Consider the following 57,480-nt stretch of genomic DNA (forward strand, 5'->3'; position numbering starts at 1 on the left):
GCTCGGGGCCGTGTCCAGCAGCCAGCAGCCCTCCGCCCGCGTCGGCCTCCGCGGGGTCGGCGTCGACTTCGGCGAGCGGACCGCGCTGGACGGCGTCGATCTCGACGTGCCGGAGGGCACGCTGACCGTCGTCGCGGGGCCGAACGGCGCGGGCAAGTCGACGCTGCTCGAGGTGATCGCCGGCACCCGGCGGCCCTCCCGGGGAGTGCGCACGGTCTCGTCCGCGATCGCCTTCGTCCCGCAGCGCACCGCCGTCTCGGACCGCCTCCCCGTCACCGTCCGCGACGTCGTGACGGTCGGCGTCTGGGGGCGCGCCGGCCGCTGGCGCCGGGTCGGCGCGGACCTGCGCGCGGCGGTCGCCGCCGCGATGGACCGCCTCGAGATCTCCGCGCTCGCGGCCGAGCCGTTCGCCGTGCTGTCCGGCGGGCAGCGGCAGCGGACACTGCTCGCGCAGGGGCTGGCGCGCGGCGCCGACCTGCTCCTCCTCGACGAGCCGACGACCGGGCTCGATGCGGCGAGCGCCGAGCGCATCCGCGAGATCCTGCGCGCCGAGGCGGAGCGCGGCGTCGCGGTCGTCTGCGTCTCGCACGACCCGGCGGTGATAGCGCTCGCCGACCGCGTCGTGCAGCTGGCCGACGGTCGCCTGCGGGGCGAGGCCTCCCTCGCCCGCTGAGGCGGCTTCGGGGACGGCGGGTCTCGATACGCCCCTCCGGGGCTACTCGACCACCATGGAGGACGCCGCACCGGGGCTGCTCGGCCGGCAGGCCGCGCGATGCATGCACGTCTGCTTGGATGAGCAGATGACCTGGAGGTGCCGATGACCGAGGATCTCGAGCCCGCCGCCGAGCTGTTCAAGGTGCTCTCCTCCTCCTCACGGCTGCGCCTGCTCCGCGCCCTGGCGAGCGAGCGGTCGACCGTCGGGCACCTCGCGGAGACCACCGGGCTCTCGCAGCCACTCGTCTCGCAGCACCTGCGCACCCTCCGCGCGGCCGGCCTGGTCGCCGTCGAGCGGATCGGGCGCGAGGCGCACTACTCTGTCGCCGACACCCACGTCAGCCACATCGTCGACGACGCGGTCCGGCACGCCCTCGAGGGCTGACCGCGGTCGGCACACCCGAGGGCAGCCAGTGCCTCAGCCCTGGCGCGCCTTGAACCGCGGGTTGAGCTTGTTGATGACGAAGACCCGGCCGCGGCGGCGCACCACCTGCGACCCCGGCATCGACTTCATGGACTTCAGCGAGTTGCGGACCTTCACGACTGCTCCTTCTAGTTGATAACGATTATCGTTTAGAGTAGCTCGTCATGGAGACTCCGAGCCCACTCCCCCGACCACCCGTCCTCGCCGTCACGCTGGTGAGCGCGACCGACGCGGACGAGAGCGCCCGGATCGCGCGGCAGCTCTCCGGCGGCATCACGGCCATCGAGAGCTTCGCCGTCGACCTCCCGGACTCGGACAGCGCGGAGTTCGCGGCGGAGCTGGCCGCCGAGCTGGCCCGCCAGGCGGACGACGGCGAGAGCGGCATCACCGTGATCTCGCTCGATCCGGTCGCCGACCCGATGGAGGTCGCCCTCGTCCTCGAGCACCTCTGCGTCCGGCGGCACCCCGGCGACACCCGGATCGGCGTCCTCGACGTCGTCGCCGTCACCTCGGTCGACGAGGTGACCCGGGTGCTGCTCGGCGAGGCCGCGGAGCAGGGGTGGGAGCAGGAGCCGCCGCAATGGGACCGCGCCGAGCGGCTCGCGGCGCGCCTCGAGTTCGCCGGCCTGATCGTCCTGACCGACGGCGACGGCGCGGGAGCCTCGCCCGCCGTCGACCTGCTGCGGGTGCTCTCGCCCGGGGCGGAGATCCTCACCGAGCGCGACCTCGACCGCTACCGGCAGCGCCGCGCCGTCCTCGTCCCGCAGCGCGCGCACCGCCTCGCCTCGGACCTCGGCTGGCAGCGGGCCCTCCGCGGAATCCCGACCGGCGCGGGATCGGTGACCACGTTCGTCTTCCGGGATCCCCTGCCGTTCCACCCCGGCCGCCTGAATGCAGCGGTCGCCGCGGACTTCGTCGCGCACCGCGTCGGCCGGATCCTCCGCTCGCGCGGCCTGGTCCGCCTCGCCAGCCGCGCCGATCGGGTCGCGAGCTGGTCCATTGCCGGCGACGTCCTGAGCCTCGACCCCACGGCGATCCGCAGCTGGAGCACCGACGCACCCGTCGGCCAGGAGCTCGTCTTCCTCGGCCGCGACCTCGACGTCGACGAGCTCACCCGCGTCCTGCACGGCTGCCTGCTCACGCCCCGCGAGCTCCTCGCCGGCCCGGACCTCTGGCGCACCCTCGCCGACCCGTTCCCCCGCTGGGAGGACGAGCACCAGCACTGAGCGGACGGAGCGCGCGCCAGGCGCGAATGGACGCGCAACGGGCTCCGCTACCGCCGCAGACCCCGGTCCGCGTCCACTCGAAGAGCTGCGAGCGCGCGACCGGACCCGAACGGGGCGCCACGGCCGAGTCAGGCCCCGGCCCGGGTCCACTCGCACGGCTCCGCCCGCGGGTCAGCCCGCGTACGCGTCGATCCGGGCGAGCAGCTCCGCCCTCGACGCCTCGGACGCCCACGAGCCCAGCACCGAGTTGCGCGCCAGCTGCACCAGCTCGTCGCGGGTGAAGCCCGCGTCGGCGAGCGCCGCGTAGTTGTCGGCGATGTAGCCGCCGAAGTAGGCCGGGTCGTCGGAGTTGACCGTCACCCGCACGCCGCGCTCGAGCAGCGCGCGCATCTCGGGCGCCTTCGAGTCGCTCGAGACGAAGGAGTTCGAGAGCGGGCAGCAGGTCAGCGCGAGGCCGCGCTCGACCAGGACGTCGATCAGCTCGGGCGCCTCGACGATGTTCGTGCCGTGGTCGATCCGGTCCACGCCGATCTCCTCGAGCACCTGGCGCAGGTGCTCGACGCCGTTCGGCTGGTCGACGTCGCAGTGCATCGTCAGCTTCAGCCCGGCCTCGCGGGCCCGCGCGAACACCTCGCGGAACTTCGCCGGCGGGTTGCCGCGCTCGTCCGAGTCCAGGCCCACGCCGATCAGCCGGTCGGCGAACGGCAGCGCGCGCTCGAGCGTCTCCGCCGCGCTCTCGGCCGACAGGTCGCGGAGGAAGCAGAGGATCAGCGCGGCGTCCACGCCCAGCTGCGCGGCGTCCTGCGCGGCGCGGTGGTAGCCGCCGATCACCGCCTCGAACGGCACTCCGCGCGAGGTGTGCGCCTGCGGATCGAAGAACGCCTCGACGCGGACCACCCCGTCCGCCGCGGCCCGGCGGAAGTACGCCGTCGCGAGGTCGTAGAAGTCCTGCTCCTCGCGCAGCACGTCCATCGCCGGGTAGTAGACGGCGAGGAACGAGGCGAGCGAGTCGAAGTCGTAGGCGAGCGCCTCGGGCACGGGGAGGCCGTTGCGCTCGGCCAGCTGCGCGCGCAGCTCGGGCTCGAGCGTCCCCTCCAGGTGCACGTGCAGCTCGACCTTGGGCAGACCGAGGAGGAAGGAGTCGGAGGTCACGGGAGCCTTTCGTCGGTGCCGGCGGTGGTGCGGGCGGTGGGGAGCGGAGAGCAGGATCAGCGACGCGCCGCGATGAAGTCCAGCGCCACGAGCGGTCCCGGCAGCACCGCGCCGATCACGGTGCGGGCCGGCGGATCGACGGCGAACCGCGCTCCGTAGACCTCGGACGCGGCGGCGAAGTCGCGCTCGAAGTCGCTGAGGATCATCGTGACGCGCACCACGTCGCCGAGGCCCAGGCCGAACTCCGTGGCGAGCAGCCGCTCGATGTTGTCGAGGGCCGCGGCGGTCTGCGCGGTGATCCCCTCCGGGACCGTGCCCTCCGGCACCGAGCCGTCGCCGGGCGCGAACGGCCCGATCGCCGAGCCGTAGACGACGCCGTGCGCCTCGACGGCGTGGCTGTACGCGCCGCGGGGAGCGCCGAGCGCCTCCGCGGTCACGAAGCGGCGGGTCGCGGTGGCGGTCATCGCGGCAGCTCCCCCGAGACGACGCGGCCGCGCGAGACGACGGCGACGATGTTCTCGGCGCGCAGGTCGTCGATGCTCTCCCACGGGCGGCCGCGCAGCACGACGAAGTCCGCACCGAAACCGGGCGCGAGACGGCCGACCTTCGCGCCGAGTCCGACGACGGCCGCGGCGTCCGAGGTCGCGGAGATCAGGGCGCGCTCGGAGCTCCAGCCGAACGACTCGCGCATCCGCCGCACCTCGTCGAGCTGCTCGCCCCAGTCCACGTAGACGCCGTTCGCGTCGGTGCCGAGCACGAAGCGGACGCCCGCCTGGCCAGCGGCGAGGAAGCCCGCGTCGCGCACGGCGACCACGTCCTGGGCCTTGAGCGACGCCTCGGGAGACGACGGCGCCCGGCCGGCCGCGATCACGTCGTTGATGAAGAGGGTCGGCGCGACGGGCAGGTTCCGCTCGACGAGCGTGGCCCAGTGCTGCGGGCCGATCGCGGTGCCGTGCTCGATCGAGTCGACGCCGAGCGCGAGCGCCCGGTCCAGGCCGACCTCCGAGTGGGTGTGCGCCGCGACGGGCATCCCGAGCGCGTGCGCCTCGTCGATGGTGGCGGCGATCTCCTCGTCGGTCTGGTTCCGCCAGCCGACCTTGTCGCCCATCGAGAGCACGCCGCCGCTGGTGTAGATCTTGATGCCGTCGGCGCCGGCCCGCGCCCAGGTGCGCACCAGGCGGCGGCACTCGTCGGGGCTGTCGGCGACGCGGTCGCGGTGCGGGTAGTGCGGCGGCACGAAGAGGTCGCCGTGGCCGGCGGTCATGCCGACCGCGCCGTGCGTGACGATCCGCGGTCCCTCCGCGATGCCCTGCTCGAACATCCGCGCCACGGTCATCTGCAGCTCGTCGGCGCCGAGGTCGCGCAGCGTGGTGACGCCCGCCCGCGCGGCCTTCCGCGCGTTGTTCGCGATGTGGAAGACGCGCTCCTCGCGCGGGGTGACCAGCGGCCAGGAGGCGAAGTCGGCCGTGCCCGCGCCGGAGTAGGCGCCGAGGTGCACGTGGGTGTCGACGAGGCCGGGGATGATCGAGAGCTCCCCCGAACCGCGCTCGCCGATCGGGCCGTCGGCCGTCTCGACGGAGGCGATCGCGTCGCCGCTCCAGGCCAGGGTCGCCGTGCCGAGGGCGCGGGTGCCGTCCCAGACGGCGCCGGTGATGCTCGTGGTGGTGCTCATGTCCGTCCTCAGTTCTGTCCGCCGAAGCGGACGGCTGCCAGTCTCTCGCCGATCGCGACGACCGCGTAGGCGACGACTCCCAGTGCCGTGATCACCGCGAGCGACGCCCACAGCTCGTCGTAGCGGAACCCGGCGGAGGCGCGCTGCACCGCACCGCCGAGCCCCTGCCCCGTCGCCAGCCACTCGGCCAGCATCGCGCCGCTCAGCGCGGAGGGCACCGCGACCTTGGCGGCCGCGAAGATCGCCGGCACCGCGGTCGGCAGCGCCACCTTGAGCAGCACGTCCAGCGGCGAGCCGCCGTAGACCGAGACCAGCTCGAAGGACTCGCGCGAGAGCGAGCGGAGGCCGAAGCCGACCGTGACCAGCGCGGGGAAGAACACCGCGATCGCGCCGACGGTGGCGACGGCGCCGATCCCGTTGCCGATCGCCAGGGTCACCAGCGGCGTCACCACGATCAGCGGCATCGACTTCAGCAGCATCGCGATCGGCATCACCGTCGCCTCGAGCGAGCGGATCAGCACGAACAGCACCGCGATCGCGAGGGCGACCAGCAGGCCCGCGACGTAGCCGACGAACGCGTCGACGGCCGTCACGCCGAGGTTGCCGAAGACGATCGCGCGGTTCTCCGCGGCGTCGGCCTCGACGAAGAGGTACTCGGCCACGTCGGTCGGCGTCTTGCCCAGCAGCGGCGAGATGTCGGTGATCGCGAGGAAGGCGTACCAGAACGCGAGCGCGAGGACCGCGGCGACGGCGAGCGGCACGAGCTCGCCGCGGACGATGCGCAGCACCATCCGGCCGGTGAGGTCGCTCGGCCGGCGGGCGGCGCGCGACGAGGAGGACGGGGTGCGGGTGGCGGTGCTCATACGACGCCTCCCGTGCTGCGGGCGACCTCGACGCGGGCGCGGCGGCGGTTCGCGCGCGGGCGACCGACGACCAGCGGCATCAGCCAGCGGCCGAGCGCGGCGATCAGCGCGTAGCCGATGATCGTGACGAGTCCGCTGGTGACGGCGAAGGCCCAGGCCCGCTCGACGTCCATCTGGCGCTGCGCGACCGCGAGGGCGACGCCGAGGCCGGTGGTCACTCCGCCGAGGTACTCCCCGAGCACGGCGCCGAGGATGGCCGCCGGCACGCCGACCTGCAGCGCGGTGATCGTCGCGGGCACGGCCGCGATGGCCTGCACCTTGACGATCTTCGCCCAGCGTCCGCCGCGGTAGGCGGAGACGAGGTCGAGCGCGGTGCGCGGGGCCGAGCGGACGCCGAGCAGCGCGCCGATCAGCGTGGTGAAGAAGACGAGCAGCGCCGCGAGGAAGATCGAGGTGGTGCGGCCGCCGAAGATCACCAGGATGACCGGGCCGACCGCGGTCAGCGGCAGGCAGTGGCTGATCACGCCGATCTGCTCGATCACGCGGTGGGTCCACGGGAGCAGCAGCGCGACGGCGGCCAGCGCCAGGGCCGCGAGATTGCCCCAGAGGTAGCCCTGGCCGGCGGCGAGCACGGTGTCGCCGACGTTGCGGAGGTAGAAGAGCGGCCCGTCGCGGACGAACGCTGCGATGATCGCGCCGGGGCTCGGCACGGCGCGGCTCTCGCGGTAGACGGTGTCGGCGAGGATCCACCAGACCGCCACGAAGACGGCGAGCCCGGCGAAGACGCGCCAGTTGGTGCGGATCCAGGGCGTCACGCCTCGTCCTCCATTGCGACGCCGTGCTGCGAGAAGAGGATGTCGGTGATGCGGTCCTCGATCGCGTGGAACTCGGGGCTGCGCAGCATCTCGACCGTGCGCGGGCGCGGCAGGTCGATGTCGATCACCTCGACGATCCGGCCGGGCCGCGGCGACATCACGGCGACCGTGTCCGAGAGCAGGATCGCCTCGGCGATGCCGTGGGTGACCATCAGCGTGGTCGCGGGGCGCGCGGTCCAGATCCGCTGCAGCTCCAGGTTGAGCCGCTGCCGGGTCATGTCGTCCAGGGCGCCGAACGGCTCGTCGAGCAGCAGCAGATCGGGCTGGACGACCAGCGCGCGGGCGATCGAGGCGCGCTGCCGCATGCCGCCGGAGAGCTGCGAGGGGTAGGCGTCCTCGAACCCGGTCAGCCCGACGAGGTCGAGCAGGTCCGGGATGCTGTCGCGCTTCGCCGCCTGCCGGGTCAGCTCCAGCGGCAGCCGGACGTTCGAGCGCACCGAGCGCCAGGGCAGCAGCGCCGAGTCCTGGAAGGCGATGCCGAGCTCGGCCGAGCGCTTGGTGCCGAGCACGGGCGTGCCGTGGATCGAGACGGAGCCGGTGGTCGGCTTCTCCAGCCCGGCCAGCATCCGCAGGATCGTCGACTTGCCGCAGCCGGAGGGGCCGAGCAGCGAGAGGAAAGAGCCGCGCGGAGTGACGAGGTCGACCTCGGCGAGGGCCTGCACCGAGCGGCTGCCCAGGTCGAAGCGCTTGCTCAGGCCCGACAGGCGGATGCCCTCGTCCTGGATGGTCGTCGCTTGCTCGGTCAACTGCTCGTCCTCTCCGCGCGGTCCGTGGTGGTCGTGGCCGGGTCCTCCGCAGGGCCCGGCCGGGTCGAGGGTCAGCCCTCGAGCAGCTCCGGGTGCTCCTCGTAGACCTCGTCGATCAGCGTGGTGTCGAAGAGCTCGTCGGCGTCGAGCTCGATGCCGGTGAGGGCGAGCGAGGCGACCGACTCGTCCTGCAGCTGCGGCGTGATGGTGAGCAGGCCGTTCGCGTCGGTGTCGGGGGTGCTGATCAGCTCGGTCTGGGTGACCATGACCTGCGCCTGCTCCTCGACCTTGTAGTTCTGGTCGGCGGCGTAGTCGGCGACGACGGTCGCGGCGGTCGCGTCCGGGTCGGCGACGGCGTCCTGCCAGCCGCGGGCGACCGCGTAGAGCAGCGCCTTGACCTTCTCGCGGTCGTCGTCGATGCTCTCCTGCGCCACGACGATGGTCTCGCCGACCATCGGCAGGCCGGTGTCCGCGAGCAGGAACTGCTGCGCCGAGAAGCCGCGCTGGTTGAGCGTGTTCGCACCGGCGGTCGCGTAGCCGATGTAGCCGTCGACCTGGCCGGTGGTGAGCAGCGTGGAGTCGGTGAGCGGCACGCGGGTGACGTCGTCCTCGTCGATCTCGTTCGCGGCGAGGAAGGCGCGCCAGACGAGGTCGTTGCTGTCGCTGACGCCGATGGTCTTGCCGACCATGTCCTCGGGGGTCTCGATCGGGGCGTCGGTCAGCGAGACGATCGCGAAGGGGTTCTTCTGGTAGGTCGCGCCGACGATCTTCATCTCGGCGCCCTCGGAGATCGCGGGGCCGGTGATCAGCGGCGAGGAGACGCCGGCGAAGGCGGAGCCGCTCGCGATGGCGGTCTCGGCGCCGGTCGCGCCGGTGCCGCCGGGGGTGAGGGTGACGGAGTCGAAGCCCGCGTCGGCGAAGTAGCCGTTCGCGTCGGCGAGGTACTCGCCCGCGAACTCGACGTGGGGGACCCAGGAGAGCTGCATCGTGGCCTCGCCGAACGAGCCGGCGTCGCCGGACTCGGCGGCGTCGGAGCCGTTGGAGCAGGCGGCGAGCGTGGTGCCGGCCACCACGGCGACGGCGAGGACGCCGAGCACGGAGCGGAGGCGGGACCGGGACGGGGCGGTGCGGGGCATGCGGGCTCCAAGGGGCGTCGAGGGCTGGGGGGGCGGACCCGATGGGGCGGACCCGGGGGAAGGCACGCGCCGAGGGGGCGGCGCTGACCCAGTCGACCGCAGCCGGGCACTCCACCGCGTCGTCGCACGGAGGATTTCCGCGCCGCGACGGCCCCGACTCCCCGATGCACGGACAAACCGTGTTGCAGTCAGGTTTCCAGCCTCGCATCCCGGCCGCCCTCTCCACGCATCATGGAGTATTCGACGCCGTTCACCGGCTAATCCTCCACTTCCCGCGGAGGACCCTTGAGAGGAGAGCCGCCCTCTCTCTCTCATGCTGATCGAGTAGCCCGCGAAGCGGGCGTATCGAGATCCCCCAGCTCCAGACGAGCAGCCTGCAGACCACCCCGCTGACGACGCCGGGTCTCGATACGCCCCTCCGGGGCTCCTCGACCAGCAGGGGGTGCGCACAACATCAGCTGACAGCAGGGTCCCTCCCCTGACAGCGGAGGCCACCCCTTCTCAGCTGATGTTCTGCAGCGCCCGAGCGCTCCCCACCGTTCGAGCGCCTCTCTGCTGACCGAGTAGCCCGCACAGGGCGTATCACCCTCGCTGAGACCAGCGTCCGCCGACCAGCCCTGCTGGCCACGGCGGGTCTCGATACGCCCCTGCGGGGCTACTCGACCAGCATGCAAGGGCAGCCCGGCCATGCTGATCGAGCAGCCTGCACGACGGGCAGCCCCTTCATCCTGATCGAGTAGCCCGCGGAGCGGGCGTATCGAGATCCGCCGGCGCCGGAGGTGGCTTCGTCAGCCGGCGGCGACGCGGCGCAGCGCCGCCAGCACGGTGCGGACCGCGGTGCGCGCCAGCGCGTCCGGGCGAGCCAGGACGTCGACGTGGCGGACGAGTCCGGCGCCCTCGAGCGGGCGGAGGACCATGCCGTCGACGGCGAGCGGCGCCGCGGTGATCCGGGGCAGGATCGCGATCGCGGCGCCGGAGCGGACGACCTGCGCGGCGACGGAGAACTCATTGATCCGGTGCGCGACCCGCGGCGCGCGGCCGATCAGCGCGCCGAGGTGCTCGAGCACGCCCGTGAGGGGGAAGCCCTCGTGCGTCGAGACCCACTGCTCGTCGGCGAGCTGCTCGGGCCGGATGCTCGACTGCGCGGCGAGCGGATGCGCGGCCGGCAGCGCGATGTCGAGCGGCTCGACGAGGAGCGGGGTGACGACCAGCCGGGCCCGCGGCCACTCCGGATCCTGCGGCAGCCGGTGCGCGACGACGAGGTCGTGGTCGGCGGTGAGCCCGGCGAAGCGGCTCTGCGCGACGTCCGCATCGGCGAGCGCCACCCGCGGGCCGTCGGCGAGCGCCGCGAGCAGCGGGCCGAAGAAGGCGAGCCCCGCGCTGTGGAACGCCGACAGCCGCACCGCACGATCGTCGTGCCGGAGGAACGAGCCGATCGTGTCCTCCGCCTCGGCGAGCGCCGCCTCCACCCGCGTCCCCGCGACCGCGAGCGCCTCGCCGGCCTCGGTGAGCACGAGCCGCCGCCCCTCCTTCACCGTCAGCGGCACCGGGACGCCCGCCTGCAGCGCGGCGAGCTGCTGCGAGACCGCGGAGGGGCTCACCCCGAGCGCGGCGGCGACGGCGGCCACGCTCCCCCGATCGCCGAGTTCGCGCAACAGGCGGAGGCGGGCGGGATCCATGGGCGCGAGCCTAACCGGGAAGTCACCACTTCATCGTCGGTGAAGGAGCAGCCGCTCGCTCTTCCGACTCCGCCCTGCGACGCTGTCCCCGTGCCCCTCCGCTCCCGCCCCGACCTCGCCGTCGACCTGCTGCTGCTCGCCGTCGCCGCCGTCTGGGGCGCGAGCTTCGTCGCCGCGAAGGACGTCGCCGCCGACATCGGCGTCCCGTCGACCGTCGCGCTGCGCTTCCTCACCGCCGCCGCCGCGCTCGCCCTGCTCTGCCTCGCCCGCCGGGAGCACCTCCCCCGCGGTCGCGGTCTCGCCGTCGCCGCCCTCCTCGGCGCCTCGCAGGCCGCGATCATCGGGCTCGAGACCTGGGGCGTCCACCTCACCTCGGCCACGAACGCGGGCCTGCTGATCAGCCTCGCCCTGGTACTGACCCCCGCGCTGGAGGGCCTCGCCTCGCGCTCCTGGCTGCCGCGCTCCTTCTTCGTCACCGCCGTCGCGGCCGTGGTCGGAGTCGCCCTGCTCGTCTCGGACGGCGGTCTGCGCACCCCGACCTGGGGCGACGCGCTCGTGCTCGCGGCGGCCGTGGTGCGCGCCGTGCACGTCACGGCCAGCGCCCGGCTCGTCCGCGGGCGCACGGAGGGCTCGCTCGGCGTGGTCCTCGTGCAGCTGGTCGTCTGCGCCACCGTCTTCTCGCTCCTCGCCGGGCCGGACCTGCCCGCCGCCGCCCGCGCGCTCGACGCCGGCGGCTGGGCCGGCGTCCTCTTCCTCGGGGTGCTCTGCTCGGTCTTCGCCTTCGTCGTCCAGCTCTGGGCGGTCCGGCGCACCTCGGCGGCGCGCGCCAGCATCCTGATGGGCACCGAGCCGGTCTGGGCGCTGCTCGTCGGCGTCGTCGTCGCGGGCGAGGCGATCGGCCCGCTCGGGGCGGTCGGCGCCGCGCTGATCGTCGCCGCGGGCTACGCGGGCCAGGCGATCGAGCGCCGGCACCGGCTCGGCGCCAGCAGCCCTGCAGACCGGTCGGCCGGGCCGGTCAGTGCGCCACGAGCTCCTGCAGCCCCGTGACCCGGAGCAGATCGAGCCGCGTCTGATCGGTCGAGCCGGGCGTCGCCGTGTAGATCACGATCCGCAGATCGCCGCCCGGCACCGCGAGCACATCGCAGTCGATGGTGATCGGCCCGACCGGCGTCGAGGTGACGGTCTTCCGGCTGGAGCGGTGCTCGGCGACCCGGGCCACGGCCCAGCGCCGCTCGAAGTCCGGCGACGTCGCCCGCAGCCGCGCCACCAGATGCGCGAGCGCCGCGTCGTCCGGGTAGCGGCCCACCGCCGCGCGCAGATCCGCCGCCAGATCGTTGGCGAAGTCCTCGGCGTGCTGGTCGTCGAACTCGGTGCCCTCGTGCCCCTGGGTGAAGTAGCGCCAGACCAGGTTGCGGTCCAGGCCCGTGTGCCGCGAGGGGTCGCCGTTCAGCGCCGCCCAGAGCGGGTTCCAGAGCAGGATGTCGTGCGCCGCACTGAAGACGGCCAGCGGCACGTCGCCGCAGCGGTCGACGATCCGCTGCACGCCCGGAGTGATGTGCTGCGGCACCTGCGTCGCGGTCGGCGGCGCGACCCCCGCGACCCGGTAGAGATGGTCGCGCTCCGCCTCCGTCACCCGCAGCGCGCAGGCCAGCGCGCCGAGCAGCTGCGCCGACGGGTGCACGGCCCGGCCCTGCTCCAGCCGCACGATGTAGTCGACGCTCACACCCGCCAGCGCGGCGAGCTCCTCGCGGCGCAGGCCCGCGGTCCGGCGGCTCGGTCCGGCGGGCAGGCCCACCTCGGCGGGCGTCACGCGCTCGCGCCAGGAGCGGAGGACGTCCGCGAATTCGCTCATGCCCACCATGATCCCCCGCGGGCGGGCGCGCGGTCCTGGTACTGCTGGTCCTCCCGTCGACCGGGGCCTGGGCGGAGGAGGCGCCGGGGCGGAGCGTGGAGCCATGACAACGACACTGATCACCGGGGCCAACAAGAGCCTCGGCCTCGAGACCGCCCGCCGCCTGATCGAGGCCGGCCACACCGTGTACGCCGGCATGCGCGACCCGGCGAACGGCGACGCCGCCCGGGCGCTCGGCGCCCAGGTCGTCCAGCTCGACGTGACCGACCAGGCGAGCGTCGACGCGGCCCTCGCCTCTCTCCCCGCCCTCGACGTCCTCATCAACAACGCCGGGATCCTCGGCACCTCCTTCGGCGTCGACGACCTCTCGGCGGAGGCGATGGCGAGCGTCCTCGAGACGAACGTCGTCGGCATCGTCCGCGTGACCCAGGCCGCGCTGCCGCTGCTGCGCCGCTCGGCCGCGCCCGTCGTCGTCAACGTCTCCTCCGGAGTCGGCTGGCCGCGCGCCCTCGTCACGCCCGGCCGCGACGAGTTCGGCGTGCCCGCGATCCCTTACGCCGCCTCGAAGGCCGCGGTGATCACCCTGACCGTGCAGTACGCGAAGAACCTGCCCGAGTTCCGGATCAACGCGAGCGACCCCGGCTACACCGCGACCGACTTCAACGGCCACGGCGGGCACCAGACCGTCACCGAGGGCACCGACGCGACCGTCGCGCTCGCCCTGCTCGGCCCGGACGGCCCGACCGGCGAGTTCCACGACCGCCACGGTCGCATCGAGTACTGAGCGCCACTGCACGCTCGCTGGACGCTCGCCGCCGAGGGCTCGCCGTGGATTCGTTGCACCTGGCAACAAACCGGCGGCGGGCCCGGCAGAATGGAGCCATGACGCAACGGAGCAACTGGGCGGGCACCTACGAGTACCGCGCCGCCGACATCCTCGAGCCGGAGTCGATCGACGAGGTGCAGAACCTCGTCCGCGGGAACGAGCGGGTCCGCGCGCTCGGCACCCGCCACTCCTTCAACGCCCTCCCCGACACCCCGGGGGCACTGCTGCACCTCGGCCGCATCGCCCCCGACCCGGTGATCGACGCCGAGGCGAGCACGATCACGGTCGGCGGCGCCACCCGCTACGGCATCGTCGCCTCGCACCTGCACAGCAACGGCTACGCCCTGCACAACATGGGCTCGCTCCCGCACATCTCGGTGGCCGGCGCCATCTCGACCGGCACCCACGGCTCGGGCGACCGCAACGCCAACCTCTCCTCCGCCGTCTCGGCGCTCGAGCTGGTCACGGCCGACGGCTCGCTGCGCACGATCCGCCGCGGCGAGCCCGGCTTCGAGGGCGTCGTCGTCGGCCTCGGCGCCTTCGGCGTCGTCACCCGGGTGACCCTCGACATCCAGCCGACCTTCGACGTCCGCCAGGACGCCTTCGTCGACCTGCCCTGGGACCGCGTGCTCGACGACTTCGACGCGATCACCTCCTCCGCCTACAGCGTGAGCCTGATGACGCACTGGTCGAGCCCCACCGTCGAGCAGCTCTGGCTGAAGACCAAGGTCGAGCAGGGCTCGGTCGCCGACGTCGACGCGACGCACCTCGGTGCGGTCGCCGCCTCCGCCTCGCTGTTCGCCGTCTCGGAGGGCGTCGACTCGAACCTCAACCCGTTCGGCGGCTCCGTCGGCCCCTGGTCGGAGCGCCTGCCGCACTTCCGCCTCGACCGCGAGCCCAGCGCCGGCGACGAGATCCAGAGCGAGTACATGGTGCCGCGCGAGAACATCCGCGAGGCGCTCGTCGCCCTGCGCGCGATCGGCGAGCGGATCGACGAAGTCCTGCTGATCACCGAGCTGCGCACCATGGCCGGCGACGACCAGTGGCTCTCCCCCGCCTCCGGTCGCGACAGCGTCGGCATCCACTTCACCTTCAAGAAGGACCGCGCCGGCGTCGACGCCGTGCTGCCCGCCGTCGAGGGCGCGCTGCTCCCGCTCGGCGCTCGCCCGCACTGGGGCAAGCACTTCCTCGCGACCGCCGCCGACATCGCCCCGCTCTACCCGCACCTCGACGAGTGGCGCACCCTCCGCTCCGCCTGGGACCCCACCGACCGCTTCGCCAGCGCCTTCGTCCAGGACCGCCTCCTCGGCTGACCCCCTCTCTCTCTTCCGCGAGATGCCACTTGGGTACGCGACACGCCGCGAAAGGCGTGCATAAGTGGCATCTCGCGGAGGGGGACGGCGGGGGTAGCGTCGAAGGGACGAGAGGGAGGCAGCATGCCCGCCAAAGAGGAGATCCCGTCGACGATCGAGCGGTCGGACGAGCACGCGCAGAAGCTGTGGTCGGCCGCGCACGACTCGGCCGTCGACAGCTACGGCGAGGGTGAGCGCGCGCACCGCACCGCGTTCGCCGCGCTGAAGCACGAGTACGAGAAGGTCGGCGACCACTGGGAGCGCAAGGCCGAGAGCGGCCCCTCCGACGACCGCGCCGCCCAGCGCGGCCCCGACGGCGACGGCGACACGGCCGGCGGAGTCGACGCGAACGCCACCAAGGCGCACCTGCTCGACCTCGCCAAGCGCCTCGACGTCTCCGGCCGCTCCCGCATGACCAAGGCCGAGCTCGTCGACGCCCTGCAGCGCGCGAACGCGAAGCAGACCCGCCGCGCCCGCGACTGACCCGAGCGCGCACCGGCCGACGCCCCGCCACTCTCCGAAAGTTGTCGTACTCGGCGCTCGAGTACGACAATTTCTGAGGAATCGGAGGACGTCGTCGTCCTCGGCGCCCGGTGCGACGACGTTCGAGGACCAGGCCGGCCGCTAGGAGATGCCGAGCTCGTGGCTCAGCACGAGCGCCGCGGCGCCCTGCAGGACGAGCTCGCCGGGGTCCGTGCGGGACTCCATCCGCAGCTCGCGGGTGACGGCGGGCAGGGTGCGTCGGGCGATGGTCGCGCGCGCCTCCTCGAGCAGGACCCCCTCGACGAAGCGCTCCGGACCGGCGAGGACGACCGCGTCGATCCCGAGCACGGCGACGATCGGCGCCAGCGCGATCCCGAGCGACCGGCCGGCCCGGCGCAGCAGCCGCTCCTGCTCCGGAGCCGAGGCCGCCGCGAGCCGCGGGCCGAGGTGCGCGACGGACACCGCGGACTCGAGGCAGCCCCGCCGCCCGCACGAGCACTGCTCACCGTCCTCGTCGATGACGACGTGGCCGATCTCGCCGCCGGTGAACTGATCGCCCTCGACGAGGGAACCGCCGATGATCAGTCCGGCCCCGACGCCGTCGCCGAGCAGCACGAGCAGCAGGTTCGCTCCCCCGCCGCGGTGGAAGGTGTGCACGGCCAGGGCGGCCGTGTTGGCGTCGTTCGCGACGTGCACGGGCAGACCGAACCGCTCGGCGAAGACGCGCCGCAGATCGAGGCCCCGCCAGCCGAGATTGGGGGCCTCGCGCACGACTCCGCCGTGGTCGACGACCCCCGGTGAGCCGATCCCGATCCCGAGGACCGGCGCCTGGGACGAGGCGATCAGCTCGGCCGCGAGGCCGAGGGCGAGCTCGACCGCGTCCGCCCCGGACGCGCCGTCGCGGGCGAGCCGGCGGTGCTCCCGGATCTCGCCGCGCAGGCTGACCAGGGCGCCGGTGCACTCGGCCTCCGCCGAGAGGTCGAGGCCGACGATGCTCCGCGCCCCGTGGTCGAAGGCGATCACCAGCGCGGGCTTGCCCACCCGGGCGTCGACGCGGGGACCGAGGTCGAGCAGCAGCCCCTCCGAGTGCAGCTCGCCGACCAGATCGGAGATCGTGACCGCGGTGAGACCGCTGATCCGGGCGAGATCCGCCCTGCTCATCTCACCGTCGTGGAAGAGGCGCTGGAGGACGAGCGAGCGGTTGTGCCGGCGGTTGTGCGACGGCAGTGCCTTCTCGGTGACGCGCAGCTGGCCCATGGTCCTTCATCTCAGCCCGTGACCGGCTCAGCCCTTGACGGCGCCGGCCGACATCCCGGACACGAGATTACGCTGGATGATCAGGAAGAACACGACCACCGGGAGCGAGAAGAGCACGGCCCCGGCCATCTGCCCGCCGTAGTCCGTCCCCACCTGCCCGCCCGATGCGGTGCTGAAGGACGCGAGCCAGACGGGGAGCGTGTACCGGGCCTGATCCTTCAGGAACGTGTAGGCGACGATGTAGTCGTTCCAGCCGGCGATGAAGGCGAAGACGCTGCTCGAGACGATGCCGGGCATCACCAGCGGGAAGAGGACGCGGGTGAGCAGCTGCCAGGTCGAGGCGCCGTCCAGGCGCGCCGCCTCGTCGAGCTCGACGGGGAGCGCGAGGAAGAATCCGCGCATCACCCAGATCGAGAACGGCAGCACGCCCGCCACGTAGGCGAGGGCGAGACCCGCGGAGGTCCCGATCAGGTCGACCGCGTTCAGGAGCAGGAACTGCGGCAGGAGCAGCGCCGTCGCCGGGAGCATCTGCACGACGAGGAGCAGGACCAGGATCGCCCGCCGGCCCCGGAAGCGGAACCGCGCCAGCGCCGCCGCCGCGAACAGCCCGAGCACCATCGCGAAGGCGACCGCGGCGCCCACCACCACGACCGAGTTCTGCAGGTGGCGCAGGAAGTCGCCCTGGGTGAGCGCCCGGACGAAGTTGTCCAGGGTCGGCGACTCGGGGAGGAAGTGCGGGGTGGAGCTGAGCATCTCGGACTGCGGCTTGAAGGCCGTGTTGACCATCCAGTAGACGGGGAAGAGCCAGAGCAGGCAGAACAGCACCGCGATCGCCGAGCTGATCCAGGGGTAGCGCCGCAGCCGGCGCCGGGTCGAGGTCGAGGTCGAGGTCGCGGTCGAGGTCGAGGTCGCGGTCACGGTCAGAGCTCCTCTCCGGAGCGGACGAGGGTCCGGATGTAGACCGCGCTCAGGGCGAGCAGGATCAGCGTCGACGCCACGGCGATGGCGGAGCCGGTGCCGATCCGAGCGCCGCCCGAGAACGCCGTCGTGAAGGTGAAGACGCCGAGCGTGGACGTGGCGCCATCGGGCCCGCCGGCGGAGACGAGCCAGATCTGGTTGAAGACGTTGAAGTCCCAGATCACCGAGAGCATCGTCACGAGCAGCAGGGTCGGCCGGAGTGCGGGGAGCACGACGACCCGGTAGACCGCGAGCTCGGAGGCGCCGTCCAGCCGCGCGGCCTCCTTGCGCTCGATCGGCACCTGCGTCTCGGCGGCGTGCAGGGTGAGGGCGAGGAAGGGCACGGCCTGCCAGACGACGAGGAGCCAGATGCAGACCCAGGCGAGCCGCGGGTCGGCGGCCCAGTTCGTGCTGGTCAGATCGCCGACCAGCCCCGTCCGGGTGAGCAGCCAGTTGACGACGCCGTACTGCGGCTGGAACAGCCAGCGCCAGATCAGCGAGGAGGCGACGTTCGGCATCGCCCAGGCGAGGATCAGCACCACGGTCGTGAGCAGGCGCAGGGCCGCCGGCAGCCGGGTCAGCAAGTGCGACATCCCCGCGCCGATCAGCACGCTGCCCGCGACGAGAGCGCTCGTGAAGACGAGGGTGCGCACCAGCGCGAGCCAGAACTCCGGGTCGCCGAGGATGTCGGCGTACTGCGCGAGCCCGACCACGTCGTAGGCACCGGTGAACAGGCTGCGCTGGTCGTAGTCGGTGAAGGAGGTGAGGACGAGGAAGACGATCGGGGCGATCGTCACGCCCGCGAGCACCAGCCCGGCCGGGGAGAGCAGCAGCAGCGGGGCGAGCGAGGAGCGGCGCCGGGCGCGGCGGGCCGCCGTCCCCGGGCGGGGTGGGGCGGTGGCGGGGGCGGCGGCCGGGGCGGTGGACATCGCGCGATCGCCCGGCCGGCCTAGTGGCCGTTGAGCGTGTCGTCGGCGGCGGCGTCGAACTCCTCCGACGCCTCCTGCACGCTCTTCGCGCCCGAGGCGATCGAGGAGAACAGCGACTCGATCTCCCGGTTGCTCTCGATCGCGGCCCACTTCGGGTTGGCCGGCACGGACTCCGAGGTCAGCGCGGCGGTGAAGAACGCGCGCTCGATCTCGCTCAGGTCGGACTGCGCCGCCTCGATCCCCTCCCGGCTGTTCGGGATCCAGCCGTCCACGCCGTGGACGAAGTCGCGCTGCACCTCGGGGCTCGTGGCGACGGCGATCCACTGCCGGGCGAGGTCGGCGTTCCGCGACTTGGCGGCGACCGCCCAGTTCGAGCCGCCGAGCACCACCGGCTGCGTGCCGCCGTCGACGCCCGGCATCGGGAAGGTCCCGAGCTCGTCCTCCGACAGCTCCGGGTTCGCCTTCAGGACGCCGGCGACGCCGGTGGTCAGGATCGCGGAGGTCTTGCCGTCGGCGAAGATCTGGTTCTGGTCGGGGTCGAGGGTGTTCAGCGTCGCCGAGGAGGCGCTGGAGTAGGCGTTCTGGAACTCCTTGAACGCCTCGAGACCGGACCGCGAGGCCCTCGAGCTGAGCGCGGACCACCAGGTGTCGCCGTCCTGCATCGCGATCCGGCCGCCCGCGTCCCAGACGAACTGCAGCCCCGCGTACCAGTACTGCCCCGGGAGGTAGAAGGCCGAGAAGTCGGGGGTGCCGGTGTGCGCGGCCTTCACCTTGTCGAGCGCGGCGGTGAGCTCCTGGTAGCTGGTGGGGAGGGTCATCACGCCCGCCTCGGCCCAGAGCTTCTTGCTGTAGACGACGGCCCGCGCGCCCGCGAAGCCGGGGACGGCGAAGAGGTGCCCGTCGAACGTCGCCGGGTCGACGAGGCCGTCGAGCCAGGTCTGCCCCTGCGCGAGCTCGTCCCGGTGCTCCGTCAGGTCGAGGAGCCCGCCGTTCGCGGCGTAGCCGGCGACCTGGGTGTTGCCGATGTCGAGGACGTCCGGCGGGGAGTCGGTCGCGAGCGCCGTCGAGACCTTGGTGGCGATCCCCTCCCAGGTCTGCACCTGCACGTCGACCTCCGCGCCGGTGGCCTTCGTGAAGCGCTCCTCGACGGCGGCGAGGGTCTCGGGCGAGTAGTCGCCGTCCATGCTCCAGACGGTGAGTGTCCGGCCCTCCTCGCGCGCCCCGTCCGGCCCGCCGTCGCTGGTCGTGCAGGAGGTGAGCAGGAGCACGCCCGCGACGCTCAGGGCGCCGAGGGCGACCGCCCGGCGCCGCACCGATGCGTACTTCCCGACCACGTTCTTCCAGGCCACAGCTCTCTCCTCCGTATGGGTGCCGCGGCGCGATCCGGGATCCTGCGCCAGTTGCGACGGAGTTAGTAAAGAACCCTTGCGAACCCCTGTCAACGAGGCTTCACTGACAGGCGCGAAGAGTCGAATCCCCCGCGCAGAACGGAGACCGCCGTGCCGCCCCTCCTCCCCCGACCCCGCTCGCTGCGCCCGGAGACCGGCGAGTTCGTGCTCTCCACGAGCACGCGGATCGCCTGCCCGGAGGCCCTCGCCGGAGCCGCGCGGCTGCTCCGCGCCACGGTCGGCCGGGCGACCGGACTCGCGCTCGAGTGCGGCGACCAGGCGACGGCCGGCATCCGGCTCGCGCTCGATCCGGCGCTCCCGCCCGAGGGCTACCGCCTCCGCGTCGACGACCGCTCGGTCGTCCTCAGCGCGGCGGGCACGGCGGGCGCACTGCACGGCGTGCAGACGCTGCTCCAGCTGCTGCCGCCGGCGGTCCACCGGTCCGCTCCCCTGCCCGGGGTCCGCTGGGCGGTGCCGGCCGTGACGATCGAGGACGAGCCGCGCTTCGCCTGGCGCGGGATGCTGCTCGATGTCGCCCGGCACTTCCTGCCCGTCCGCGAGGTGCTGCGCGTCATCGACCTGCTGGCCCTGCACCGCCTGACCGTGCTGCACCTGCACCTCACCGACGACCAGGGCTGGCGCCTGGAGATTCCGCGCTACCCGCGGCTCACCGAGGCGGGTGCCTGGCGGCGGCGGTCCCAGGTGGGCGCAGGCCCGACCGCGGGGCAGGACGACCGGCCGCACGGCGGCTACTACCGCCGGGACGACATCCGCGAGATCGTCGCCTACGCCGCGGCGCGTGGCGTCACCGTCGTCCCCGAGATCGAGCTGCCCGGCCACGCGCAGGCCGCCCTCGCCGCCTACCCGGAGCTGGGGGTGCGGGGCACGCCGCTCGAGACCTGGACGGAGTGGGGCGTCAGCACGAACGTCTTCAACGTCGAGGAGAGCACGATCGAGTTCCTCGAGCACGTGCTCGACGAGGTGATCGAGCTGTTCCCCTCCCCGTACGTCCACATCGGCGGCGACGAGTGCCCGAAGGACCAGTGGGCGGCCGACGCCCGCACGCAGGAGCGGATGCGCGAGCTGGGGATCCCGGACGAGAACGCGCTGCAGAGCTGGTTCGTCGGGCGCATCGGCGCGCACCTCGCCCGGCGCGGGCGCCGCCTGCTCGGCTGGGACGAGATCCTCGAGGGCGGTCTCGCACCCGGCGCGACGGTGCTGTCCTGGCGGGGACGGGTGGGGGCGGTGGCGGCGGCCCGGGCCGGCCACGACGTGATCGCCTGCCCGGAGGACACCGTCTACCTCGACCACCGGCAGTCCGAGGCGGCGTCGGAGCCGATCCCGGTGTCCACCGTCACGACGGTCGCCGACGTCCTCGCCTTCGACCCGGTCCCGCCGGAGCTGACCGCCGAGCAGGCCCGGCACGTCCTCGGCGGGCAGGGGAACCTCTGGACCGAGCACGCCGACTCCCCGCGCGTCCTCGACTACCTCGCCTTCCCCCGGCTCTGCGCGCTCGCGGAGGCGCTCTGGTCGGGCGCGCACCGCGACACGGAGGACTTCGGGATCCGTCTGGCGCACCACCTGACCCGGCTCGACGCCTTCGGGGTCGAGTACCGCCGCGCCGACGGTCCGCTGCCGTGGCAGACGCGGCCCGGCGTCCCGGGCCGCCCGATGACGCACGAGGAGGCCGCCGAGCAGGTGGCGCTGCTCACCGCGGACATCGCCGGCGTCGCGAGCGGATCCCACCTCAGCACTGGACCGCCACCCGCTTCCTGAGAAATCAACGAGCAGACGCAGATCCACCGCGCATCTAGCGTCGAGGGCGACCCTCCCCGACCCGACCCCGGAGCGCCATGACCCCCCTCGCCCCCACCGCCCCCACCGCCCTCGCCGGCGGCACCGCCCCCGCACCCGCCCGCGCCACCACGGAGGCGTCCGCATGAGGGTCACCGACACCAGCGACCTGTGGTGGCGCGCCGCCGTCTACTACAACCTCGACGTCAAGACCTTCATGGACTGGGACGACGACGGCGTCGGCGACCTCGAGGGCCTCGCGCACCGGATCGACTACCTCGCCGAGCTCGGCGTCGGCTGCCTCTGGCTCGCGCCGTTCTACTCCTCGCCCGGCAAGGACAACGGCTACGACATCAGCGACTTCTACGGCGTCGACGAGCGCTACGGCCACCACGGCGACGTCGTCGAGGTGATCCGCACCGCGCACGACCGCGGGATGCGCGTCATCGTCGACCTCGTCGTCAACCACACCAGCGACCAGCACCCGTGGTTCCAGGCGGCGCGCTCCTCCCCCGACAGCCCCTACCGCGACTACTACGTCTGGCGCGACGAGCCGCCGGCCGACCAGCCGGCCAACGTCTTCCCGGACGTCGAGGACGGCGTCTGGTTCTTCGACGAGCAGGCCGGGCAGTACTACCTGCACAACTTCTACCGGCACCAGCCGGACCTCAACACCGACAACCCGGCGGTGCGCGACGAGATCGCGAAGCTGGTCGGCTTCTGGCTGCAGCTCGGGGTCGACGGCTTCCGCGTCGACGCGGTGCCCTACCTGATCGAGCCGGGTGCCCGCGACGAGCACGAGTGGCTGCGCCTGCTGCGCCGCTTCATCAGCCGCCGCTCGGGCGAGGCGATGCTCCTCGGTGAGGTCAACACCACCCGCGACGAGCAGCTCGCCTTCTTCGGCGGCGAGGACGCCGACGAGCTGTCGATGCAGTTCGACTTCATCGGCAATCAGCGCCTCTACCTGGCGCTCGCACGGGAGGACGCGACGCCGCTCGTCGAGGCGATCGCGAGCCGCCCGCCGATCTCGGTCGGCAGCCAGTGGGCGAACTTCGTCCGCAACCACGACGAGCTGACCCTCTCGCAGCTCACCGACGACGAGCGCGACGAGGTCTTCGCCGCGTTCGCGCCGGAGGAGTCGCAGCGGATCCACGGCCGCGGCATCGTGCGCCGCCTCCCGCCGATGCTCGACGGCGACCCGCGCCGCATCCGGATGGTCTACAGCCTCCTGTTCTCGCTGCCGGGCTCGCCCGTCCTCTACTACGGCGAGGAGATCGGGATGGGCGAGAACGCCGACATCCCCGGCCGCAGCGGCGTCCGCACGCCGATGCAGTGGACCTCCGCCGCGAACGGCGGCTTCTCGCGCGCCGAGCCCGGCGACCTGATCGCGGCCCCGCCCGTCGGCGGCTTCGGCCCGGAGCACGTCAACGCCGCCGCGCAGCTCCGCGACCCCGGATCGCTGCTCGCGCACATCAAGGGCCTCGCCTGGCTCTACCGCCGCTCCCCCGAGATCGGCTGGGGCGAGTACACCCACCTCCCGGCCGACCAGTCCTGCGTCTTCGCGCACCGGATGTCCGCGTCGACCGGGACGACCGTCGCCGTGCACAGCTTCGCCTCGAGCCCGCGCACCGTGACGATCACGCTCCCCGACTCGGAGCCGGGGTCGCGCCTGGTCGACTCCCTCGGCGGCGAGTCGCAGCCGATCGGCGACGACGGCACGGTCACCGTCGGCATCGACGGCTACGGCGCCCGCTGGTTCCGCGTGGTGACGGCGGAGTCGCGCCGCCTGGTCTGATCCGGAAGCGCGACTGGTCCGATCCGGGAGCGCCGACAGGTCCGATCCGGGAGCAGCGGCAGGAGAGGTCAAGCCCCTTCTGAGCGCCGAAGTGCCCTGCCTACCGTCGAAGGGCGGGCGACGAGGTCCGCACCGACTGCTCCCGGAAAGGTACGACCGCATGTTCTTCCACCGTCAAGAGCTCCAGTTCAAGTCCTCCCCCTCCAAGCCCGACGCCGTCTTCGCCCGCCGGTTCCAGGAGGTGCTCGGCGGACAGTACGGCGAGATCACCGTCGCCATGCAGTACGGCTTCCAGGCCTGGAACGCCCACGAGCCCGGCAAGTACCGCGACCTGCTCTACGGCATCGGCGCGGAGGAGTTCGGCCACGTCGAGATGATCGCGATCATGATCGCCCAGCTGCTCGAGAAGGCGCCCGTCGAGCAGTCCGAGGACGCCATCAAGAAGGACCCGGTTCTCGGCGCGGTCATCGGCGGCACCGACATCCAGGCCGCGATCGTCGCCGGCGCGGGCGTCCGCCCCGTCGACAGCAACGGCAACCCCTGGCAGGGCTCGTACATCACGGCGAGCGGCAACCTGCTGGCCGACTTCACCGCCAACGCGAACGCCGAGATGCAGGGCCGCCTGCAGGTCGCGCGGCTGTACCACATGACCGACGACCACGGCGTGCGGGACCTGCTCTCGTTCCTCCTGGCCCGCGACACGATGCACCAGAACCAGTGGATCGCCGCCGCCGCCGAGCTGCGCGCGGAGGGCGCGGAGGACCTGCCGGTGCCCTCGAACTTCCCGCTCTCGAAGGAGGAGCGCTCGGTGTCGTACGAGTACATCAACTTCTCGGACGGCGCCGCGGCCGCCGAGGGCAGCTGGGCGTCCGGACCCACGCCCGACGGCAAGGGCGAGTTCAGCTACCGCACGGCGAGCCCCGACGACGGCGTGCCGATGCCGCCGCCCACCCAGCCGGACGAGCGCTTCTACGGCACCTCGCCGAAGCCGAACATCGTCGAGAAGGCGGTCGGCGCCGTCAAGGACGCGGTGACCGGCAAGTAGCGCGCGCGGCCGCCGACGCCGGGAGGCGAAACGATTCGCGTCGTTTCGCCTCCCGGCGCTGTCGCAATGACCGGGGATGCACCTAGGCTGGCTGCGAATCGTTTCGCCTCACGACCCCGAGGAGTGGCATGGACGCCGCCGACACCGCCGCCAGCATCACCGCTGCCCCGCCGGCGCACCGCATCCTCGCGAGCGGCCGCCGCATCCCCGCGATCGGCGCCGGCACCTTCGGCTCCGACCGCTACGACGCCGAGACGGTCGGCCTCGCCGTCGAGCACTCGCTCCGCGCCGGCTTCCGCCTGCTCGACTGCGCCACCGTGTACGGCAACGAGCCGCGCGTCGGCCGGGCGATCGCCGACTCCGGAGTGCCCCGCGACGATCTCTTCGTGATGTCGAAGATCTGGAACGACGCGCACGAGCCCGAGGCCGCCGTCGCCTCGGTCGAGCGCTCGCTCGAGGACCTCGGCCTGGACGTGCTCGACGCCGTCTTCGTGCACTGGCCCTTCCCCAACCACCACCCGCCGCACGCCGAGACCGACGCCCGCGACCCGGAGGCGCGCCCCTACGAGCACGCCGCGTTCCTGCGCACCTGGGCGGCGCTCGAGTCGCTCGTCGACCGCGGTCTGGTCCGGCACCTCGGTACCTCGAACGTCACGATCGCGAAGCTCGAGCGGATCCTCGCCGACGTCCGCATCGCGCCCGCGCTGAACGAGATGGAGCTGCACCCCTGCTTCCAGCAGCCGGAGCTGTTCCGCTACTGCCTCGATCACGGCATCCAGCCGATCGGCTACTCGCCGCTGGGCTCGCCGTCCCGCCCCGAGCGCGACCGCGTCGACGGCGACCTCGTCGACATCGAGCACCCCGCCGTGCAGGCCATCGCCCGCGAGCGCGGCGTGCACCCGGTCGTCGTCTGCCTCGCCTGGGCCGTCAACCGCGGCCAGATCCCGATCCCGTTCGCGGTGAAGCCCGAGCAGATCGAGGCCAATCTCGCCGCCGCGTCGCTCGCCCTCACCGCCGCCGAGCAGGAGTCGCTGCGCGGCGCCGAGCGCAACAACCGGCTGATCAAGGGTCAGGTCTTCCTCTGGCCTGGCAGCGCGGACTGGCTCGACCTCTGGGACGCCGACGGCACGATCCCCGGCTGGGACGGCTACGGCTCCCCTGCGCTCTGAGATGGCGACGTACAAGGACCTGCAGCGGCTGACCGGGCTGTCGCTCTCGACGATCTCGAAGCACTACAACGGCCTGCCGGTGCGCCCCGAGAACGCCGCCGCGATCGAGGCGGCGGCCGAGCGGCTCGACTTCCGCGTCAACGGCTTCGCGCGCGGCCTGCGCTCGCGGCGCTCCCGCACGGTGGGCGTGCTGCTGCCGGCGCTCGACAACGAGTTCCACCTGTCGATCATCGCCGGACTCGAGCGGGCCCTGCGCGGCGACGGCATCGGCGTGCTGATCGGCGTCAGCCTGCCCGAGCCGGGCGCCGCCGTCGGGCTGCTGCTCGAGAAGATGGTGGACGGGATCGTCGCCGTCCCGACCCGGGGAGACGTCGACGCGCTTCGCAGCGCCTCCGAGCAGGGCACTCCCGTGGTGACGGTGGACTGGGTCGACGACGAGCTCGAGACCGATCGCGTGGTTCTCGACAACCGCGCGGCCGGCGCCTCCGCCGCCCGGCACCTCGCCGACCACGGCCACCGCGCGATCGCGGTGCTCGGCGGCGATCCGGACGTGTCGACCACCCGGGAGCGCACCGCGGGCGTCCTCGACGAGCTCGCCTCCCGCGGCCTCGGGCCGGCCGAGGTCGAGCTCGGCCCGCTGAGCGTCGAGAGCGGCATCGCCTCGATGGAGCGGATCCTCGCCCGCCGCGACCGGCCGACCGCCGTCTTCGCGAGCAACCGCGAGCTGACCGTCGGCGCGCTGACCGCGCTCGGCGACTCCGGCCTGCGCCTGCCCGCCGACCTCTCGATCGTCGGCTTCGACACCGTCGAGCTCGCGAGGGTCGTGCGACCGCGGCTGACCATCGTCGAGCAGCCGACCGACGCCATCGCCGCCGAGGCCGCCGCGCTGATCGAGCGCCGGCTCGACGGCAGCCCCGAGCCGTTCGAGACGCGCACCCTTCCGGGCCGGCTGATCGCCGGTGCCTCCGTCGCCCACGTCCACCACTGACATCCACCCCCTCACCGAGGAGCACCATGCTGACCACGACCCTCCTGCACCCCGAGATCCTGCACGCGCTCGCCCGCGCCGGCCACGGCTCCCGGATCCTGATCGCCGACGGCAACTACCCGGTCGGCACCACGCTCGGGAAGAACTCCGCGCTCGTGCACCTCAACCTGCGCCCGGACACGCTCACCGTCGACGAGATCCTCGAGGCGCTGCTGACCGCGATCGTCGTCGAGGAGGCGACCGTGATGACTCCCGCGCCCGGCCTCGACGTGCCCGCGCAGGACGCCTTCCGCGCCACCCTCGACGGCGTCCCCTTCGCCTCGGTCGAGCGCCACGCCTTCTACGCCGAGGCCCGCACCGACGACGTCGCCCTCACCATCGCCAGCGGCGACCGCCGCATCTACGCGAACCTCATCCTGACGATCGGCGTCCGCCCGGCCGACGCCTGACCGCGCCGCCTTCCGCCACCCACCCTCCAGAAGTTGCGGTAGTCGGGCGCGACTACCGCAACTTCTGAGGAGTGACGGCGGGTGCGGACGCGGCCCGCCGCCTGAGAGGGCGCGAGGCGTTCTCCGAGCGGACGTCCGTACTCTGAGCACCGTGGATCTGGACACCCTCCTCAACATCGGCCTCGTCGTGCTGTTCGTGCTCATCGGCGGGGTGTTCGCGGGCACCGAGATGGCGATCGTCAGCCTCCGCGAGAGCCAGGTGCGCGCGATCGAGGCGGGCAGCGAGCGCGGCCGGCGCATCGCCGAGCTGGTGCGGAACCCGAACACCTTCCTCTCGGCCGTGCAGATCGGCGTGACGCTCGCCGGCTTCTTCTCCTCCGCGTACGGCGCCTCGACGATCGCGCCGGACCTCGTGCCGCCGCTCGAGTCGCTCGGGCTGTCGAACGGCGCAGCCTCGACCGTCGCGCTGATCCTGATGACCCTCGTCATCGCCTACCTCTCGCTCGTGCTCGGCGAGCTGGTGCCCAAGCGCCTCGCCATGCAGAAGTCGGTCGCCTTCACCAAGGTGCTCGCCCCGCCGCTCAACACCCTCGCCCGCCTGATGCGCCCGATCATCTGGCTGCTGTCGGTCTCCACCGATGCGGTGGTCCGCCTCCTCGGCGCCGACCCGCGCGAGAAGGGCGAGAGCGTCTCGGCGGACGAGGTGCGCGACATGATCTCGAGCAACACCGAGATCGCCGAGGACAGCCGACAGCTGCTCGCCGACGTCTTCCGCGCCGACGACCGGCGGGTCGCCGAGGTGATGCGCCCGCGGCCGGACGTCGACTTCCTCCGCGGCGATCTGCCCGTCGCCGAGGGCTACGCGGAGGTGCTCGGCCGGCCGCACTCGCGCTACCCGGTGGTCGGCGAGAACCGCGACGACGTCCTGGGCTTCGTGCACGTGCGCGACCTGATGGCCGCGTTCCCGGAGGCGGGCCGCGACGGCACCGCGAGCAGCGTCGCCGACATCACCCGCCCGATCCTGGCGGTCCCCGGCACGACGAAGGTGCTCGCGGCCCTGCGCACCATGCGGCAGGACGGCCACCAGATCGCGGTCGTCATCGACGAGTACGGCGGGACCGACGGCATCATCACCCTCGAGGACCTGCTGGAGGAGCTCGTCGGCGAGATCTACGACGAGTACGACGGCGCGCGCCAGGACGTCGACGCGAAGGCCGCCGAGCAGCTGCAGGACCTCGACGGCGGCATGATCCTCGAGGACCTGGAGGAGCTGCTCGGCATCGAACTGCCCGAGGGGCCCTACGAGACGGTCGGCGGCTACGTGCTCGACCGCATCGGCCGAGTCGCCGTCGTGGGCGACACCCTCGTCGTCGGCGACCACGTGCTCCGGGTCGCCGAGACCGACCGCTACCGGATCTCGCGGGTCACCCTGACGCCGCAGCCCGCGTCGGAGCCGACCGCGCCGGTCGACGCCGACTGACCACGGGTCCGAAGGTCCGGCCCCGATCCGTCGCCGCCCCGCCCCGCCCCGAAGCGACCCCAGGCCCCGTCAGGGCAGCGGGGCCTCGACCCAGCGCGGCGCCGGCAGCCCGGTCGCGCCCGGCCGCGCGAGCCACAGCCCGCCCGCGAGCGGGTACCGCGCCCGCTCGTCCGCCGACAGGTCTCGCGAGGCCGACGACACGACGGCGACGTCGAGCGCCTCCCCCGCGAAGGCGATGCTGGAGGAGTGCGGCGCGTCGATCGCGATGCCCTCGCCCTCCAGACGGCGACCCTCGGAGTCGTAGACGCGCACGCCGCTCCCGCCCCAGACCGAGCACCACAGCCGGCCCTCGGAGTCGACGGTCATGCCGTCGAGGAAGACGCCCTCCTCCGGCTCGAGGAAGGTCTCGCGCGGGCCGTTCACCCCGTCGAGGTACGGCCGCCGGTAGACGACGCCGGACTCGGTGTCGACCGAGTACATCACCGAGCCGTCGGGCGACCAGCCGAGACCGTTCGAGAGCCGCAGGTCGTGGTCGAGGACGGTGACCGCTCCGTCGTGCTCGAGTCGCAGCAGCACGTCGTCGCCGACCGACTCGCCCAGCGTCAGCGAGCCGACGACCAGCCGGCCCTGCGGGTCGATGGAGCCGTCGTTGAAGCGGTGCCCCTCGGGCAGCAGCTCGGAGCCGCGGGTCAGCGAGCCGTCGACCTCCAGGATCGCCAGGCGGCGGGTGAGTGCGACGAGCACCCGGCCGTCGCCGAGGGGCAGCGCGCAGCCGACCTGCTCGCCGACGTCCGTGCGGGTGATCGCCCCGAGCCCGTCCGCGGTGAGCGGCGCCGACAGCACCGCGCCCGCCTCGATGTCCACCCAGGTCAGCCGGCCGGTCTCCCCGTCCCAGACGGGCCCCTCGCTCAGGACGTAGGCGGGCGTTCCGGCGGGTGTCGCATCGATCATCCCCCCACGCTACCCACCCCCTCGGCGCCCCGCCCGTCCCCCTCCGCGAGATGCCACTTGTGCACGCGACACGCCGTGAAAGGCGTGCACAAGTGGCATCTCGCGGAGGGGAGGCAGGCATGCACCCCGGGGATACACCCGGCAGGCGCGCCGTGGCAAGGGGTGCATAGCCCGGCGATGCTCGGGTCTATCGTCGTCTCGCCGCGTCCGGGACCGCGCGCATCAGCAGCGCAGCCGGGGCGACAGGAAGGCGCGAGCCATGTCCACCGACACCGAAGAGCGCGGCCCCGTCCGGAGCCTCGTCCCCGCCCGCATCGACCGGCTGCCGTGGACGCGGTTCCACTGGTCGATCGTCGTCGGCCTCGGCTTCTCCTGGGTGCTGGACGGCCTCGAGATCCAGATCGTCGCGAGCGCCGGCTTCGCGAAGGAGTTCGACCTCTCGGCCGCGCAGGTCGGCGTGCTCGGCACGGTCTACCTGGTCGGCCAGATCGTCGGCGCGCTGATCTTCGGGCGGCTGAGCGACCGGCTCGGCCGGCGCAAGCTCTTCATCCTGACGCTGGTGATCTACCTGGTCGCGAGCGGCCTCGCGGGCCTCGCGCCCAACTACCTCTTCCTCGCCGTCTTCCGCTTCTTCGCGGGGATGGGCATCGGCGGTGAGTACGCGGCGATCAACTCCGCCATCGACGAGCTGATCCCCTCGAAGTACCGCGGCCGCGTCGACATCGCGATCAACGGCACCTACTGGGGCGGCGCGGCGCTCGGCTCCGCGGCGAACCTCTTCTTCCTCAACGACGAGGTCTTCGCCGAGAACGTCGGCTGGCGCCTCGGCTTCTTCCTCGGGCCGATCCTCGGACTCGCGATCATCTACCTCCGCCGGCACATCCCCGAGAGCCCGCGCTGGCTGATGACCCACGGCCGCGAGGAGGAGGCGGAGCGCACCGTCGACGAGATCGAGCGCCGCGTCGAATCGGAGGGCGGAAAGCTCGAGCCGGTCGACGACTCGCAGGCGATCACCGTGAAGGCGACCGAGAGCATCCCGTTCCGCACCATCGCGCGGGTGCTGATCAAGCAGTACCCGAAGCGGACCCTGGTCGGCGCGACCATGATGATCACCCAGTCGTTCCTCTACAACGCGATCTTCTTCACCTACGCGCTCGTGCTGGAGAACTTCTACGGCGTGGAGCAGAACGCCGTCTCGTACTTCTTCTTCCCGTTCGCGATCGGCAACCTCGTCGGTCCGCTGGTGCTCGGCCACCTCTTCGACGTCTGGGGCCGGCGGAAGATGATCTTCCTCACCTACGGCGTCTCCGGGGCGGTGCTCGCGCTCTCGGCGCTGCTGTTCAGCATGGACGTGCTGACCGCGACGACCCAGACGATCCTCTGGTGCGTCTCGTTCTTCTTCGCCTCCGCCGGCGCCTCGAGCGCCTACCTCACGGTCAGCGAGATCTTCCCGCTGGAGCTGCGCAGCCAGGCGATCTCGTACTTCTTCACCCTCGGCCAGATCGCCGGCGCCGTCGCGCCCACCCTCTACGGCGTGCTGATCGGCGACGGCAGCGACCGCGGCCCGCTCACCGTCGGCTACTTCGTCGGCGCAGCGGTGATGATCGTCGGCGGCGTCGTCGCCCTGATCTTCGGCGTCGACGCCGAGCGCCGCAGCATCGAGAGCATCACCGAGCCCCTCTCCACGGTCCGCGACTGACCCGCCCCTCCCGCGGGATGCCACTTGTGCACACTTCTCACGGCGTGTCGCGTGCACAACTGGCATCTCGCGGCGGGGAGGGACGGGCGCGGGTCAGCCGACGTGGACGCCCGGGCGGCGCTCGCGGCGGGGCTCGGCGCGGCGGAGGACCTCGCGGGTGACGGGGGCGACCTCGCCGGTGCCGGTGATCAGGAAGCGGAACATGTTGGAGAGCGGGCCGCCCTCGGTCCACTCGAAGTAGACGTCCGGGACGACGCCGGTCAGGGCGCGGATCTCGAGCAGCACCGTCGCGATGGTGTTCGGGATGTTGCCGCTGGTCACCGTGAGCACGCGGAAGCCGTGGCAGACGCGCCCCTGCACCACGAGGTCCTCCTCGAAGTCGGACGAGTCGGTGGTGTGCACCTCGAGGAAGAGGACCGGGCCGCGCATCGGCAGGTTGCTGTCGCGCTGCTCCTCGGCCAGCTTGTCGCGGTACTCGCGCTCGGAGCCGTCGTCGGGCTCGTTCGCGAGGACGCGGATCACGCCGTAGTCGTCGGCGTCGGTGCTGAGGAAGTCGAGAGCCTGCGCGTCGAAGGTCACCGAGGTCGCCCGCAGCTGGAACGAGCGCTGCACCCGCGAGATCAGCGACACCACGAGGATCCCGAGGATGAACAGGCTCGCGATCCGCACGCCGTCCGGCCGCTCGACCACGTTCACGACCGTCGTGTAGACGAAGACGAGCGCGATCACCGCGAAGCCGACAGCGCGCTTGCGCTGCTTCTTGCGCTTGGCCGAGAGGAACACGGCGACGGAGGCGGAGGTGATCAGCACCAGCACGCCGGTCGCGTAGGCGCCGCCCTGGGCGTCGACGTCGGCCCGGAAGAGGATCGTGATCAGGAACGCGACGGCCGTGAAGACCAGCACCAGCGGGCGCACCGCCGCGGCCCACTGCGGCGCCATCCCGTAGCGCGGCAGGTAGCGCGGCACGATGTTGAGCAGCCCGGCCATCGCCGAGGCGCCGGCGAACCAGAGGATGCAGATCGTGCTGACGTCGTAGGCGGTGCCGAAGGCGTCACCGAGGTACTCGTGCGCGAGGTAGGCGAGGGCGCGGCCGTTGGCCTGCCCGCCCGGCTGGAACTCGGCCTGCGGGATCAGCAGCGTCGTCACGAAGCTCGAGGTGATCAGGAACGCCGACATCGTCACCGCGGCGGTGATCAGCAGCCGCTTCGCCCCGCGGATCCGGCCGACCGGGGCCGCGTCGGTGTCGCTCGCGTCGCCGCGGATCTGCGGCATCACGGCCACGCCGGTCTCGAAGCCGGACAGCCCGAGCGCCAGCTTCGGGAACACGATCAGCGCGATGCCGACCATGATCAGCGGATTCCCGTGCTGCGTCGTCAGCGCCGACCACCAGTTCCCGATCACCACCGGGTTCTCGGCGACGTGCGCGATCGCGACGACGATGACGACCGCGTTCAGCGCGAGGAACACCGCGACCAGCACGACCGCGATCGAGATCGCCTCCTTGAAGCCGCGGAGGAAGACGATCCCGAGCAGCGCGACCAGCCCCAGCGTCAGCGGCACCTCCGCGCCGTGGAACCAGGCCGGCGCGAACGGGTTCTCGACCGCGTGCGCGGTGGCGTCGGCCGCCGACAGGGTGATCGTGATCATGAAGTCCGTCGCCGCGAAGCCGAGCAGCACCAGCACGAAGAGCTTGCCGCCCCACCAGGGCAGCAGCCGCTCCAGCATCGCGATCGAGCCCTCGCCGCGGAAGCTCTCGCGGGCGACGCGGCGGTAGACCGGCAGCGCGCCGAACAGGGTGAGCAGCACCAGGACGATGGTCGCCAGCGGCGAGACCAGGCCGGCCGCGAGCGCGGCGATCGCGGGCTGGTAGCCGAGCGTGGAGAAGTAGTCGACGCCGGTCAGGCACATCACGCGCCACCAGGAGTGCGTCTTCTCGGTGGTGGAGTGCGGCCCGGGGTGCGCGCCGGAGTCGCTCCGCAGCCCCTCGAGCAGCCACGCCTTCACTCCGCCGCGGCGCCCTGAAGAGGTCGCTGAGGAGAGGGGCGAGGGTTCGAGGGCGTCGGCGTCGCCGCGGACGAGAGAGGAGGTCACTGGACGTGTCTACTCGGCGGAGGCGGCTCCGGAGCCGAGAACGCCCGGATCCATACGGTTCCCTAACGGGCAGTTCGCGGGCGGGCGGCCCGACGGAAGCGGGTCACCGCCGCGACGTGTGCACGAATAAGGCTGGATGGCCGGATCGGCCCGAGAACGAGGCGATCGCGGCCATCCAGCCTGAGTTGTGCACGGGGGCGGAGGCTTACTCCTCGACGACGATCGTCGTGATGACCGGGTTGCGGCGGTGACGGCGGGTCAGCCAGCGGCCGAGGGTGCGGGTGATCAGCTTCTCGATCGCGTCGCGGTCGGTCGGCTGGCCGGCGGCCTGGAGCACCGCGTCGTCGATCGCCTTGCTGGCGTTCTCCTTCCAGCTCGGCTCCTCGACAAAGCCGCGGGTGAAGAACTCGACCGGCTCACCCAGCGTGCCGCGGTCCAGGTCGACGATGGCGAGCACCGTGATGGTGCCCTCCTCGGCGAGGACGCGGCGGTCGATCATCGCGTCCTCGGTCGCGACGCCGATCGTGGTGCCGTCGACGAAGACGAGGTCGGCCGGGATGCGGCCGCTCATCCGCGAGCGCCCCTTGACGAGGTCGATCGAGACGCCGTCCTCGACGACGAAGACGTTCTTCTCGTCGATGCCGGTGCGCGTCGCGATCGCGGCGTTCGCCGTGAGGTGGCGCCACTCGCCGTGCACGGGCAGGACCGCGGTCGGGCGGAGGATGTTGTAGCAGTAGGCGAGCTCGCCGGCGCTGGCGTGGCCCGAGACGTGCACCTTGGCGTTGCCCTTGTGCACGACCGTCGCGCCCCAGCGGGTGAAGGCGTTGATGATCCGGTAGATCGCGTTCTCGTTGCCGGGGATCAGCGAGCTGGCGAGCAGCACGGTGTCGCCGGGGCCGATGTCGATGATGTGGTCCTTGTTGGCCATGCGCGAGAGCGCCGCCATCGGCTCGCCCTGCGAGCCGGTGCAGATCATCACGATCTGGGTCGCGGGCAGCTTCTCGAGCACCTTCATGTCGACGACGAGGCCGGCCGGGATCTTGAGGTAGCCGAGCTCGGCGGCGATGCCCATGTTGCGGACCATCGAGCGGCCGACGAAGGCGACCTTGCGGCCGTGCTTCTGCGCGGCGTCGAGAACCTGCTGGATGCGGTGCACGTGGCTGGCGAAGCTCGAGACGACGATGCGGCGCGGGGCGGTGCGGAAGACCTGGTCGATCGCGGGGGCGAGGTCGCCCTCGGAGATCGCGAAGCCGGGGACGTCGGCGTTGGTGGAGTCGACCAGGAAGAGGTCGACGCCCTCGTCGCCGAGGCGCGCGAAGCCGGGGAGGTCGGTGGTGCGCCCGTCGAGCGGGAACTGGTCCATCTTGAAGTCGCCCGTGTGCAGCACGAGGCCGGCCTCGGTGCGGATGGCGACCGCGAGGCCGTCGGGGATGGAGTGGTTGACCGCGAGGAACTCGAGGTCGAAGACGCCGGCGTCGATCCGGTCGCCCTCCTTCACCGGGCGGGTGCGCGGGGTGATGCGGTGCTCGGTGAGCTTCGCGGTGATCAGCGCGAGGGTGAAGGTCGACGCGATGATCGGGATGTCGCCGCGCTCCTTGAGGAGGTACGGCACGCCGCCGATGTGGTCCTCGTGGCCGTGGGTGAGCACGATCGCCTCGATGTCCTTCAGGCGCGAGCGGATCGCGGCGAAGTCGGGCAGGATCACGTCGATGCCGGGCTGGTTCTCCTCGGGGAAGAGCACGCCGCAGTCGACGATGAGCAGCTTCCCCTTGTGCTCGAAGACGGTCATGTTGCGACCGATCTCGCCCAGGCCGCCGAGCGGGGTGATGCGCATGCCGCCCTTCTCCAGCGGCTTGGGGGCGGGGAGCTCGAGGTGGTGGCGCGCGGGCTTGGCGGTTCTGGCGTTTCGCATGGGTGCTTTCCGGTGGGGGACGTGGCGTCGTGCTGGTGCGCGCGGCCCCCGCTTCGTGCGGAGCGCCTCGGCGCAGGTGGTCTGTGTGGTCGCAGCCGCCGGGTGGTTCCGGTGCTCTGCACGGCCTCGTCCGCGGTCACCCGGGTCGTGCTCCGCGCCGCATCGTGCGGCACCGGGAGCGGTGCGGGTGGGGGCGCGGGTCGCGGTGAGGAGGTGGATCCGGAGTGTGCGGATCGCTGCAGAGACCGCGGCGGCCGCGTCCAGCATGACAGCATCCGCCGCGAGTTGCCCGCACGGCGCCGATTCCGCCCCGCACCCGCGCACGACGAAACCCCCTCGCCGTCGCCGGTCGAAGGGGCTGGCCGCCTCCGCGAGATGCCACTTGTGCGCGCGACACGCCGTGGAAGGCGTGCACAAGTGGCATCTCGCGGAGGGGGAGACGGGGGGGCGCGTCAGCGCAGGGAATCGAGCACGGCCTCCAGCTCGTCGACGGCGGAGTCGATCTCGGCGGCGGTGACGACGAGGGGCGGGGCGAGGCGGATCGTCGAGCCGTGGGTGTCCTTGGCGAGGACGCCGCGAGCCATCAGGGCCTCGCAGACGGCGCGGCCGGAGGCGAGGGCGGGGTCGATGTCGATGCCGGCCCAGAGTCCGGCGCCGCGGACGGCGACCACGCCGCGCCCGATCAGCGCGGTGAGGCGGGCGTGCAGCTGGGCGCCGCGCTCGCGGGCCAGCGCCTGGTACTCCCCGGTGGCGAGCAGCTCGACGACCGCGAGGCCGACGGCGGCGGCGAGCGGGTTGCCGCCGAAGGTCGAGCCGTGCTGGCCGGGCTGGAGCACGCCGAGCACGTCGGCGTTCGCGACGACGGCCGACACCGGCACGATGCCGCCGCCGAGCGCCTTGCCCAGCAGGTAGACGTCCGGGACGACGTCGACGAGGTCGCAGGCGAAGGTCGCGCCGGTGCGGCCGAGGCCGGACTGGATCTCGTCGGCGATGAAGAGGACGTTGTGCCGCGCGGTGATCTCGCGGACGGCGGGGAGGTAGTCGGCCGGCGGGACGACGATGCCCGCCTCGCCCTGGATCGGCTCGATCAGCACGGCGACGGTGTCCTCGTCGATCGCGGCCTCGAGGGCCGCCGCGTCGCCGAACGGCACCGTCCGGAAGCCGGGCGTGAACGGGGCGAAGCCGTCGCGCGCCTCCGCGTCGTCGCTGAACGAGATGATCGTCGTGGTGCGGCCGTGGAAGTTGCCGGCCGCGACGATGATGTTCGCGCGGCCGGGCGCGACGCCCTTCACCCGGTAGCCCCAGGCGCGGGCGACCTTGATGCCGGACTCGACGGCCTCCGCGCCCGTGTTCATCGGGAGGACCATGTCCTTGCCGGCGAGCGCGGCGAGCGCCGTCACGAACGGGCCGAGCTTGTCGTTGTGGAAGGCGCGGCTCGTGAGGGTGACCCGGGAGAGCTGCGCGCGCGCGGCGTCCAGCAGCACCGGGTGCGAGTGGCCGAAGTTGACGGCGGAGTACGCGGCGAGGCAGTCGAGGTAGCGGCGCCCCTCCACGTCGGTGATCCACGCGCCCTCGCCGGTCGCGGCGACGACGGGCAGCGGGTGGTAGTTGTGCGCGGCGTGCGCCTCCTCCGCGGCGATCAGCTCGGCGGAACGGTCGGTCTCGGTGATGCTCATGTCGTGCCTCCTGAGGACGATCGACTCCTCAGAAGTTGTCGTACTCGAGTGCCGAGTACGACGACTTCTGCGGAGTGGGTGAGGGAGAAGGGGAGCGGCTCAGCGCCGCAGCTCGAGGGTGCAGCACTTCACGCCGCCGCCGCCGAGCAGCAGCTCGGACAGGTCGACGCCGATCGGGTTGTAGCCGCGCTCGCGCAGCTGGCGCTCGAAGCCGGCCGCGCGCGAGGCGATGACGACGTTGAGGCCGTCGGAGAAGGAGTTGAGCCCGAGCACGGACGCGTCCTCCTCCGAGACGAGGATCGCGTCGGGGTAGAGCTCGCGCAGGACGCGGTTGCCCTCCTCGCTGAACGCGCTCGGCAGGTAGGCGATGTTCGTGTCGTCGAGCACGGCGATCGCGGTGTCGAGGTGGTAGAACGACGGGTTCACCAGCTCGAGGGTGACGACCTCGCGGCCGAAGATCCGGGCGACCTCGGCGTGCGAGTCGGAGGCGGAGCGGAAGCCGGTGCCGGCGAGGATCCGCTCGCCGACGAGGAGGAAGTCGCCCTCGCCCTCGTTGACCTCCTCGGGCACGCGCACGTCGAAGCCGGCGCCGCGGAACCAGTCCATGTAGGCGGGGCCCTCGGGCTGGCGCTCGGGGTAGGTGAAGGAGGCGCCGTAGGCGATGCCGTCGATCACGAACCCGCCGTTCGCGGCGTAGACCATGTCGGGCAGGCCGGCCTCGGGCTCGATCAGCTGCACATCGAAGCCGAGCTCGACGTAGGTGTCGTACAGCGTCTGCCACTGGCGCACGGCGAGGGCGGTGTCGGTGGGGACCTGCGGGTCCATCCACGGGTTGATCCGGTAGACGACGGTGAAGTGCTCGGGGCGGCACATCAGGATCGCCTTGGCGACGGGGGTGCGGGTCGGGGCGGTGGCGAGCACGGCGGTATCGGTCATTCGAGTCCTCCTGCGAAAGGATGCGGATGAGCGGACCGGGTCCAGTGGCTCCGTCCCCGCGGGGCGGGTGGAGCACGCTCGCAGCTAGTCTCGCACGCGCGGATCCTGCGATTTCCGCCAGGAGACGCACGGAATCGCTCACTATCGCGGCCTCGCGCGCAGGATCGCGGCGACGGGGGTCGGGACGCTCCGGAGGGGTGGATCGACGATCCGTGGCAGCGGGGGCGGCACCGCGGTAGAACAGGGGTCCCGACGAGAGGCGCTTCCGTGATCGATCGCGACGGCCTGGCGGCGTTCCTCCGACTCCGCCGCGAGGCGCTGCAGCCCGAGGACGTGGGCCTCACCCGCGGCCCGCGCCGCCGCACCGCGGGCCTGCGGCGGGAGGAGGCCGCCGCACTCTGCCACATGTCGACCGACTACTACGCCCGGCTCGAGCGCGGCACCGGGCCGCAGCCGTCGGAGCAGATGATCGCCGCGATCGCGCAGGGACTGCACCTCTCCCTCGGCGAGCGCGACCACGTCTTCCGGCTGGCCGGCCACCGCCCGCCGGCGCGGGGCAGTGCCGGCGAGCACATCGGGCCGGGTCTGCTGCGCATCCTGGACCGGCTGCAGGACACCCCTGCCGAGATCATCACCGAGCTCGGCGAGACACTCCGGCAGACCCGGCTCGGCGCGGCACTGCTGGGCGACGCGTCGCTCCGCACCGGGCTCGAGCGCAGCCTCGGCTACCGCTGGTTCACCGACCCCGCGGCGCGCGAGGCGTATCCGGAGGAGGACCGGGCGCAGCTCTCGCGCGTGTTCGTCGCGGGGCTGCGCGAGGTCGCGACCCTGCGCGGGCCCGGCTCGAGGGCGGCCGAGCTCGTCGACGTCGTCGCGGAGCGGAGCGAGGAGTTCCGGTCACTGTGGGCCGAGCACCAGGTCGGGCTGCGACCGCCGGCGACCAAGCGCTTCCTGCATCCGTCGGTCGGGCTGCTCGAGCTGGAGTGCCAGACGCTGCTGGATCCGGAGCAGTCGCACCGGCTCCTCGTCTACACGGCGGTACCGGGGAGCGAGAGCGCGGGGAAGCTGGAGCTGCTCGCGGTGGTGGGCGCGCCGGTCTGAGCGGCGGGCGGCGGGCCGGTGGCGGCGGGCCGGTGGCGGCGGGCGGCGGGCGCGGGACCGCAGCCGTGCGTCGCAGCCGTGGACCGCGCATCGGTGGATCGGCGGGCCCTGCCTCCGCTCGCCGGATCGGCCGAGCATGGGATCACACCCACCAGCGACCGCCCACCGGCACCGAGGAGCCCCCATGACCCGCAGCATCCCGATCCCCGATCTGTCCGGACGGCTCGCCGTCGTCACCGGCGCGAGCGACGGCATCGGCCGCGTGATCGCCACCCGGCTCGCCGCGGCCGGCGCCGAGCTGGTCCTGCCCGTGCGCTCGGCCGCCAAGGGCGAGGCCGCCGCGGAGGGGATCCGCCGGGCGATCCCCGGCGCCGCGGTGAGCACGCACCCGCTCGACCTCTCCTCCCTCCGCTCGGTCTCCGCGCTCGCCGAGGGACTGCTGGCCGAGGGCCGGCCGATCGACCTGCTCGTGAACAACGCCGGAGTGATGCAGCCGCCCCAGCGGCAGCTCACCGAGGACGGCTTCGAGCTGCAGTTCGGCACGAACCACCTCGGGCACTTCGCGCTGACGCTCGGCCTTCTGCCGCTGCTCGCGCACGCCCGCGTCGCGCACCAGACCAGCATCGCGGCGCGCAGCGGATCGATCGCCTGGGACGACCTCGACGGCGCCCGCGACGACGACGCGATGCGGGCCTACGTGCAGTCGAAGATCGCGGTCGGCCTCTTCGCCCTCGAGCTCGACAGGCGGAGTGCCGCGGCCGGCCGGGGGCCGACGAGCACTCTCGCGCACCCCGGGATCTCGCCGACGAACCTCCTGGCGGCGCAGCCCGGCCTCGGTCGCGCGCAGCAGGTGCGGGGCCGCGGCCTGATCGTGCTGCTCGCGCGGCTGGGCATCGCCGGGACCGTCGAGAGCGCGGCGCAGCCCGCCCTGCTCGCGGCGACCGCGCCCGACGGCGGCGGCTTCTACGGCCCGACCCGCCTGATCGGCGGACCCGCCGCCCGCCGCGAGCCTTGGGCGCCGCTGCGCAGCGCCGACGACGCCCGCCGCCTCTGGGACGTCTCGGAGCAGCTGACGGGCGTCCGCTCCCCGGCGTGAGCGCGCGTGGATCTCCTCAGAAGAGACCCCCCAGACAGCTGGTCGAGTAGCCCCGCAGGGGCGTATCGAGACCCACCGTCCTCAGCAGGGCGGGTCTGCAGACCCGGCTTCCGACGGTGGATCTCGATACGCCCGCTGCGCGAGCTACTCGATCAGCAAAGAGGCGGCCCACCGCGCCGCCGCGGCCGCCGCCGCCAACCCCCCGCCGATCCGCGACGGGCCCCCGGATGGGGGTCTGCGGGGCGGCGCCGCGAGAGTTCTCGAGGCACCCTGGCAGCTAGCATTCAGGCACCGTGTCCGCCCGCGGTCCGCCGCGGATCCTCTCGAAAGATCTGCCGTGACTCCTCGCCGCACTCGGCCCCTCGCCCCGCTCACCGCACTCGGAGTCTCCGCCGTGCTGCTCACCGGCCTCGCCGCCGGTCCGGCGCAGGCGCAGGAGGACTCCCCGCTCGGCACCGTCACGCAGACCGCGGACGCGGGCGTCGAGCGCGCGCTGTCGAACGCGAAGACCCAGCGCGAGGACGTCGCCGCCGACCCGGCCGCCGAGATCGTCCTCTCCGGCACCATCGCGCTGAAGGACATCGACGAGGCGCACCCCGCCCCGGCCGGAGCCGCCTACCGCCTCCGCGTCGAGAACGGCGCGGGCACCGAGATCCGCACGATCGCCACCGAGGCCGCCTTCTCGCTCACCCTCCCCGGCGGCGAGGCCTACTACCTCCTCGCCTCGGTCGACGGCGACGACAGCTGGTACCCGACCTGGTTCGGCGACACCCCGATCGCCGTCGAGGCGGACGGCATCGGCGAGTCGCGGACCGACGTCGCGATCAGCCTCCCCCGGGCGACCACGGTCTCCGGCTCCGTCACCGCGGCCGCCGTCGCCGGCGTCTCCGCGACGTCCTTCGTCGTGCAGCCGTACTGGTACGAGCGCGAGGACAACGCGTACTACCCGTTCACCGAGGTCGCCACCTCCGGCAACCCGGGCCGACCCGACGCCTGGACCACCGCGCCGAACGCGCTGCCCGCCGGCGAGTGGATCTTCCGCCTCGCGGAGCCCGGCTACCCGGTCTACGACGACGAGTACTACCGGGAGCTCCCGCGCCTCGACGAGCGCGCGATCACCACCGTCCCCGCCGCGGGCCGCACCGGCGTCGACTTCACGCCGACCGCCTACGCGTCGAACACCGGCACCCGGATCGAGGGCACCGACCGCTACGGGACCGCCGTCGCGGTGACCAGGAAGTACTTCGGCGACGACATCCCCGTCCTCTACATCGCGAGCGGCGCGAACTGGCCGGACGCGCTCAGCGCCGGGCCGGCGGCCTCCGTGCAGGACGGCGCCCTGCTCCTCACCGACCCGGACCAGCTGTTCCCGGTCGTCTCGGCCGAGATCCAGCGGCTCTCTCCGCAGCGGATCGTCGTCGTCGGCAGCTCGCTCTCCGTGAGCGACGCGGTCTACGAGCAGATCGCCGCGCTCGGCTCGCCCACCGAGCGGATCTCGGGCTCGGACCGGTACGAGACCTCGCGGAAGATCGTCGCCGACGCCTTCCCCGCGGGCTCCTACGACACCGTGTTCCTGCCGACGGGAGGCGCCTTCCCCGACGCGCTCTCGGTCGCGCCGATCGCCGGCCGCCTCGACCAGCCGGTGCTGCTCGTCGACGGCGCGAAGCCCGCACTCGACGCGCCGACCCGGGAGGCCCTCGCTCGTCTCGACGCGGCCGACGGACTGCTGCTCGGCGGCACGGACCGGATCTCGACCGGTGTCGAGGCCGACCTCCGCGGCTCCGGGCTCACGGGCGGCGTGAACCGCCTCGCGGGGATCGACCGGCACGACACCAGCCGCAAGCTGAACGCCGCCTACGCACCGTCCCCGCTTGTCGACACGGCGTTCCTCGCCTCCGCCATCGGCTTCGCCGACGCTCTCGCGGTCGGCCCGGCCGCCGCGTCGATCGGCGCACCGCTCTACCTGAGCCAGCCCGACTGCGTGTACACCGCGACGCGCAGGAGCCTGCAGGATCAGGACCTCGACCAGATCACGCTCCTCGGCGGCACCGGCACGCTCTCCGCGGACGTCGCTCGCCTCACCGCCTGCTGACCCCGCCCCGCGCGTCACCGCTAGATTCGAACCATCGTGTCCGCCGCGGCCCGCCGCGCTCACCGGAAAGCCTCACCGTGACTCCTCGACACCGCCGTCCGTCCGCGCTCGCCCTCTCCTCCCTCGCGATCGGCGCCCTCGCCGTGACGGGCCTCGTCGCGGGGCCGGCCTCTCCGGCACTCGCGGCCGACGGTGCGATCAGCGGCACGATCACGACGCCCGCGGTCGCGGGCACGCACCGCTACGTGGCGCAGGCCTGGGACCTCGACGACGATCCGCAGGACGCCGAGCTCGCCGCCTCGACGGCGATCGAGCTCGGCGCCGGCGCGAAGGGCGGCTACACGCTCTCCGGCCTCGACGACGGCTCCTACGTCGTCCGCGTGGTCGAGAAGCCGGCGGACGGCGGCGTCCCGGCCGTCGCCGACCGGTTCTGGCTGGACACCGACTGGGTCGGCGACTCGACGCAGGTCACCGTCGCGGGCGGCACCGTCGACGCGGTCGACCTCGCTCCCACCGCCTGGTCCTTCTCCTCCGCTCGCCTCTCGGGCAGCGACCGCTACGGCACCTCCGTCGCCAGCACCCAGTCCGTCGATCCGGGCGTGCCCGTGCTCTACATCGCGAGCGGAGCAGGCTGGGCCGACGCGCTCAGCGCCGCCCCCGCCGCCGCGGTCCAGGGCGGCGCGCTGCTCCTGACCGACCCGGACCAGCTCTTCCCGGTCACGAGCGCCGAGATCACGCGGCTCGCCCCGAAGAAGGTCGTCGTCGTCGGCAGCGAGCTGACCGTCTCGGCCGCCGTCTACTCGCAGATCGACGCCGTCGCCGGCACCGTCGTGCGGATCGGCGGCACCGACCGCTACGACACCTCGCGGAGGATCGTCGCCGACGCCTTCCCGGCTGGCTCGGCCGAGGACGTCTTCCTCGCCACCGGGGGCAACTTCCCCGACGCCCTCTCCGTCGGGCCGGTCGCCGGCCGCCTGGGCGAGCCCGTGCTCCTCGTCGACGGCGCGAATGCCGCCCTCGACGCCGCCACCCGCGCGGCGGTCTCGCGCCTGGACCCGACGACCGCGGTCGTGCTCGGCCAGGAGCCGTCGATCTCCGCGGGCATCCAGACCGAGCTCACCTCGGCCGGACTCGTCGACCGGACCACGCGGATCGGCGGCGAGAGCCGCTACGCGACCAGCCGCCTGATCAACGAGGCGTACGCGCCCGCCGAGCTCACCGACACCACCTACCTCGCCTCGGGCGAGGGCTTCGCCGACGCGCTCTCCGGAGCCGCGATCGCCGCCGCGGCCGGCTCGCCGATCTCGCTGAGCCGGCCCGAGTGCGTTCCGGCCGCCACGGTCGACTCGCTGAAGCGCCTGCACCTCGACTACGCGGTCGTCCTCGGCAGCGAGCTCACGCTCTCGGCCGCGGTCGGACGCGTCGCAGCCTGCTGACCCGGTGACCACCGGAACCCGCGCCCTCCTCCTCGGCATCGAGACCGGCGGCACCAAGGTCGTCGCCGCGGTCGCCGCGCAGGAGGACCCCGAGCGGATCCTCGCGAAGACGACCCTGCCGACCCGCGGCCCCGCGGAGACCCTCGGCGACCTGGCCGCGTTCACCCGCGACCACGGAGTCGAGGGCTCCGTCGCGGCGATCGGCGTCGCCTCGTTCGGCCCGCTCGACATCGACCCCGTCTCCCCCGGCTACGGCCGGCTCACCTCCACACCCAAGCTCGGCTGGGAGGGCACCGACGTGCTGTCCCCGCTCGAGGCCGCGGCGCCCGGCGCCCGCACCGCGCTCGTGACCGACGTCAACGGCGCCGCCCTCGGCGAGGCGCGCTGGGGCGCGGGGCAGGGCGAGCCGGACTTCGTCTACCTCACCGTCGGCACGGGAGTCGGTGGCGGCATCATCGCCGGCGGCCGCCTGCTCGCCGGCAGCGGCTGGCCCGAGGTGGCGCACGTGCTGCCGCGCCGGCACCCGGAGGACCGCTTCGAGGGCACCTGCCCGTTCCACGGCGACTGCCTCGAGGGGCTCGTCGCCGGCCCGGCGATCTCGGCGCGCTGGGGCGTGGACGGCTCGAGCCTCGGTCCGGAGGACGCGGCCGCGAACCTCCGCTTCAGCTCCTACTACCTCGCCCAGCTCGTGACGACGCTCGCGTACGTCGCGGGCGTCCGCCTCGCGATCGTCGGGGGCGGCGTCGCCAAGACGCCCGGCCTGCTCGCCGCCACCGAGGCGGAAGTGGAGCGCCTGATGGGCGCCCCCGGTGCGAACGGCACCGGCGCCGCCCACCTCCGCCTGGTCCCCCCGGCCCTCGGCGACGAGGCCGGCGTCCGCGGCGCCCTCTCCCTCGCGCAGTCCCTGCTCTGACGCGCGCCCTCTGCCTCCTTCGCGAGATGCCACTTGGGTACGCGACACGCCGACGCGGGCGCTCACAAGTGGCATCTCGCGGGAAGTGAGGAGGGGCTACAGGGCGTCGAGGTCGCGGAGGGCCGCCAGGGCGCGGTCGAGGCGGGCGGGCTCGGGCTCGTCCCACCACTTCGGGCCGCGCTCGCCGAGGCCGTGCTTGGCCAGGCCGGTCCGCGTGCGGGCGGCGCCGACCGCGTCCTCGTCTCCGGCCTTCTTCGCCGTGCGCACGCCGGAGCGGCCGCGGCCGAGGTGCGACTTCAGCGCCGCGACGACGTCCTCGGGGAGGCTCGGGTCGGTCCGGCGCCAGCGGCGGCCGTTGACGACCAGCCAGCGTCCGTCAGCGGTGGGGCCGTCGGCGAGAGGCTCTTCGGCGGTGGGTCCGTCGGCGACGGGCTCACCGCCGGTGGGCTCTTCGGTGCTCACGACGCGGCGTGCGCCAAAGCCGAGTAGGCCCGCTCGGGGCCGGTCGTCCCGGTGAGCGCCGCGGACAGCTCGTCCAGCCGCTCCCGCGCCGCGCCGTCCAGCGCGAGCATCCGCCGCGCGGCGTCCGCCAGCTCATCGACGGTCGCACCGTTCGGATCGAGCACCTCCGCGACCCCCGCGTCCTCCAGCGCCGCGGCCCCCGCGAACTGGTCCGTCGAGAACGGCAGCACGATCAGCGGCACCCCGGCCGTCATCGACTCCGTCACGCTGTTGTTGCCGCCGTGCGTGACCGCCAGCGCGGCCCGGCCGAGCAGCGTCACCTGCGGCAGGAAGCCGCGCACCAGCCAGCCCGAGGGCACGTCGCCCAGGGCCGACGCCTCGGTCGCGCCCGAGGCCAGCGCGACGCGCACCGGCCGCCCGTCGACGGAGACGCCGGCCAGCGCCGCCACCACCCGCGCGAGCACGTCGTCGCGCACCGAGAGGAAGCTGCCGAAGCTCACGTAGACGACCGGGTCGTCCGAGGCGGCCAGCCACTCCTCCACCTCCGAGTCGCGCGGCTCGCCGCGGACGGCCGAGCCGAGGAAGGCGTGCGGTGGGAGCTGCGCGGTGCGCGCCGCGTCGTGCAGCTCGCCGGGGTAGTTCAGCAGCAGCACGTCGCCGCTCTCGGCGAAGGCGTCGAGGCTGAGCGGCGCGGCCGGGTCGAGCGCGGTCAGCGCGGCGTTCCACTCCGCCGTGAAGGAGTCTCGGACCCGCTCGCAGAGCGCCCGCAGCCGAGCCAGATCCTCGGCCGGCGGCTCGAAGGCGTCGGGCCAGACCGGCGGGAAGCCGTAGACCTCGCCCGGCACCGTCAGTGCGCTCGGGTGCCCGAGCACCACGTCGCCGTAGGGCACGCCGAGTGCCCGCAGCGCGACCCGCGCGGTGAAGGCGAGGTGGTCGACGACGATCGCGTCGGGCCGGACCTCGTCGAGGATCTCGCGCAGCCGCGCGGCGACTCCCGCCGGGTCCCAGAGCAGGTCGGTCAGCCGCTCGCCGGCCTGGTACTCCAGCGTCGGCACCATCCCGCGGCGGGTCGCGTCGAAGAAGCCGCGGAGCGAGTCGCCCTCGTCGGGCGCCTGCTCCTCCGCCCGGATGGTGCCCGGGTTGGAGCCGCGGCCGAGCCGGAGCGGGACGTGCTCGAAGCCGAAGCCGTCGACGATCGAGCGCGTCGCATCGCCGGTCGCGACCACGACGCGCTCGCCGGCCGCGCGCCAGGCAGTGCCGAGGGTCGCCAGCGGCAGCAGGTGCGAGGCGTAGTCGGGGCTGACGATCAGCAGAGTCACGAGGCGCCCAGCACGAGGTCCGAGCCGAGCGGGCGCTCCTGCTCCGCGGTCGCCCGCGCGTAGACGGCGGAGAGCGCGTGCGCCATCGCCTCGATCGTGTAGCGCTCGCGCACCATCGCGCGGCCGCGCTCGGCGGAGTACTCGGCGAGCGGACCGGCGGCGAGGTCGAGCGCGAAGCAGGCGGCGGCGGCGACCGCCTCCTGATCGGAGGTGTCGACGAGGAAGCCGGTCACGCCCTCCTCCACGTAGGTCGCCGGGCCGCCCGTGGCCGGAGCGACCACCGGCAGCCCCGCGGCGAGCGCCTCGAGCAGCGCGATGCCGAACTCCTCCTTGACGCTCGCGCAGACGTAGGCGCCGCCGGCCGCGGCGAGCCCGGGGCGGCCGTGACGCACGGCGCCCAGCCAGCGCGCGACGGTGCCGTTGGGGCGGTGCCCGGCGAGCAGCAGACCGTCCGCTGAGCCGGGCCGGGCGGTGACGGCGCGGATCCGGTCGAGCTGCTCCGTCTCGTCGGGGGTCGGCGCGTCGAGGTCGCCGCCGACCAGGAGGAGGTTCGTGCGGTCGCGCAGCGGCGAGCCGGCCCAGGCCTCGGCCAGCGTCGCCATCCCCTTCACCCGGTGCAGCCGCCCGACGCTGAGCAGCAGCGGCAGCCCGCGGCGCTCGGCCGGCAGCTCGGCGAGGAGCGCGTCGAGGGAGGAGAGGTCGTCGCCGGCGTCGAGGGCGACCGGCTCGCCGGCGGCGGCATCGCGCGCCGCCTCCTCGCCGCGCTCGACCAGCCGGACGTCGATCCCCTCGGGGACGATCGTGTGCCGCTCGGGGTGAGCGGTGATGTCGATGCCGAGCATGTCGCGCATCGTCTCGGCGAGCTCGGCGCGCGGGAAGAGGACGGTGTGCGCGGCGTCGGCGGCGAGCCGCTGCACCAGGCGCACGCGGAACCAGAAGTGCTCGACAGCGTCGCGGTCGCCGAAGTCGGCGCGCGAGAGGGTGCCCGCCTCGTCGAGCCCGGCGATCAGGGCGTGCGGGTCGGGTGCGACGGTGAAGACGACGGGGATCTCCAGCTCGCGCGCGACGGCGGCCGCGGCGAGCGAGCCGACGTCGGCCATCCGCAGGTGCACGACGTCGACGCGGCCGGCCGCGCGGAGGTAGCGGCGGATCCCGCGCTCGGCGGCGATGCGCCGCGGCCAGGCGAGCGGCATCGGCACGGCGGCGCCCACGAACGGCACCGGAGCGAAGCCGTGGCCCGCGGCGGGCAGCTCGGCCAGCGCGCGCTCCGCCTCGGCCCAGGTGCCGCGGGAGAGGGTGAGGACGCGCTCGATGCAGTCCTCCTCCGTCAGCGCGTCGCCGAGGCGGACGAGGAGGGTGGCGATGCCGCCGTTGTCGCCCGCGCCGACGCGGGTGAGCGTCCCGTCGATGTCGGCGTGCACGAAGAGCTGCGCGACGGTGGGGCCGGCGTCGGCGACGGGAGCGATCGCGCGGTCGGCGAGGGCGACGCGCGCGACGGGACCGAGCGGCTCCGGCATCTCGCCGAGGCGGGCGAGCATCAGCGCGGCGTCGTCCGAGGGCCGCTCGCCGAGCGCGTCGGCGGCCGCGGCGCGCGCCTCGAACACCTCGCCCTCGTCGGCGGCGGTGTGCAGGAGGGTCCGCTCGGCGATCGCGCCGGGGACCAGGCCGATCGTCTCGACGTAGCGCGCGCGGACGTCGCGGTCGCGCTCGCCGATCAGCGCACCCTCGAGAGCGAGCGCGACGAGGTCGGGGGTGGAGGACGCCCAGAGCAGCAGGGTGCGCTGCGCGAGCATGCCGGCGAAGCCGCCGTCGCGGACCATGCGCAGCAGCGGGCCGACCGCGGCCGGCCGGGGCAGGCGTCCGCCGAACGCCCAGGCGGCGTGCTCGCGGATGAAGGCGCGCTCGTCGGCGAGCAGCCGCAGCAGCGCGAGGTCGGCCTCCTCGTCGAAGACCTGCGCGAGCGAGTGCACCGCGGCGATGGCGGTGAGCTGGTCGGCGGGGTCGAGGGCCGCGCGGGTGAGCAGGCGGACCGCGCGTCCGCCCCCGTCGCTCACGGCGGCGATCGTCAGGGCGTCGGCCGCCCGGATCGCCTCGAGGAGGGTGGGCGCTGCGCGCACGGCGTCGAGAACGGTCTGCGTGGCCACGGGATCACCTGGTCTGGTCGGAGCGGAGGAGGGCGCGCCTCGGAGACGGCCCCCACGAGCATGCCGCTCCCGACGCTGGGAAATCACTACTTGCGCCGGAACTCCCCCCGCGCTAGCCCCTCCTGTCAAGGGGGTACCACCCGCGACTTCGCTTTCCGTGAGATGCCACTTGTGCACGCGACACGCCGTGAAAGGCGTGCACAAGTGGCATCTCGCGGCGGGGATCAGGGCGCGAGCCAGTCCAGGAGTCGCGGGAGGGTCCAGGTGGTCACGATGCGGTCGGGCGGGACGCCGAGGCGCTCGGCGCGCTCGGCGCCGTAGTCGAGGAGGCCGAGCTGGCCGGGGGCGTGCGCGTCGCTGTCGATCGAGAAGAGGCAGCCGGCCTCGAGGGCCAGGGCGATCAGCTCGTCCGGCGGGTCCTCCCGCTCGGGGCGGGAGTTGATCTCGACCGCGGTCCCGTGCTCGGCGCAGGCCCGGAAGACGGCGCCGGCGTCGAACGTCGACGGCGGGCGGGTGCCGCGCTCCCCCGTGACGAGCCGCCCGGTGACGTGCCCGAGCACCCGGGTCCGCGGATGCGCGGCCGCCGCGACCAGGCGCACCGTCATCTCCCGGCTCGGCATCCGCAGCTTCGAGTGCGCGCTCGCGACCACGACGTCGAGCCGCGCGAGCATCTCCTCCGACTGGTCGAGCGCGCCGTCCTCCAGCACGTCGACCTCGATCCCGCTGAGCAGCCGCAGCGATCCGGTGTCGAGACCGGCCAGGTGCTCGAGCTGGTCGGCGAGCCGCTCGGCGCTCAGCCCGTGCGCGACCCGCAGCCGCGGCGAGTGATCGGTCAGCGCGAGGTACTCGTGCCCGAGCGCCCGGGCCGCGTCCGCCATCGCCGCGATCGGCGTCGCTCCGTCCGACCACTCGCTGTGGCTGTGCAGGTCGCCGCGGAGGAGGCTCCGCAGCGCGCTCTCGGGCAGGGACGCGGTGCCGCGCAGCTCGGCGAGGTAGTCCGGCACCCGCCCCTCGAGCGCCTGGCGGATGACGGTGAAGGTCGTGTCGCCGATCCCCGGCGCCGCGCGGACCAGCGCGAGATCGGCCCGCTCGCCCTCGGCCATGCCCTCGAGCACGGCGAGCGCCTTCCGGAACGCCTTCGCGCGATACTTCGACGCCCGCTCCTGCTCGAGCAGGGCGGCGATCTCCTGCAGTGCCGCGAGCGGATCCATGCTCCCGGTCTAGCAGACGCTCGCGCTCCCCTGGGTGATCGCCGAACATCCTTGCCCGCGGCGCAACACGCGATATATCGTGACTTCCATCGACTCGCGCTATATCGCGAGTCGTCCCGGCATCACCAGCAGCAGGATCGCCCCACGAGGGCACAGGAGGAGGAGCACCATGTCGCTCGAGAAATGGCTCGTGCAGGCGGGCGAGACGAAGGTCATCGACCTCGACGTCGTCCGCTCGATCAAGATCGCCCTGGTCGGCGGTCAGATCGACGTCATCGGGCACGACGAGCCCACCGCCCGCGTCGAGGTGCACAGCGTCTCCGGCCGCTCGCTCAAGGTCTCGATGGACGGCGACCGCCTCGAGGTCGACCACATCCAGCTCCGCTGGGACACCGTCGTCGACGTCGCCAAGGGCCTCGGCCGCAAGGGCGACCGCGCCGACATCAGCCTGCTCGTCCCCCGCGGCGTCGCGCTCAAGTTCGACACCGTCTCGGCCGACGGCCTCGTCTCGGGTCTGCACTCGGACGCCCGCGTCTCCACCGTCGGCGGCGACATCGTCATCGACGGCCTGCGCGGCGACATCGAGGCGAACACCGTCCACGGCGAGCTCTCCGTCCGCAACCACACCGGCCGGGTCACCGCGCACACCGTCTCGGGCGACGTCACCACCGCCGGCGCGCTCACCCGCTTCTCCGTCGACGGCGTCTCGGGCAGCGTCTTCGTCGACGCCGAAGACGCACCGGACGAGATCCAGTGCAACACCGTCAGCGGCGACCTCACGATCCGGATCGACGAGGGCCTCGGCGCCCGCTACCGGATCAACACCGCCACCGGCACGCTCCAGCTCGACGGCGAGGTGGTCAAGGGCACGTTCGGCCGCGGCTACACCGCGACCACCGGCTCGCTCGACTCGAAGTGGGTCGACGTCACCGCCAACTCGGTGACCGGCGCCGTCACCGTCGTCCGCCGCTCCCCCGCCGCTCCCGCCGCGCAGCGCCTCACCGACGCGAGCGCGCTGTGAGCCCCGTCTTCGCGCACGGCCGCCTGCGCCTCTACCTGCTCAACCTCCTCGCGGAGTCGCCCAAGCACGGCTACGAGCTGATCCAGGCGCTCAGCGAGCGCTTCGGCGGCACCTACGCCCCGAGCGCCGGCACGGTCTACCCGCGCCTGGCGAAGCTCGAGGAGGAGGGCCTGGTCACCAAGGAGGCCGACGGCCGCAAGACCGTCTACTCCATCACCGACGCCGGCCGCGCCGAGCTGGCGAACCGCGCGACCGACCTCGGCGACATCGAGGAGGAGCTGACCGACTCCGTCCGCCGCCTGGCCGACGAGGTGCGGCTCGGCGTCGCGGAGGCGATGAAGAGCCTGCGCGCCGATCTGGCGAGCGCCGCCCGCGACTCGCGCCCGTCGCGCGGCGGTCCGGAGCACTCGGCCGAGACGCCCGCCCCGGCGGAGTCGACGCAGGACTCGACCTCGGGCTCGACCACCGGCGAGCGCCCGCAGGACGCCCCGCCCGCCGAGAACCCCGCCGCCGACACCGCCGCGGTCGACGCGCGCACCGCCTCCCGGCTCGCCCTGCGCGACGCCGAGGTGCTGCTCACCGAGTTCCGCGACGAGCTGCGCGCCGAGCTGCGCACGGCCGCCGCGCACGGCTCCGTGAGCGCGGCGACCACGGACGCCCTGCGCAGCGCGCTCGACCAGGCGCGCGCGGCGGTCCGCTCCACGCTGAGCTGACGCCCACCGCACCACCGCACCACCGCTGACGGCGGGGATCCCCTCGGGGGTCCCCGCCGTTCGGCTGTCCTCCGCTGCCGCCGCGCTGCACGACGAAGGACTCGTGGCCCCGGCCCGTCCGACGGGATCGGGCGGCTCCTCCGTGCCGGAGCGGTTCCGACGTGCCGGAGACACGCCGACTGACCGGTGCCGGAGGCTCGGCTCGCTCGATCGGCTCGGGCTCGTGGAATCAGCCGGTTCCGGCGTGCCGTACTGGTTCTCGCGTGCCGGAGGTGGCCGTGGTGAAACTTCGGCTCACGGATCCGGCTCGCGCTCGCGGAATCGGGCGGTTCCAGCGTGCCCAAGCGGTTCTCGCTTGCCGGAGGAGGCCGGTGGCGGATGTTCGGCTCCCAGTTCCGGCCCGGGCACGCGGAATCGGACGGTTTCCACGTGCCGGAGCAGATTCCGCGCGCCGGAGGTGGCCCGGGCGTAAATCCGGCTCGCGGTTCAGGCCCGGGCTCGCGAGATCGCACGGTTCCGACGTGCCAGAGCTGTTCTCGCGTGCCGGAGGCGGCTGGGACGGATCTTCGGCTCGCGATTCAGGCCCGGGCTCGCGAGATCGCACGGTTCCGACGTGCCAGAGCTGTTCTCGCGTGCCGGAGGTGGCCGGGACGGATCTTCGGCTCGTGATTCAGGGCCGGGCTCGCGAAGTCTTCCCCGGCTGGCGGAATCGGGCGATTCCGGCATGCGGGGGAGGTTCTCACGCGCCGAGGATGGGCGGACTGTCCAGGACCGTAGGTTCGGCTCGCGAAGTCGGCCTCGGCTCGCGGAATCGAACGGTTTCAGCGTGCCGGAGGAATTTCCGCGTGCGGGAGGCAGCCGGGGCGAATCCTCGGCTCGTGGTTTCGGCCTCGGCTCGCGGAATCGGGCGGTTTCAGCGTGCCGGACTGTTTTCCACGTGCCGGAGGTGCCTGGGGCGGATGCTCGACTCGTGGTTTCGGCCTCGGCTCGCGGAATCGGGCGGCATCAGCGTGCCGGAGCGGCTGCCGCGTGCCGGAGGTGCTCGGCGCTGATGTTCGGCTCGCCGTTTCGGCCCGGGCTCGCGGAATCGAACGGCTTCAGCGTGCCGGAGCGGTTTCCACGTGCCGGAGGTGGTCGGGGCGGCGGGCCGCCGACCGCTCGGTTCGGACGACGGCACCGCGCGCCACCCTCGCCGAACCTCGTCCCGCCGACCGCGCTCCCACCCGCCCCTTGCGCTCCGCCGCTCCAGGACTATATTTCCTATAGGATCTTTTGTGCGACCAACGCCGGTCGCAATCGAGCGCAATGGAGCACTGATGAGCGAGAGCACACCCGCGCGGGCCGTCCAGGGGGCGCCGAACCTCCAGGGGGCGCAGTCCTGGGACGGCGTCGACTGGAACCCCGACAGCTGGACCGCCGAGACCTGGCCGATCGCCACCTGCCTGCACGGCATCCCGCCCGTCGGCCGCGACGGCGTCGCCCTGCACGACGCGGCCCCCGAGGTCTGGGACGACATGTTCGCCCAGGTCGAGCAGGTCGGCTTCACCCTCGCCGAGCTGGCCGACAGCCACGTCCGCCCGGCGGACCTCGAGCCCTCGCGCCGCGACGAGTTCCTCAGCATCGCGAAGTCGCACGGCATCGGCATCCCCTCGGTGCACCTGCAGCGCCAGAGCGTGATCATGCCCGGGCACGAGGAGAAGAACCTCGCCTACGCGCACCGCACCATTGACGCGGCCGCCGAGTGGGGCATGCAGGTCTTCTCGACCGGACTGCACCAGCCGTTCAGCGCCGCGCAGAAGCGCGCGCTCTGGTTCTGGACCGCCGAGGGCCCCAAGGACCCCGACGACCCCGACGTCTTGAACGCCGCCGTCCGCCGCATCCGCGAGCTCGGGAAGCACGCCGCCGACGTGGGCCTCCCGCTCGCGCTCGAGCTCTACGAGGACACCTACCTCGGCACCGCCGACAGCGCCGTCCGCTTCGTCGAGGAGGTGGGTCTCGACAACGTCGGCCTCAACCCCGACGTCGCGAACCTCATCCGCCTGCACCGCCCGGTCGAGGACTGGCGCGAGCTGTTCGCCAAGACGCTCCCCTACGCCAACTACATGCACGTGAAGAACTACACCCGCGACGAGTCGGCCGACGGCTCCTGGGCCACCTCGGTCCCCTCGACCATGGAGGCCGGTCTCATCAACTACCGCCAGGTCCTGCGCGACGCGGTGGAGGGCGGCTTCCGCGGCATCCTCCTCGCCGAGCACTACGGCGGCGACAGCCTCGGCATGTGCTCGACCAACCAGACCTACATCCGCTCGCTGCTGCCCCGCGCGGCCCGGGCCTCGCAGTAAGGAACGACAGACATGAGCGACACCACCGGCTCGACCACCCCGACCGCGCGCACCATCGCCGTCGTCGGCTCCGGCTACATGGGCGGAGGCATGGCCCAGGTCCTCGCGCTCTCCGGCGCCACCGTCGTCATCGCCGACATCTCCGAGGAGATCGCCCGCAGCAACTACGAGCGCCTGCTCACCGAGACCGCGCAGTTCGTCGCCGACGGCCTCTTCCCCGAGGACGCGGTCGAGCGCATCCGGCGGAACCTCTCCCCCGCCGCCTCGATCGAGGAGGCCGTCGCGACCGCCGATTTCATCGAGGAGGCGGTGCCCGAGAAGATCGAGATCAAGCACGAGACCCTCCGCCGGATCAGCGCCGCCGCGCGCCCCGACGCCGTGATCGGCTCGAACACCTCGACGATCCTGATCGGCTCGCTGGCCGAGGCCGTGACGAACCCCGAGCGCTTCCTCGGCGTGCACTTCTCCAACCCGGCGCCCTTCATCCCCGGCGTCGAGCTGATCCCGCACGAGGGCACCGCCGAGAGCGCGATCGCCCTGGCCGAGGAGATCGTCGCCGCGACCGGCAAGGAGACCGCGCGGGTCAAGGACTCCACCGGCTTCGTGCTCAACCGCCTGCAGTACGCGCTCTTCCACGAGGCGACGCAGATCGTCGAGGAGGGCATCGCCACCCCCGAGGACATCGACACGATCGTCCGCACCACCTTCGGCTTCCGCCTCCCCGTCTTCGGCCCGTTCGCGATCGCCGACATGGCCGGACTCGACGTCTACGCCTTCTGCTACGCCTCGCTGCAGACCCGCTGGCCCGAGCGCTTCGCCACCCCGGAGTCGCTGGCCGCGCTGGTCGACGCCGGGAAGTTCGGCACCAAGTCCGGCGCCGGCTACCTCGACGTGCCCGCCGAGCGGACCGCGGAGCTGATCGCGTACCGCAACCGCGCCTACGTCGCCATCAAGAAGCTCATGGACGAGCTCGGCCCCGCGCCGATCGCCTGACGCGCCGACCGAGAAGGAGCACCCTCATGACCGCATTCCCCGAGTCCCGGACCGTCGTCCTCACCGGCGCCGCGTCCCCGCGCGGCATCGGCCGCTACTCCGCCCACCACCTCGCCGAGCTCGGCTGGAACGTCGGGATCATCGACCTGCACGCCGAGGCCGCGCAGGAGGTGGCCGCCGAGATCGCCGAGCAGCACGGCGTCCAGGCCGCCGGAGCTGGCGCGAACGTCGCCGACGACGCGCAGGTCCGCGCCGCCTTCGACACGCTCGAGGCCGCCCTCCCGCCCGTCGTGGCGCTGGTCAACCTGGCCGGGATCGCCTCCCCCGTCTCCTACCTCGAGGTCACCCCCGAGGAGTGGCAGCGGGTCCTCGACGTCAACCTCAACGGCGTGCACTTCAGCACTCGCCGCGCGGTGGAGTCGATGGTCACCCGCGGCGTCGGCCGCGTCGTCAGCCTCTCCTCCGTCTCCGCGCAGCGCGGCGGCGGCACCTTCAGCAAGACCGCCTACTCCGCAGCCAAGGCCGGCGTGATCGGCTTCACCCGCAGCGTCGCCCGCGAGCTCGGCGGACAGGGGATCACCGTCAACGCGATCTCCCCCGGCCCGATCGACACCGACATCATGGGCGGCACCCTCACGGAGGAGCGCAAGACGGCCATGGCCGCCGACGGCGTGCTCCCGCGCATCGGCACGCCTCGCGACATCGCCGCGGCGATCGCGTACCTCATCAGCGAGGACGCCGGCTTCGTGACGGGTCAGACCCTGAACGTCGACGGCGGCCTCTACATGCACTGATCCCCTTCGACTCTGATCCCCCCTCGGCACTGATCCCCTTCAGCTCTGGAACGGACGTCCCCATGAACAAGCTCACCGGAACCTGGTCGCTCGGCCGCTGGATCTTCCTCGGCGTCGGCGTGATCCTCGTCGCCGTCGGCATGGCGCAGATCCTGCCCGCGCTCGGCTCCTGACCCCTCCCACCCCTCACCGCATTCGGCCGACTCAAAGGAGAGCGCCTTGACCACCTCGTCCCCAGCCCTCGGATCCACCCGTGATCCCGCGCTGAAATCCGCCATCTCGAAGGCGTCGCGGCATCTGATGCCGATGCTCGTCATCCTCTACTTCGTCGCGTTCCTCGACCGCACCAACGTCGGCTTCGCCGAGGAGGCGCTCTCGGTCGACCGCGGCATCTCGGACGGAGCGTTCGCGCTCGGCGCCGGCATCTTCTTCATCGGCTACGCGATCTTCGAGATCCCGAGCAACCTGCTGCTCAAGCGCTTCGGCGCCCGGTTCTGGCTGGCCCGCATCGCGGTCACCTGGGGCATCGTCGCCGCCGCGTTCGCCTTCACCACCGGCGACACGATGTTCATCATCCTGCGCTTCCTGCTCGGCGTGACCGAGGCCGGGCTCTTCCCGGGCGTGATCATGTTCCTGTCGGAGTGGTTCCCCAACAAAGTGCGCGTGCAGATGTTCGCGATCTTCTACCTGGCGCAGCCGTTCTCGCAGATGCTCGGCGCCCCGCTCAGCGGCGGCCTGATCAGCGTCGGCAACCAGATCACCCCGTGGGAGGGCTGGCAGGTGATGTTCTTCACCGAGGGCGTGCTCGCGGTGCTCGCCGGCATAGCCGCGCTGAAGTTCCTGACGAACCATCCGCAGAAGGCGAAGTGGCTGACGCAGGGCGAGAAGGACTCGTTGACGGCGGCGATGGAGCGCGAGGACACCGTGCGCCAGGCCGACGGCCCGACCGGCATCTGGAAGGCGATGGCCAGCTGGAAGGTCTGGTACTTCACGATCATCTACTTCTGCCTGCAGATCGCGGTCTACGGCACCACGTTCTACCTCCCGCAGCAGGTCGCGAACCTGATCGGGCAGGACGTCGGCTTCCAGGTCGGCCTCGTCTCGGCCATCCCGTGGCTGGTGGGACTGTTCGCCTGCTACTACGTCGGACAGCACGCCAACACGATCCGCCGCCGCCGCTCCTGGGGCGCGATGTTCTACATCTTCACCGGCCTGTCGATCTTCGGCTCGGCCTGGGCGGGGTCGGCCGGCCAGCCGATCCTCGGCCTGCTGTTCATCACCCTCGCGGTGGCGAGCTTCCTCTCCGTCGGACCGATCACCTGGGCCTACCCGACCGCGTTCCTCACCGGAGCGGCGGCCGCGGCCGGCATCGGCCTGATCAACTCGCTCGGCAACCTGGGCGGCTTCGTCGCCCCGCTGATGCGCAACGGCTTCAACGAGGCCGTGCCCACCGAGAGCGGCGTGTGGGGAGTCGTCTCCCTCGGCGTCTTCGCCTTCCTCGCCGCCGCCATGATGTTCTGCACCAAGTTCTTCCGCGGCTCCAAGGCGGACGAGCTGCTCGAGACCACGAGCGTCCAGGCGGGCCACTGACCCGCCGCCACCGTGAAGGGCCCGACCGCAGCCGCGGACGGGCCCTTCGCCGTCCCGCCCTCCGGCTGATCGAGCAGCCCGCACAGCGGGCCGCCCCTGCCGATCAAGCAGCCGCGCAGTGCGCGGTCCATCCCGATCAAGCAGCCCGCGCCTCGCGCGGCCCATGCTGATCGAGTAGCCCGCGCAGCGGGCGTATCGAGATCCACCCCCTGCAGACGCCGGGTCTCGATACGCCCCGACGGGGCTACTCGACGAGCATGAAGGCAGGCGCCGACCCCCGCGCAGCCGCAGCGTCAGCGGACGGAGTCGCGGCGCGAGCGCTCGCGCACCCGCTCGATGTGTACGCGCATCGCCGCCGCCGCCGCCTCCGGGCCGGCCGCGAACGCGTCGACGATCGCCCGGTGCTCCAGCACGGCGTCGTCAGCGTCGCTGACGCCGGTCTGCACGGTCTGGCGCATCCGGTGCACGCGCGTCGAGATCGCCTCGGACATGTCGATCAGGAACGGGTTGTGCGTGCCCTCGAAGATCAGGTGGTGGAAGTTCCAGTCCACCGCGAAGTACTCGCGCAGCAGCGCCACCGGCAGCTCGCCCTCGGTCGAGGCCGCGCGCACGACGGCGGTCATCGCCTCGTGCGCGGCGAGCGCCTCCTGCAGCCGCGGCACCAGCGCCGCCTCGTGCGCCGAGGCGAGCGCCGCCGCGCCGCTCTCGAGCACCAGCCGCGCGTCGAAGAGCGCATC

Annotated in this window: 50 protein-coding genes (1 of these 50 cut by a window edge); 26 read left to right on the plus strand and 24 right to left on the minus strand. The window is 73.0% G+C overall.

Annotation, left to right across the window (positions count from 1 at the left end):
• The first annotated feature begins 10 nt into the window (after nt 1–10).
• On the plus strand, nt 11–673 hold the full coding sequence (gene aztA, locus MT355_RS18535) for a zinc ABC transporter ATP-binding protein AztA (protein WP_243600655.1): 663 nt from the start codon (nt 11–13) through the stop codon (nt 671–673).
• 144 nt (nt 674–817) lie between these two features.
• Nucleotides 818–1,099 (plus strand): helix-turn-helix transcriptional regulator, encoded by a 282-nt coding sequence (locus MT355_RS18540; protein ID WP_123446984.1) that lies wholly within the window; start codon nt 818–820, stop codon nt 1,097–1,099.
• Nucleotides 1,100–1,132: 33 nt separating this feature from the next.
• Here the strand turns inward: MT355_RS18540 and ykgO are convergent, their stop codons facing one another.
• Entirely contained in the window at nt 1,133–1,255 is a 123-nt protein-coding gene (ykgO, locus tag MT355_RS18545) for a type B 50S ribosomal protein L36 (RefSeq protein ID WP_123446985.1), read from the minus strand.
• 47 nt (nt 1,256–1,302) lie between these two features.
• On the opposite strand from ykgO, the gene MT355_RS18550 reads away from it, so the two are divergent.
• Entirely contained in the window at nt 1,303–2,364 is a 1,062-nt protein-coding gene (locus MT355_RS18550; protein WP_243600656.1) for a GTP-binding protein, read from the plus strand.
• 171 nt (nt 2,365–2,535) lie between these two features.
• Here the strand turns inward: MT355_RS18550 and add are convergent, their stop codons facing one another.
• From add to MT355_RS18590, 8 genes are all read right to left on the minus strand, one after another.
• On the minus strand, nt 2,536–3,516 hold the full coding sequence (gene add / locus MT355_RS18555; RefSeq protein WP_243600657.1) for an adenosine deaminase: 981 nt from the start codon (nt 3,514–3,516) through the stop codon (nt 2,536–2,538).
• Nucleotides 3,517–3,572: 56 nt separating this feature from the next.
• A complete protein-coding gene (locus MT355_RS18560; protein WP_243600658.1) occupies nt 3,573–3,980 on the minus strand; it encodes a RidA family protein in 408 nt (135 codons plus the stop codon).
• Entirely contained in the window at nt 3,977–5,188 is a 1,212-nt protein-coding gene (locus MT355_RS18565) for an amidohydrolase family protein (RefSeq protein ID WP_243600659.1), read from the minus strand. The genes MT355_RS18560 and MT355_RS18565 overlap by 4 nt, the downstream gene beginning before the upstream one ends.
• 8 nt (nt 5,189–5,196) lie before the next feature.
• Nucleotides 5,197–6,051 carry an ABC transporter permease gene (locus MT355_RS18570; RefSeq protein ID WP_243600660.1) on the minus strand — a complete coding sequence of 285 codons (855 nt, stop codon included), beginning with the start codon at nt 6,049–6,051 and terminating at the stop codon, nt 5,197–5,199.
• Nucleotides 6,048–6,866 (minus strand): ABC transporter permease, encoded by an 819-nt coding sequence (locus tag MT355_RS18575; RefSeq protein ID WP_243600661.1) that lies wholly within the window; start codon nt 6,864–6,866, stop codon nt 6,048–6,050. Before MT355_RS18575 ends, MT355_RS18570 begins: the two co-directional genes overlap by 4 nt.
• Nucleotides 6,863–7,672 carry an ABC transporter ATP-binding protein gene (locus tag MT355_RS18580; protein WP_123446992.1) on the minus strand — a complete coding sequence of 270 codons (810 nt, stop codon included), beginning with the start codon at nt 7,670–7,672 and terminating at the stop codon, nt 6,863–6,865. Before MT355_RS18580 ends, MT355_RS18575 begins: the two co-directional genes overlap by 4 nt.
• A gap of 71 nt (nt 7,673–7,743) precedes the next feature.
• Nucleotides 7,744–8,808: an ABC transporter substrate-binding protein gene (locus tag MT355_RS18585; protein ID WP_132436735.1), complete on the minus strand. Its 1,065-nt coding sequence runs from the start codon at nt 8,806–8,808 to the stop codon at nt 7,744–7,746.
• A gap of 788 nt (nt 8,809–9,596) precedes the next feature.
• Nucleotides 9,597–10,487 (minus strand): LysR family transcriptional regulator, encoded by an 891-nt coding sequence (locus MT355_RS18590; protein WP_243600663.1) that lies wholly within the window; start codon nt 10,485–10,487, stop codon nt 9,597–9,599.
• A gap of 90 nt (nt 10,488–10,577) precedes the next feature.
• Between MT355_RS18590 and MT355_RS18595 the strand changes: the two genes are divergently transcribed.
• Nucleotides 10,578–11,534, plus strand: coding sequence for a DMT family transporter (locus tag MT355_RS18595; RefSeq protein ID WP_243600664.1), 957 nt, complete (start codon nt 10,578–10,580; stop codon nt 11,532–11,534).
• Here MT355_RS18595 and MT355_RS18600 read toward each other — a convergent pair.
• Nucleotides 11,503–12,339: a helix-turn-helix transcriptional regulator gene (locus tag MT355_RS18600; RefSeq protein WP_123706385.1), complete on the minus strand. Its 837-nt coding sequence runs from the start codon at nt 12,337–12,339 to the stop codon at nt 11,503–11,505. The genes MT355_RS18595 and MT355_RS18600 overlap by 32 nt on opposite strands.
• A 103-nt stretch (nt 12,340–12,442) precedes the next feature.
• Between MT355_RS18600 and MT355_RS18605 the strand changes: the two genes are divergently transcribed.
• The 3 genes from MT355_RS18605 to MT355_RS18615 all read left to right on the plus strand — a co-directional run bounded on the left by MT355_RS18605 (nt 12,443) and on the right by MT355_RS18615 (nt 15,000).
• Nucleotides 12,443–13,123, plus strand: coding sequence for an SDR family NAD(P)-dependent oxidoreductase (locus MT355_RS18605; protein ID WP_243600665.1), 681 nt, complete (start codon nt 12,443–12,445; stop codon nt 13,121–13,123).
• Nucleotides 13,124–13,221: 98 nt separating this feature from the next.
• Nucleotides 13,222–14,478 carry a D-arabinono-1,4-lactone oxidase gene (locus tag MT355_RS18610; RefSeq protein ID WP_243600666.1) on the plus strand — a complete coding sequence of 419 codons (1,257 nt, stop codon included), beginning with the start codon at nt 13,222–13,224 and terminating at the stop codon, nt 14,476–14,478.
• Between the two features lie 123 nt (nt 14,479–14,601).
• Nucleotides 14,602–15,000 (plus strand): ChaB family protein, encoded by a 399-nt coding sequence (locus tag MT355_RS18615; RefSeq protein ID WP_123706382.1) that lies wholly within the window; start codon nt 14,602–14,604, stop codon nt 14,998–15,000.
• 141 nt (nt 15,001–15,141) lie between these two features.
• Here MT355_RS18615 and MT355_RS18620 read toward each other — a convergent pair whose 3' ends face one another.
• Genes MT355_RS18620 through MT355_RS18635 form a run of 4 tightly spaced genes read right to left on the minus strand, consistent with a single transcriptional unit; the run spans nt 15,142 to nt 19,492 of the window.
• Nucleotides 15,142–16,257 carry an ROK family transcriptional regulator gene (locus MT355_RS18620; protein WP_123736429.1) on the minus strand — a complete coding sequence of 372 codons (1,116 nt, stop codon included), beginning with the start codon at nt 16,255–16,257 and terminating at the stop codon, nt 15,142–15,144.
• A 27-nt stretch (nt 16,258–16,284) separates the two neighbouring features.
• Nucleotides 16,285–17,175: a carbohydrate ABC transporter permease gene (locus tag MT355_RS18625; protein ID WP_243600667.1), complete on the minus strand. Its 891-nt coding sequence runs from the start codon at nt 17,173–17,175 to the stop codon at nt 16,285–16,287.
• A 2-nt stretch (nt 17,176–17,177) separates the two neighbouring features.
• Nucleotides 17,178–18,143, minus strand: coding sequence for a carbohydrate ABC transporter permease (locus tag MT355_RS18630; protein ID WP_243587951.1), 966 nt, complete (start codon nt 18,141–18,143; stop codon nt 17,178–17,180).
• A gap of 20 nt (nt 18,144–18,163) precedes the next feature.
• Nucleotides 18,164–19,492, minus strand: a complete 1,329-nt coding sequence (locus tag MT355_RS18635) for an extracellular solute-binding protein (RefSeq protein ID WP_243600668.1) — start codon at nt 19,490–19,492, stop codon at nt 18,164–18,166.
• A 150-nt stretch (nt 19,493–19,642) separates the two neighbouring features.
• Here MT355_RS18635 and MT355_RS18640 point away from each other — a divergent pair, with 150 nt between their 5' ends.
• The 7 genes from MT355_RS18640 (at nt 19,643) to MT355_RS18670 (ending at nt 28,251) form a co-directional block, all read left to right on the plus strand.
• Nucleotides 19,643–21,307 (plus strand): beta-N-acetylhexosaminidase, encoded by a 1,665-nt coding sequence (locus MT355_RS18640; protein WP_243600669.1) that lies wholly within the window; start codon nt 19,643–19,645, stop codon nt 21,305–21,307.
• 163 nt (nt 21,308–21,470) lie between these two features.
• Nucleotides 21,471–23,120, plus strand: coding sequence for an alpha-amylase family protein (locus tag MT355_RS18645; protein WP_243600670.1), 1,650 nt, complete (start codon nt 21,471–21,473; stop codon nt 23,118–23,120).
• A gap of 160 nt (nt 23,121–23,280) precedes the next feature.
• Nucleotides 23,281–24,165 carry a manganese catalase family protein gene (locus MT355_RS18650; protein WP_173251111.1) on the plus strand — a complete coding sequence of 295 codons (885 nt, stop codon included), beginning with the start codon at nt 23,281–23,283 and terminating at the stop codon, nt 24,163–24,165.
• 128 nt (nt 24,166–24,293) lie between these two features.
• Entirely contained in the window at nt 24,294–25,334 is a 1,041-nt protein-coding gene (locus MT355_RS18655; protein ID WP_243600671.1) for an aldo/keto reductase, read from the plus strand.
• Between the two features lies 1 nt (nt 25,335).
• Entirely contained in the window at nt 25,336–26,322 is a 987-nt protein-coding gene (locus MT355_RS18660; protein ID WP_123448108.1) for a LacI family DNA-binding transcriptional regulator, read from the plus strand.
• A gap of 26 nt (nt 26,323–26,348) precedes the next feature.
• Nucleotides 26,349–26,771: an RbsD/FucU family protein gene (locus tag MT355_RS18665; RefSeq protein ID WP_243600672.1), complete on the plus strand. Its 423-nt coding sequence runs from the start codon at nt 26,349–26,351 to the stop codon at nt 26,769–26,771.
• 151 nt (nt 26,772–26,922) lie between these two features.
• Nucleotides 26,923–28,251 carry a hemolysin family protein gene (locus MT355_RS18670; RefSeq protein ID WP_243600673.1) on the plus strand — a complete coding sequence of 443 codons (1,329 nt, stop codon included), beginning with the start codon at nt 26,923–26,925 and terminating at the stop codon, nt 28,249–28,251.
• Between the two features lie 69 nt (nt 28,252–28,320).
• Here the strand turns inward: MT355_RS18670 and MT355_RS18675 are convergent, their stop codons facing one another.
• Entirely contained in the window at nt 28,321–29,202 is an 882-nt protein-coding gene (locus MT355_RS18675; protein WP_123448105.1) for an SMP-30/gluconolactonase/LRE family protein, read from the minus strand.
• A gap of 259 nt (nt 29,203–29,461) precedes the next feature.
• On the opposite strand from MT355_RS18675, the gene MT355_RS18680 reads away from it, so the two are divergent.
• A complete protein-coding gene (locus MT355_RS18680; protein WP_243600674.1) occupies nt 29,462–30,901 on the plus strand; it encodes an MFS transporter in 1,440 nt (479 codons plus the stop codon).
• Nucleotides 30,902–30,994: 93 nt separating this feature from the next.
• Here the strand turns inward: MT355_RS18680 and MT355_RS18685 are convergent, their stop codons facing one another.
• The 4 genes from MT355_RS18685 to ddaH all read right to left on the minus strand — a co-directional run bounded on the left by MT355_RS18685 (nt 30,995) and on the right by ddaH (nt 37,516).
• The gene (locus MT355_RS18685) at nt 30,995–32,809 is read right to left on the minus strand and encodes an amino acid transporter (protein WP_243600768.1); all 1,815 of its coding nucleotides are present in this window, start codon (nt 32,807–32,809) and stop codon (nt 30,995–30,997) included.
• Between the two features lie 388 nt (nt 32,810–33,197).
• The gene (locus MT355_RS18690; protein WP_207901707.1) at nt 33,198–34,826 is read right to left on the minus strand and encodes a ribonuclease J; all 1,629 of its coding nucleotides are present in this window, start codon (nt 34,824–34,826) and stop codon (nt 33,198–33,200) included.
• Nucleotides 34,827–35,356: 530 nt separating this feature from the next.
• On the minus strand, nt 35,357–36,580 hold the full coding sequence (gene rocD / locus MT355_RS18695; protein ID WP_123732521.1) for an ornithine--oxo-acid transaminase: 1,224 nt from the start codon (nt 36,578–36,580) through the stop codon (nt 35,357–35,359).
• Nucleotides 36,581–36,679: 99 nt separating this feature from the next.
• Nucleotides 36,680–37,516, minus strand: coding sequence for a dimethylargininase (ddaH, locus tag MT355_RS18700; RefSeq protein ID WP_243600675.1), 837 nt, complete (start codon nt 37,514–37,516; stop codon nt 36,680–36,682).
• A gap of 267 nt (nt 37,517–37,783) precedes the next feature.
• Here ddaH and MT355_RS18705 point away from each other — a divergent pair, with 267 nt between their 5' ends.
• From MT355_RS18705 to MT355_RS18725, 5 genes are all read left to right on the plus strand, one after another.
• A complete protein-coding gene (locus MT355_RS18705) occupies nt 37,784–38,617 on the plus strand; it encodes a helix-turn-helix transcriptional regulator (protein ID WP_243600676.1) in 834 nt (277 codons plus the stop codon).
• 184 nt (nt 38,618–38,801) lie between these two features.
• A complete protein-coding gene (locus MT355_RS18710) occupies nt 38,802–39,713 on the plus strand; it encodes an SDR family oxidoreductase (RefSeq protein ID WP_243600677.1) in 912 nt (303 codons plus the stop codon).
• Nucleotides 39,714–40,050: 337 nt separating this feature from the next.
• Nucleotides 40,051–41,805, plus strand: coding sequence for a cell wall-binding repeat-containing protein (locus MT355_RS21700; RefSeq protein ID WP_243600678.1), 1,755 nt, complete (start codon nt 40,051–40,053; stop codon nt 41,803–41,805).
• Nucleotides 41,806–41,882: 77 nt separating this feature from the next.
• A complete protein-coding gene (locus MT355_RS18720; protein WP_243600679.1) occupies nt 41,883–43,241 on the plus strand; it encodes a cell wall-binding repeat-containing protein in 1,359 nt (452 codons plus the stop codon).
• 4 nt (nt 43,242–43,245) lie between these two features.
• Nucleotides 43,246–44,154, plus strand: a complete 909-nt coding sequence (locus MT355_RS18725) for an ROK family protein (RefSeq protein ID WP_243600680.1) — start codon at nt 43,246–43,248, stop codon at nt 44,152–44,154.
• A 96-nt stretch (nt 44,155–44,250) separates the two neighbouring features.
• Here MT355_RS18725 and MT355_RS18730 read toward each other — a convergent pair whose 3' ends face one another.
• The 4 genes from MT355_RS18730 to MT355_RS18745 all read right to left on the minus strand — a co-directional run bounded on the left by MT355_RS18730 (nt 44,251) and on the right by MT355_RS18745 (nt 49,290).
• Entirely contained in the window at nt 44,251–44,520 is a 270-nt protein-coding gene (locus MT355_RS18730) for a biopolymer transporter Tol (protein WP_243600769.1), read from the minus strand.
• Nucleotides 44,521–44,612: 92 nt separating this feature from the next.
• Nucleotides 44,613–45,935 (minus strand): glycosyltransferase, encoded by a 1,323-nt coding sequence (locus tag MT355_RS18735; RefSeq protein ID WP_243600681.1) that lies wholly within the window; start codon nt 45,933–45,935, stop codon nt 44,613–44,615.
• Nucleotides 45,932–48,079 carry a glycosyltransferase gene (locus MT355_RS21705; RefSeq protein WP_243600682.1) on the minus strand — a complete coding sequence of 716 codons (2,148 nt, stop codon included), beginning with the start codon at nt 48,077–48,079 and terminating at the stop codon, nt 45,932–45,934. The genes MT355_RS18735 and MT355_RS21705 overlap by 4 nt, the downstream gene beginning before the upstream one ends.
• A 224-nt stretch (nt 48,080–48,303) precedes the next feature.
• Nucleotides 48,304–49,290: a PHP domain-containing protein gene (locus MT355_RS18745; protein WP_243600683.1), complete on the minus strand. Its 987-nt coding sequence runs from the start codon at nt 49,288–49,290 to the stop codon at nt 48,304–48,306.
• A gap of 169 nt (nt 49,291–49,459) precedes the next feature.
• On the opposite strand from MT355_RS18745, the gene MT355_RS18750 reads away from it, so the two are divergent.
• The 6 genes from MT355_RS18750 (at nt 49,460) to MT355_RS18775 (ending at nt 56,743) form a co-directional block, all read left to right on the plus strand.
• On the plus strand, nt 49,460–50,311 hold the full coding sequence (locus MT355_RS18750) for a DUF4097 family beta strand repeat-containing protein (RefSeq protein WP_243600684.1): 852 nt from the start codon (nt 49,460–49,462) through the stop codon (nt 50,309–50,311).
• Nucleotides 50,308–51,024, plus strand: a complete 717-nt coding sequence (locus MT355_RS18755) for a PadR family transcriptional regulator (RefSeq protein ID WP_243600685.1) — start codon at nt 50,308–50,310, stop codon at nt 51,022–51,024. Before MT355_RS18750 ends, MT355_RS18755 begins: the two co-directional genes overlap by 4 nt.
• A 1,316-nt stretch (nt 51,025–52,340) precedes the next feature.
• The gene (locus MT355_RS18760) at nt 52,341–53,366 is read left to right on the plus strand and encodes a sugar phosphate isomerase/epimerase (RefSeq protein ID WP_243600686.1); all 1,026 of its coding nucleotides are present in this window, start codon (nt 52,341–52,343) and stop codon (nt 53,364–53,366) included.
• 12 nt (nt 53,367–53,378) lie between these two features.
• A complete protein-coding gene (locus tag MT355_RS18765) occupies nt 53,379–54,359 on the plus strand; it encodes a 3-hydroxyacyl-CoA dehydrogenase family protein (protein ID WP_243600687.1) in 981 nt (326 codons plus the stop codon).
• A gap of 26 nt (nt 54,360–54,385) precedes the next feature.
• Entirely contained in the window at nt 54,386–55,153 is a 768-nt protein-coding gene (locus tag MT355_RS18770; RefSeq protein WP_243600688.1) for an SDR family NAD(P)-dependent oxidoreductase, read from the plus strand.
• 219 nt (nt 55,154–55,372) lie between these two features.
• Entirely contained in the window at nt 55,373–56,743 is a 1,371-nt protein-coding gene (locus tag MT355_RS18775; RefSeq protein ID WP_243600689.1) for an MFS transporter, read from the plus strand.
• A gap of 293 nt (nt 56,744–57,036) precedes the next feature.
• Here the strand turns inward: MT355_RS18775 and MT355_RS18780 are convergent, their stop codons facing one another.
• Nucleotides 57,037–57,480, minus strand: partial view of a GntR family transcriptional regulator gene (locus tag MT355_RS18780; protein ID WP_123448089.1) — the 3' portion only. The gene runs 270 nt beyond the window's last position; the window shows 444 of its 714 coding nt (coding positions 271–714); the start codon falls outside the window, past its right edge; the stop codon is at nt 57,037–57,039.

The organism is Rathayibacter sp. VKM Ac-2929 (genome assembly GCF_022815495.1).
GTDB lineage: Bacteria > Actinomycetota > Actinomycetes > Actinomycetales > Microbacteriaceae > Rathayibacter > Rathayibacter festucae.

Excerpts from the sequence above, each read along its gene's own strand:
- MT355_RS18570 (WP_243600660.1), bottom strand. The coding sequence starts at position 6,051 with ATGAGCACCGCCACCCGCACCCCGTCCTCCTCGTCGCGCGCCGCCCGC.
- MT355_RS18560 (WP_243600658.1), bottom strand. The coding sequence starts at position 3,980 with ATGACCGCCACCGCGACCCGCCGCTTCGTGACCGCGGAGGCGCTCGGC.
- MT355_RS18660 (WP_123448108.1), top strand. The coding sequence starts at position 25,336 with ATGGCGACGTACAAGGACCTGCAGCGGCTGACCGGGCTGTCGCTCTCG.
- MT355_RS18745 (WP_243600683.1), bottom strand. The coding sequence starts at position 49,290 with ATGGATCCGCTCGCGGCACTGCAGGAGATCGCCGCCCTGCTCGAGCAG.
- MT355_RS18770 (WP_243600688.1), top strand. The coding sequence starts at position 54,386 with ATGACCGCATTCCCCGAGTCCCGGACCGTCGTCCTCACCGGCGCCGCG.
- MT355_RS18645 (WP_243600670.1), top strand. The coding sequence starts at position 21,471 with ATGAGGGTCACCGACACCAGCGACCTGTGGTGGCGCGCCGCCGTCTAC.
- rocD (WP_123732521.1), bottom strand. The coding sequence starts at position 36,580 with ATGAGCATCACCGAGACCGACCGTTCCGCCGAGCTGATCGCCGCGGAG.
- MT355_RS18650 (WP_173251111.1), top strand. The coding sequence starts at position 23,281 with ATGTTCTTCCACCGTCAAGAGCTCCAGTTCAAGTCCTCCCCCTCCAAG.
- MT355_RS18630 (WP_243587951.1), bottom strand. The coding sequence starts at position 18,143 with ATGTCCACCGCCCCGGCCGCCGCCCCCGCCACCGCCCCACCCCGCCCG.
- MT355_RS18690 (WP_207901707.1), bottom strand. The coding sequence starts at position 34,826 with ATGCGCATCACCCCGCTCGGCGGCCTGGGCGAGATCGGTCGCAACATG.
- MT355_RS18655 (WP_243600671.1), top strand. The coding sequence starts at position 24,294 with ATGGACGCCGCCGACACCGCCGCCAGCATCACCGCTGCCCCGCCGGCG.
- MT355_RS18540 (WP_123446984.1), top strand. The coding sequence starts at position 818 with ATGACCGAGGATCTCGAGCCCGCCGCCGAGCTGTTCAAGGTGCTCTCC.
- MT355_RS18565 (WP_243600659.1), bottom strand. The coding sequence starts at position 5,188 with ATGAGCACCACCACGAGCATCACCGGCGCCGTCTGGGACGGCACCCGC.
- MT355_RS18760 (WP_243600686.1), top strand. The coding sequence starts at position 52,341 with ATGAGCGAGAGCACACCCGCGCGGGCCGTCCAGGGGGCGCCGAACCTC.
- MT355_RS18620 (WP_123736429.1), bottom strand. The coding sequence starts at position 16,257 with ATGGGCCAGCTGCGCGTCACCGAGAAGGCACTGCCGTCGCACAACCGC.
- MT355_RS18590 (WP_243600663.1), bottom strand. The coding sequence starts at position 10,487 with ATGGATCCCGCCCGCCTCCGCCTGTTGCGCGAACTCGGCGATCGGGGG.
- MT355_RS18605 (WP_243600665.1), top strand. The coding sequence starts at position 12,443 with ATGACAACGACACTGATCACCGGGGCCAACAAGAGCCTCGGCCTCGAG.
- MT355_RS18675 (WP_123448105.1), bottom strand. The coding sequence starts at position 29,202 with ATGATCGATGCGACACCCGCCGGAACGCCCGCCTACGTCCTGAGCGAG.
- MT355_RS18600 (WP_123706385.1), bottom strand. The coding sequence starts at position 12,339 with ATGAGCGAATTCGCGGACGTCCTCCGCTCCTGGCGCGAGCGCGTGACG.
- ddaH (WP_243600675.1), bottom strand. The coding sequence starts at position 37,516 with ATGACCGATACCGCCGTGCTCGCCACCGCCCCGACCCGCACCCCCGTC.
- MT355_RS18750 (WP_243600684.1), top strand. The coding sequence starts at position 49,460 with ATGTCGCTCGAGAAATGGCTCGTGCAGGCGGGCGAGACGAAGGTCATC.
- MT355_RS18680 (WP_243600674.1), top strand. The coding sequence starts at position 29,462 with ATGTCCACCGACACCGAAGAGCGCGGCCCCGTCCGGAGCCTCGTCCCC.
- MT355_RS18615 (WP_123706382.1), top strand. The coding sequence starts at position 14,602 with ATGCCCGCCAAAGAGGAGATCCCGTCGACGATCGAGCGGTCGGACGAG.
- MT355_RS18710 (WP_243600677.1), top strand. The coding sequence starts at position 38,802 with ATGACCCGCAGCATCCCGATCCCCGATCTGTCCGGACGGCTCGCCGTC.
- MT355_RS18765 (WP_243600687.1), top strand. The coding sequence starts at position 53,379 with ATGAGCGACACCACCGGCTCGACCACCCCGACCGCGCGCACCATCGCC.
- MT355_RS18550 (WP_243600656.1), top strand. The coding sequence starts at position 1,303 with ATGGAGACTCCGAGCCCACTCCCCCGACCACCCGTCCTCGCCGTCACG.
- MT355_RS18585 (WP_132436735.1), bottom strand. The coding sequence starts at position 8,808 with ATGCCCCGCACCGCCCCGTCCCGGTCCCGCCTCCGCTCCGTGCTCGGC.
- MT355_RS18610 (WP_243600666.1), top strand. The coding sequence starts at position 13,222 with ATGACGCAACGGAGCAACTGGGCGGGCACCTACGAGTACCGCGCCGCC.
- MT355_RS18665 (WP_243600672.1), top strand. The coding sequence starts at position 26,349 with ATGCTGACCACGACCCTCCTGCACCCCGAGATCCTGCACGCGCTCGCC.
- MT355_RS18685 (WP_243600768.1), bottom strand. The coding sequence starts at position 32,809 with ATGTGCCTGACCGGCGTCGACTACTTCTCCACGCTCGGCTACCAGCCC.